General features: G+C 62.4%; 53 protein-coding genes, 2 tRNA genes and 2 pseudogenes (2 of these 57 cut by a window edge). 21 read left to right on the plus strand and 36 right to left on the minus strand.

The window, feature by feature from the left end:
- Positions 1-250, minus strand: the beginning of a protein-coding gene (locus AC1RGE_RS13560) for an LOG family protein (RefSeq protein ID WP_011059581.1). It extends 869 nt beyond the left edge of the window; the window shows 250 of its 1,119 coding nt (coding positions 1-250); its start codon is at positions 248-250; the stop codon falls past the left edge of the window.
- 442 nt (positions 251-692) lie between these two features.
- Between AC1RGE_RS13560 and AC1RGE_RS13565 the strand changes: the two genes are divergently transcribed.
- Positions 693-887 carry a hypothetical protein gene (locus tag AC1RGE_RS13565; protein ID WP_041116270.1) on the plus strand — a complete coding sequence of 65 codons (195 nt, stop codon included), beginning with the start codon at positions 693-695 and terminating at the stop codon, positions 885-887.
- Here the strand turns inward: AC1RGE_RS13565 and AC1RGE_RS13570 are convergent, their stop codons facing one another.
- The gene (locus AC1RGE_RS13570; protein WP_011059583.1) at positions 888-1,313 is read right to left on the minus strand and encodes a quorum-sensing-regulated virulence factor family protein; all 426 of its coding nucleotides are present in this window, start codon (positions 1,311-1,313) and stop codon (positions 888-890) included.
- Positions 1,314-1,504: 191 nt separating this feature from the next.
- On the opposite strand from AC1RGE_RS13570, the gene AC1RGE_RS13575 reads away from it, so the two are divergent.
- A complete protein-coding gene (locus AC1RGE_RS13575; protein WP_011059584.1) occupies positions 1,505-2,215 on the plus strand; it encodes a tRNA-uridine aminocarboxypropyltransferase in 711 nt (236 codons plus the stop codon).
- Here AC1RGE_RS13575 and AC1RGE_RS13580 read toward each other — a convergent pair.
- Positions 2,199-3,104 carry a DMT family transporter gene (locus AC1RGE_RS13580; RefSeq protein ID WP_401260761.1) on the minus strand — a complete coding sequence of 302 codons (906 nt, stop codon included), beginning with the start codon at positions 3,102-3,104 and terminating at the stop codon, positions 2,199-2,201. The genes AC1RGE_RS13575 and AC1RGE_RS13580 overlap by 17 nt on opposite strands.
- A gap of 238 nt (positions 3,105-3,342) precedes the next feature.
- Between AC1RGE_RS13580 and erdR the strand changes: the two genes are divergently transcribed.
- Entirely contained in the window at positions 3,343-3,993 is a 651-nt protein-coding gene (erdR, locus tag AC1RGE_RS13585) for a response regulator transcription factor ErdR (protein WP_011059586.1), read from the plus strand.
- 75 nt (positions 3,994-4,068) lie between these two features.
- A complete protein-coding gene (locus AC1RGE_RS13590; RefSeq protein ID WP_011059587.1) occupies positions 4,069-4,431 on the plus strand; it encodes a diacylglycerol kinase in 363 nt (120 codons plus the stop codon).
- 1 nt (position 4,432) lies between these two features.
- Here AC1RGE_RS13590 and AC1RGE_RS13595 read toward each other — a convergent pair whose 3' ends face one another.
- Complete coding sequence (locus AC1RGE_RS13595) at positions 4,433-5,359, minus strand: LysR family transcriptional regulator (RefSeq protein WP_011059588.1); 927 nt, start codon at positions 5,357-5,359, stop codon at positions 4,433-4,435.
- Positions 5,360-5,478: 119 nt separating this feature from the next.
- On the opposite strand from AC1RGE_RS13595, the gene fpr reads away from it, so the two are divergent.
- A complete protein-coding gene (gene fpr / locus AC1RGE_RS13600) occupies positions 5,479-6,258 on the plus strand; it encodes a ferredoxin-NADP reductase (protein WP_003198368.1) in 780 nt (259 codons plus the stop codon).
- Positions 6,259-6,380: 122 nt separating this feature from the next.
- Here fpr and tsaA read toward each other — a convergent pair whose 3' ends face one another.
- From tsaA to rimO, 6 genes are all read right to left on the minus strand, one after another.
- On the minus strand, positions 6,381-7,076 hold the full coding sequence (tsaA, locus tag AC1RGE_RS13605) for a tRNA (N6-threonylcarbamoyladenosine(37)-N6)-methyltransferase TrmO (protein ID WP_492584461.1): 696 nt from the start codon (positions 7,074-7,076) through the stop codon (positions 6,381-6,383).
- Between the two features lie 117 nt (positions 7,077-7,193).
- Positions 7,194-7,964 (minus strand): SDR family oxidoreductase, encoded by a 771-nt coding sequence (locus tag AC1RGE_RS13610; RefSeq protein WP_492584463.1) that lies wholly within the window; start codon positions 7,962-7,964, stop codon positions 7,194-7,196.
- A gap of 127 nt (positions 7,965-8,091) precedes the next feature.
- Positions 8,092-8,553 carry a YehS family protein gene (locus tag AC1RGE_RS13615; protein ID WP_011059591.1) on the minus strand — a complete coding sequence of 154 codons (462 nt, stop codon included), beginning with the start codon at positions 8,551-8,553 and terminating at the stop codon, positions 8,092-8,094.
- Positions 8,554-8,619: 66 nt separating this feature from the next.
- Positions 8,620-9,330 carry an rRNA pseudouridine synthase gene (locus AC1RGE_RS13620; protein WP_015634380.1) on the minus strand — a complete coding sequence of 237 codons (711 nt, stop codon included), beginning with the start codon at positions 9,328-9,330 and terminating at the stop codon, positions 8,620-8,622.
- Between the two features lie 82 nt (positions 9,331-9,412).
- A complete protein-coding gene (locus tag AC1RGE_RS13625) occupies positions 9,413-9,886 on the minus strand; it encodes a GNAT family N-acetyltransferase (RefSeq protein WP_015634381.1) in 474 nt (157 codons plus the stop codon).
- Positions 9,887-10,003: 117 nt separating this feature from the next.
- Complete coding sequence (gene rimO, locus AC1RGE_RS13630; protein ID WP_011059594.1) at positions 10,004-11,341, minus strand: 30S ribosomal protein S12 methylthiotransferase RimO; 1,338 nt, start codon at positions 11,339-11,341, stop codon at positions 10,004-10,006.
- 381 nt (positions 11,342-11,722) lie between these two features.
- Here rimO and AC1RGE_RS13635 point away from each other — a divergent pair, with 381 nt between their 5' ends.
- Positions 11,723-13,564 carry a potassium transporter Kup gene (locus AC1RGE_RS13635; RefSeq protein WP_370059471.1) on the plus strand — a complete coding sequence of 614 codons (1,842 nt, stop codon included), beginning with the start codon at positions 11,723-11,725 and terminating at the stop codon, positions 13,562-13,564.
- A 167-nt stretch (positions 13,565-13,731) separates the two neighbouring features.
- On the opposite strand, the pseudogene AC1RGE_RS13640 reads toward AC1RGE_RS13635, so the two are convergent.
- From AC1RGE_RS13640 to AC1RGE_RS13660, 5 genes and pseudogenes are all read right to left on the minus strand, one after another.
- Positions 13,732-13,887 (minus strand): annotated as a pseudogene (locus AC1RGE_RS13640) (DUF3077 domain-containing protein); the annotation flags it as partial.
- Between the two features lie 98 nt (positions 13,888-13,985).
- A complete protein-coding gene (locus AC1RGE_RS13645) occupies positions 13,986-15,284 on the minus strand; it encodes a virulence factor family protein (protein WP_492584465.1) in 1,299 nt (432 codons plus the stop codon).
- The gene (mprF, locus tag AC1RGE_RS13650) at positions 15,284-17,932 is read right to left on the minus strand and encodes a bifunctional lysylphosphatidylglycerol flippase/synthetase MprF (RefSeq protein WP_258611533.1); all 2,649 of its coding nucleotides are present in this window, start codon (positions 17,930-17,932) and stop codon (positions 15,284-15,286) included. The genes AC1RGE_RS13645 and mprF overlap by 1 nt, the downstream gene beginning before the upstream one ends.
- 277 nt (positions 17,933-18,209) lie before the next feature.
- Positions 18,210-18,286, minus strand: a tRNA-Met gene (locus tag AC1RGE_RS13655).
- A gap of 202 nt (positions 18,287-18,488) precedes the next feature.
- Positions 18,489-18,565 (minus strand) — tRNA-Met (locus AC1RGE_RS13660).
- Positions 18,566-18,860: 295 nt separating this feature from the next.
- On the opposite strand from AC1RGE_RS13660, the gene dinB reads away from it, so the two are divergent.
- A complete protein-coding gene (dinB, locus tag AC1RGE_RS13665) occupies positions 18,861-19,928 on the plus strand; it encodes a DNA polymerase IV (RefSeq protein ID WP_072443179.1) in 1,068 nt (355 codons plus the stop codon).
- Positions 19,929-19,992: 64 nt separating this feature from the next.
- Here dinB and AC1RGE_RS13670 read toward each other — a convergent pair whose 3' ends face one another.
- From AC1RGE_RS13670 to AC1RGE_RS13685, 4 genes are all read right to left on the minus strand, one after another.
- Complete coding sequence (locus tag AC1RGE_RS13670; RefSeq protein ID WP_011059599.1) at positions 19,993-20,946, minus strand: hypothetical protein; 954 nt, start codon at positions 20,944-20,946, stop codon at positions 19,993-19,995.
- A 17-nt stretch (positions 20,947-20,963) separates the two neighbouring features.
- Positions 20,964-22,679 (minus strand): proline--tRNA ligase, encoded by a 1,716-nt coding sequence (locus AC1RGE_RS13675; protein ID WP_492584467.1) that lies wholly within the window; start codon positions 22,677-22,679, stop codon positions 20,964-20,966.
- Between the two features lie 129 nt (positions 22,680-22,808).
- The gene (locus tag AC1RGE_RS13680; protein ID WP_011059601.1) at positions 22,809-24,374 is read right to left on the minus strand and encodes an AmpG family muropeptide MFS transporter; all 1,566 of its coding nucleotides are present in this window, start codon (positions 24,372-24,374) and stop codon (positions 22,809-22,811) included.
- Between the two features lie 42 nt (positions 24,375-24,416).
- Complete coding sequence (locus tag AC1RGE_RS13685; protein ID WP_011059602.1) at positions 24,417-24,770, minus strand: MGMT family protein; 354 nt, start codon at positions 24,768-24,770, stop codon at positions 24,417-24,419.
- Positions 24,771-24,931: 161 nt separating this feature from the next.
- Between AC1RGE_RS13685 and AC1RGE_RS13690 the strand changes: the two genes are divergently transcribed.
- On the plus strand, positions 24,932-25,939 hold the full coding sequence (locus tag AC1RGE_RS13690) for a DUF481 domain-containing protein (RefSeq protein WP_026020131.1): 1,008 nt from the start codon (positions 24,932-24,934) through the stop codon (positions 25,937-25,939).
- Positions 25,940-26,043: 104 nt separating this feature from the next.
- Here AC1RGE_RS13690 and AC1RGE_RS13695 read toward each other — a convergent pair whose 3' ends face one another.
- A complete protein-coding gene (locus AC1RGE_RS13695) occupies positions 26,044-26,253 on the minus strand; it encodes a cold-shock protein (RefSeq protein WP_002554837.1) in 210 nt (69 codons plus the stop codon).
- A 352-nt stretch (positions 26,254-26,605) separates the two neighbouring features.
- On the opposite strand from AC1RGE_RS13695, the gene dcd reads away from it, so the two are divergent.
- Positions 26,606-27,172 carry a dCTP deaminase gene (dcd, locus tag AC1RGE_RS13700; RefSeq protein WP_011059604.1) on the plus strand — a complete coding sequence of 189 codons (567 nt, stop codon included), beginning with the start codon at positions 26,606-26,608 and terminating at the stop codon, positions 27,170-27,172.
- Positions 27,173-27,278: 106 nt separating this feature from the next.
- Positions 27,279-27,491, plus strand: a complete 213-nt coding sequence (locus tag AC1RGE_RS13705) for a hypothetical protein (RefSeq protein ID WP_011059605.1) — start codon at positions 27,279-27,281, stop codon at positions 27,489-27,491.
- A gap of 52 nt (positions 27,492-27,543) precedes the next feature.
- Here the strand turns inward: AC1RGE_RS13705 and AC1RGE_RS13710 are convergent, their stop codons facing one another.
- From AC1RGE_RS13710 to AC1RGE_RS13740, 7 genes are all read right to left on the minus strand, one after another.
- Complete coding sequence (locus AC1RGE_RS13710) at positions 27,544-28,308, minus strand: ABC transporter ATP-binding protein (protein ID WP_015634391.1); 765 nt, start codon at positions 28,306-28,308, stop codon at positions 27,544-27,546.
- Positions 28,309-28,322: 14 nt separating this feature from the next.
- Positions 28,323-29,441 (minus strand): succinylglutamate desuccinylase/aspartoacylase family protein, encoded by a 1,119-nt coding sequence (locus AC1RGE_RS13715; protein ID WP_011059607.1) that lies wholly within the window; start codon positions 29,439-29,441, stop codon positions 28,323-28,325.
- 23 nt (positions 29,442-29,464) lie between these two features.
- Positions 29,465-30,175, minus strand: coding sequence for an ABC transporter permease (locus tag AC1RGE_RS13720; RefSeq protein WP_011059608.1), 711 nt, complete (start codon positions 30,173-30,175; stop codon positions 29,465-29,467).
- The gene (locus tag AC1RGE_RS13725; RefSeq protein WP_011059609.1) at positions 30,172-30,900 is read right to left on the minus strand and encodes an ABC transporter permease; all 729 of its coding nucleotides are present in this window, start codon (positions 30,898-30,900) and stop codon (positions 30,172-30,174) included. The genes AC1RGE_RS13720 and AC1RGE_RS13725 overlap by 4 nt, the downstream gene beginning before the upstream one ends.
- A 56-nt stretch (positions 30,901-30,956) precedes the next feature.
- Positions 30,957-31,739, minus strand: coding sequence for a transporter substrate-binding domain-containing protein (locus tag AC1RGE_RS13730; protein ID WP_011059610.1), 783 nt, complete (start codon positions 31,737-31,739; stop codon positions 30,957-30,959).
- 325 nt (positions 31,740-32,064) lie between these two features.
- Positions 32,065-34,494, minus strand: a complete 2,430-nt coding sequence (locus tag AC1RGE_RS13735; protein WP_492584469.1) for a penicillin acylase family protein — start codon at positions 34,492-34,494, stop codon at positions 32,065-32,067.
- A gap of 233 nt (positions 34,495-34,727) precedes the next feature.
- Positions 34,728-35,369 (minus strand): glutathione binding-like protein, encoded by a 642-nt coding sequence (locus tag AC1RGE_RS13740; RefSeq protein WP_011059612.1) that lies wholly within the window; start codon positions 35,367-35,369, stop codon positions 34,728-34,730.
- A 141-nt stretch (positions 35,370-35,510) separates the two neighbouring features.
- Between AC1RGE_RS13740 and AC1RGE_RS13745 the strand changes: the two are divergent.
- Positions 35,511-36,079, plus strand: a pseudogene (locus AC1RGE_RS13745) (cysteine hydrolase family protein).
- A 38-nt stretch (positions 36,080-36,117) separates the two neighbouring features.
- Here the strand turns inward: AC1RGE_RS13745 and AC1RGE_RS13750 are convergent.
- From AC1RGE_RS13750 to AC1RGE_RS13765, 4 genes are all read right to left on the minus strand, one after another.
- On the minus strand, positions 36,118-36,324 hold the full coding sequence (locus AC1RGE_RS13750; protein WP_016965285.1) for an SEC-C metal-binding domain-containing protein: 207 nt from the start codon (positions 36,322-36,324) through the stop codon (positions 36,118-36,120).
- Between the two features lie 6 nt (positions 36,325-36,330).
- Positions 36,331-36,816 carry an LEA/WHy family protein gene (locus AC1RGE_RS13755; protein ID WP_011059614.1) on the minus strand — a complete coding sequence of 162 codons (486 nt, stop codon included), beginning with the start codon at positions 36,814-36,816 and terminating at the stop codon, positions 36,331-36,333.
- A gap of 64 nt (positions 36,817-36,880) precedes the next feature.
- The gene (locus tag AC1RGE_RS13760) at positions 36,881-37,357 is read right to left on the minus strand and encodes a YchJ family protein (protein ID WP_011059615.1); all 477 of its coding nucleotides are present in this window, start codon (positions 37,355-37,357) and stop codon (positions 36,881-36,883) included.
- 4 nt (positions 37,358-37,361) lie between these two features.
- Positions 37,362-37,859: a DUF6231 family protein gene (locus tag AC1RGE_RS13765; RefSeq protein ID WP_492584471.1), complete on the minus strand. Its 498-nt coding sequence runs from the start codon at positions 37,857-37,859 to the stop codon at positions 37,362-37,364.
- A gap of 190 nt (positions 37,860-38,049) precedes the next feature.
- Here AC1RGE_RS13765 and AC1RGE_RS13770 point away from each other — a divergent pair, with 190 nt between their 5' ends.
- The 3 genes from AC1RGE_RS13770 (at position 38,050) to AC1RGE_RS13780 (ending at position 40,018) form a co-directional block, all read left to right on the plus strand.
- Positions 38,050-38,739, plus strand: coding sequence for a PA1041 family peptidoglycan-binding anchor lipoprotein (locus tag AC1RGE_RS13770; RefSeq protein WP_011059617.1), 690 nt, complete (start codon positions 38,050-38,052; stop codon positions 38,737-38,739).
- A gap of 249 nt (positions 38,740-38,988) precedes the next feature.
- Entirely contained in the window at positions 38,989-39,267 is a 279-nt protein-coding gene (locus AC1RGE_RS13775) for a DUF1145 domain-containing protein (protein WP_011059618.1), read from the plus strand.
- The gene (locus AC1RGE_RS13780) at positions 39,260-40,018 is read left to right on the plus strand and encodes a hypothetical protein (RefSeq protein ID WP_026020132.1); all 759 of its coding nucleotides are present in this window, start codon (positions 39,260-39,262) and stop codon (positions 40,016-40,018) included. Before AC1RGE_RS13775 ends, AC1RGE_RS13780 begins: the two co-directional genes overlap by 8 nt.
- Before the next feature lie 60 nt (positions 40,019-40,078).
- Here AC1RGE_RS13780 and AC1RGE_RS13785 read toward each other — a convergent pair whose 3' ends face one another.
- On the minus strand, positions 40,079-40,543 hold the full coding sequence (locus tag AC1RGE_RS13785; RefSeq protein ID WP_492584473.1) for a CopD family protein: 465 nt from the start codon (positions 40,541-40,543) through the stop codon (positions 40,079-40,081).
- A gap of 99 nt (positions 40,544-40,642) precedes the next feature.
- On the opposite strand from AC1RGE_RS13785, the gene dinG reads away from it, so the two are divergent.
- The 5 genes from dinG to pdxH all read left to right on the plus strand — a co-directional run bounded on the left by dinG (position 40,643) and on the right by pdxH (position 48,642).
- Positions 40,643-42,787 carry an ATP-dependent DNA helicase DinG gene (gene dinG, locus AC1RGE_RS13790; RefSeq protein ID WP_011059621.1) on the plus strand — a complete coding sequence of 715 codons (2,145 nt, stop codon included), beginning with the start codon at positions 40,643-40,645 and terminating at the stop codon, positions 42,785-42,787.
- A gap of 93 nt (positions 42,788-42,880) precedes the next feature.
- Positions 42,881-45,268, plus strand: coding sequence for a beta-galactosidase (locus AC1RGE_RS13795; RefSeq protein ID WP_492584475.1), 2,388 nt, complete (start codon positions 42,881-42,883; stop codon positions 45,266-45,268).
- Between the two features lie 160 nt (positions 45,269-45,428).
- Complete coding sequence (locus tag AC1RGE_RS13800; RefSeq protein WP_011059623.1) at positions 45,429-46,574, plus strand: EstA family serine hydrolase; 1,146 nt, start codon at positions 45,429-45,431, stop codon at positions 46,572-46,574.
- 140 nt (positions 46,575-46,714) lie between these two features.
- Positions 46,715-47,971, plus strand: a complete 1,257-nt coding sequence (locus AC1RGE_RS13805; RefSeq protein ID WP_011059624.1) for an OmpA family protein — start codon at positions 46,715-46,717, stop codon at positions 47,969-47,971.
- A gap of 23 nt (positions 47,972-47,994) precedes the next feature.
- A complete protein-coding gene (gene pdxH / locus AC1RGE_RS13810; RefSeq protein WP_011059625.1) occupies positions 47,995-48,642 on the plus strand; it encodes a pyridoxamine 5'-phosphate oxidase in 648 nt (215 codons plus the stop codon).
- A 12-nt stretch (positions 48,643-48,654) separates the two neighbouring features.
- On the opposite strand, the gene AC1RGE_RS13815 is transcribed toward pdxH, so the two are convergent.
- On the minus strand, positions 48,655-48,891 hold the full coding sequence (locus AC1RGE_RS13815; RefSeq protein WP_011059626.1) for a hypothetical protein: 237 nt from the start codon (positions 48,889-48,891) through the stop codon (positions 48,655-48,657).
- Between the two features lie 174 nt (positions 48,892-49,065).
- Between AC1RGE_RS13815 and AC1RGE_RS13820 the strand changes: the two genes are divergently transcribed.
- Positions 49,066-49,530 (plus strand): outer membrane lipoprotein, encoded by a 465-nt coding sequence (locus AC1RGE_RS13820; protein ID WP_011059627.1) that lies wholly within the window; start codon positions 49,066-49,068, stop codon positions 49,528-49,530.
- Between the two features lie 79 nt (positions 49,531-49,609).
- On the opposite strand, the gene nhaA is transcribed toward AC1RGE_RS13820, so the two are convergent.
- Positions 49,610-50,797: a Na+/H+ antiporter NhaA gene (nhaA, locus tag AC1RGE_RS13825; protein WP_011059628.1), complete on the minus strand. Its 1,188-nt coding sequence runs from the start codon at positions 50,795-50,797 to the stop codon at positions 49,610-49,612.
- Positions 50,798-51,118: 321 nt separating this feature from the next.
- Here nhaA and AC1RGE_RS13830 point away from each other — a divergent pair, with 321 nt between their 5' ends.
- Positions 51,119-52,213, plus strand: a complete 1,095-nt coding sequence (locus tag AC1RGE_RS13830) for a PLP-dependent cysteine synthase family protein (RefSeq protein WP_011059629.1) — start codon at positions 51,119-51,121, stop codon at positions 52,211-52,213.
- 132 nt (positions 52,214-52,345) lie between these two features.
- Here AC1RGE_RS13830 and AC1RGE_RS13835 read toward each other — a convergent pair whose 3' ends face one another.
- Together AC1RGE_RS13835 and AC1RGE_RS13840 are read right to left on the minus strand one after the other, a co-directional pair.
- Complete coding sequence (locus AC1RGE_RS13835; protein WP_492584477.1) at positions 52,346-53,959, minus strand: NAD(P)/FAD-dependent oxidoreductase; 1,614 nt, start codon at positions 53,957-53,959, stop codon at positions 52,346-52,348.
- A gap of 113 nt (positions 53,960-54,072) precedes the next feature.
- Positions 54,073-54,476, minus strand: partial view of a COG3650 family protein gene (locus AC1RGE_RS13840; RefSeq protein ID WP_041120567.1) — the 3' portion only. Its footprint extends 274 nt past the window's final position; the window shows 404 of its 678 coding nt (coding positions 275-678); the start codon falls outside the window, past its right edge; the stop codon is at positions 54,073-54,075.

Raw genomic sequence — 54,476 nt, forward strand, 5'->3', positions numbered from 1 at the left:
GGCCCTTGAACTGTTCCAGGACGCGGAAGGCGTGCTCCAGTTCGCGCAGGGCCTGCAGGGTTATCTTGGCATTCCAGCGATTGAGGTCATCCTCGGCCATGCGCAGGACGGTGAGCACCATGTCGCGGTAAAGAGGAAGATTCGGGCTGTTGGGGGCTATCTGGTTGAGTTGCGCTTCGACCTGGTTCGTCAGGTCGACACCGTTGCTCTGAAAATGACGACTTAACAGGTCATTCGATTGGTAAGGCATTCAGCTTCTCCTTCTGCACAGAACCTTGCGCACGATCGAGATATTCGAATGTGCCACGACACTGCCTGTGTCGCTGCCTGCTCGCCCAGCGAATGAGCGAATTTCCGGACCCGATCACAGCTGACAATCGCTGGGCAGTGTTGGGGTCATCCACAGAGGTTCTGCTTTCCTTTATTTGAGAACATTTGCACAGCAAGACGCACAAGGACAGCCTCCTCAACCGTCCGCAAGCCGTTTCGGACATGGCTTGATCATGTGCCCATAAAGTCTTGGCTGGCAACCGCTTGTTCGCGGTTTTCCCCAGGCTGGCACCGCTGGTCAGGAGGGGCGGCAAGGGATGACGGCTCTGATTTACTAAGGTGCAGCGTCTGGCGCAGGAGCAGGGGCCGGAGAGAAGCAAGCGGGTTCTGGGCCATGCAGGACCAGAGCAGGGAGGCAGGGGATGACCATTGTCACGCTGGAGATTGATCCGCAGTTGTATCAGCTGCTGCAAGCCGCTGCCGCTGACCATCAAATAAGCCTGGAGGAAGAGTGCCGGCGCCGATTGGCAGCACAGGAGCGGCCATCGCGATACCTACAAGCCCTGGTCGCCGAACTGCGCGCCGATGATCAGCAGCGGCGCGCCGCTCGTTCGTGATTACTTTTTCTTGGGCGTGCTTTGCGCCGGGCAATCCGACTCCTGAAAGCGCGCCGACGCCACCGGGCGATTGGTGCGGTTTTCAGTGAACTCGTAACGCATGATGGCGCCTTTGGCCATCAGCTTGCGGTAGTTGGGGTTGCGGCAGACGCTTGCCCCAAGTTGCAGGTAGACCGCCTTGGGATTGGCGCGCATCTGCTCGGCATGGCCAGACTGCACGCTGAGGTGGTTGATCAGTTCCTTGCCTTCAACGGTATAGCCCTGGTCGAGAATGTTCTCGTTGATTTCCCGAGGAGTGCCGACGTTGCTTTCCGCAGCGACCTTCTCCAGCATTTTGCCCAGTTCGAATTCTTGCAGGGACGCAGCTTGGGCACCCAGGGGCAGGGCCAGCAGAAGGGCGACGGTAGGAATGGTAAAGCGCAACATGAAACTCTCCTGGTGCAGTGACTGATGCTTCGACCAGCCACTCGACTGTGCGTTCAGTGGCGACGAATTATAGGGGGAGAGGCCGCAGGGCGGTACAGGTTTGAACAGATAGCTCTGATAAACTTGTCCGACTTTTTACCCTCTTGAGTGTTTGTCGTGTTGATTTCTGTTTCTTGCTGGCATGTCCTGCGATGAGTCATGCGGTTTCCCGTCTACGTGATCTGCGGATGGCGCGCGTGGCCAAGCCCTTTTTCGCACGCGGCTCACGGGCTGAACGCTGCCCCCGCTGCCGAGTGATTCCCAGCCATTGCCTGTGTGCCTGGCGACCGAAAGTCGTTGCCCGGTCAGCCATGTGCCTGGTGATGCACGACGTCGAACCGCTCAAGCCGAGCAATACCGGTTGGCTGATTGCCGATGTAATCGGCGACACAACGGCGTTCAGCTGGTCGCGTACTGAGGTCGACCCGCAACTGCTGGCGTTGCTGGCCGACCCGCAGTGGCAGCCCTATATCGTATTTCCGGGCGAGTTCGTCGCGCCCGAACGAGTGGTCAGCGAAGTCAGGCAGGAGGAGGGCAAGCGGCCGCTGTTCATTCTGCTGGACGCTACCTGGAGCGAGGCGCGCAAGATGTTCCGCAAGAGCCCTTACCTGGAGCACTTGCCGGTTCTCAGCCTGTCCCCGGAGAAGCTCTCGCGCTACAAGCTGCGTCGCTCCAAGCGTGATGATCACTTCTGTACCGCTGAAGTGGCGGCGTTATGCCTGGAACTGGCCGGCGATGAGCAGGTCAGCCAGGTACTGGATGCCTACCTCGATGTGTTCAGCACCCATTACCTGTCAGCGAAGTTCCAGAAGGCCATCGATCCGGATGACGATGTGCATGCCCGGCTCAAGCCCTTTGTGTAGTCGTGCTGGAATGAGGTTTTTGTGGCCATAGCTGGGCTACCAGCATGCCGCTGAGCATCAGCGCGCAGCCGAAGTAGCCGCGGGCCTGCAGCGACTCATCCAGCAACCAGGCCCCGGCAATGGCGGCAAATACCGCTTCCAGGGACAGAATGATTGCCGCGTGAGAGGCGATTGCGTCCTTTTGGGCAATCACCTGCAAGGTGTAGCCGATACCGACGGCCACCACCCCGCCATAGAGAATGGCCGGCCCGGCGCCGACAATCGCTTCCCAGCGAAGCGGTTCCAGGCACAACGCCAGGATCAGGCTGACCACCGCGCAGGTCGCAAATTGCAGGAACGCCAGGCGAATCGGGTCATGACGGCCGGCGAAAACCCCCACCAGAATCACGTGCCCACCCCAGACGAAGGCGCCAATCAACTGCAGCCAGTCTCCCGAGGCAACGTGGAAGCTTTCGCTGACGCTCAGCAGGAACATGCCCACCACCGCCAGCACGGCGCCGAGCCAGGTACCCAAACCAGTCTTGTGGCCAATCAGCAGCCCCAGAAGCGGCACTACAATGACATAGAGCCCGGTGATGAAACCTGCATTGGTGACGGTGGTGAACATCAGCCCCACCTGTTGCAGATTGATGCCCAGGGCCAGGGCCAGCCCCATGAGTACGCCGCCCAGTAGCAGCCCACGATTGAGCAAGGGTTCGGGCTGACGATCCGTGGGTGTTTTACGCAGCACCAGCGGCAAGAGGCAGAGTGAGCCCAGGGCGAAGCGCAGGCCGGAATAAAGGAAGGGGCCGATATGATTCATACCGGAAGTTTGTGCGACAAACGCCGAGCCCCAGATCACCGCGGTAATCAGCATCAGGACATCGGCACGCAAGGCTTGGCTGCGCATGATGGCTCTCTTATTAGTTAGCCAGCTAAGATGCCGCAAAGCTTCACGCTTGACCACCCTGGCTTGGCTGGGCATGCTTGGCGCCGATTAGGGCGCCGGCGCTGTTTGAACCACTGTTTTGCTCAGGCTTTTCGCGGCGTTCGTGCTCTTTGGGTGCGGTATTCTGGCGTGCCTCCGTGTTGCTTTGGTGAGGGCTGAATGCATCAGTCCTGCCATGAAAAACAGGATCATTTGAAAAATGGCCACATACGAAATCCTGATTGCCGATGATCACCCGCTTTTTCGCAGTGCACTGCATCAAGCTGTCACCTTGGGCCTGGGCCCCGATGTGCGTCTGGTGGAAGTGGCAAGCATTGCCGAACTGGAAGTGCGACTCACCGAAAAATCCGACTGGGATCTGGTCCTGCTGGACCTGAACATGCCCGGTGCCTACGGTTTTTCCGGTCTGGTGCTGTTGCGCGGGCAGTACCCGCAAATTCCGGTGGTGATGGTTTCGGCGCAGGAAGAAGCCTCCGTCATGGTGCGCTCCCGAGAGTTCGGCGCCAGCGGTTTCATTCCCAAGTCCAGTTCCCTGGAAGTCATCCAGCAGGCCGTGCGCAGTGTGCTCGACGGTGATGTCTGGTGGCCGCCCCAGGCGTTTGAAGAGGTCAGTGTCTCAGCCGAAGCCAAGGCCGCCAGCGAAGGCCTGGCTAGCCTGACGCCCCAGCAGTTCCGGGTTCTGACCATGGTCTGCGAAGGGTTGCTGAACAAGCAGATTGCCTACGAGCTGAGCGTATCGGAAGCCACGATCAAGGCCCACGTGACGGCGATCTTCCGCAAGCTCGGGGTGCGTACCCGGACCCAGGCAGCGTTGCTCTTGCAACAACTTGAGTCAATTTCCAGTCATTAACCGGCTGTTTGTTCACGCTTTTTTGACTTTGGTTGAACTAGCTTCCCCACTTCTTTTTCTTCAGTTGCCCAGCTTATGTCGCCTTTCAAAGGTCAAACCGGTCTTAAACGTATCCTTAACGCCGCCGGCTATTCGTTCGATGGCTTGCGCGCGGCGTTCACTGGCGAGGCGGCATTCCGTCAGTTGGTGCTGCTGAATGTGATCCTGATTCCCCTGAGCTTCCTGCTCAATGTCAGCCGGGTCGAGCGTGCGCTGTTGATCGCCGTGTGCCTGCTGGCGCTGATCGTCGAGCTGCTCAATTCGGCGGTGGAGGCGGCCATCGACCGTATCTCCCTGGATCGTCATCCCTTGTCGAAAAATGCCAAGGACATGGGCAGCGCGGCGCAGTTTGTCGCTCTGAGCATGATCACCATCGTCTGGGCAGTGATCCTGATCTGAATCAGGGAATGCTTGGCAGGACGATTTCGTCGCTGCGTTGCACCCCGGCGGTAAAGGCGCGACACAGTTCCAGGAATTCGCGCATGGCCGAGGTCTGGTACTTCTGCTTGTGCCAGATGAAGTAGAACTGCCGGGCCAGGTCCAGGCCCGGGGTTTCCACCGGCACCAGGCTGCCGCGGCGAAACGCATCACGCAGGGCCAGCCGGGAAATGCAGCCGATCCCCAAACCCGACTCCACCGCACGCTTGATGGCTTCGGTGTGCTCCAACTCCAGGCGGATGTTCAGTGCACTGCGGTGGTGACGCATGGCCTGGTCAAAGGTCAGGCGCGTCCCGGAACCCTGTTCGCGAAGGATCCAGGCTTCATGGGTCAGTTCTTCCATGGTGGCGTGGCCGCGCTTGGCCAGTGGATGCTGGGGCGCGCAGAACACCACCAGTTCATCTTCGACCCAGGTCTGGACTTCGATATCCGGATGGCTGCAGTCGCCCTCGATTAGACCCAGATCAATTTCGTAGTGGGCCACCTGTTGCACGATATGCGCAGTGTTCTGCACATGGAGCTTCACCTGGCTCTCCGGGTGCACCTGCATGAAACTGCCGATCAACAGGGTGGCCAGGTAGTTGCCGATGGTCAGGGTCGCACCCACCGAAAGCGAGCCGAACCCGGACTTGCCGTTGAGCAGGTCTTCGATCTCCTTGGCCTGGTCCAGCAGGGCCACTGCCTGTGGCAGCAGCTGTTTGCCCAGGGCATTGAGGCTCAGGCGCTTGCCCGCGCGATCGAACAGCTGGCAACTGGATTGGCGCTCGAGTTCGGTGATCGAGGTGCTGGCGGCCGATTGCGAGAGGGACAGCAGCCCCGCAGCACGAGAAACGCTCTCTTGCTGGGCGACGGCGACGAAGACTTGCAGTTGACGGAGAGTAAATCGCATATCGATATAACCGATAACCCTTATCTTAATAATCCAGTTAACAGATATTGTCGCCGCCATTAGAATGCTGTGCAATTGCGCTCATGGTCAGCGCAGGCAATTTCTAGGAGCCCCCGTACATGAGCAACATGAACCACGAGCGTGTCCTCAGTGTTCATCACTGGAATGACACTCTGTTCAGCTTCAAGTGCACCCGCGATCCGGGTCTGCGCTTCGAGAACGGTCAGTTCGTGATGATCGGCCTGCAACAGCCTAATGGCCGTCCGCTTATGCGTGCCTACTCCATTGCCAGCCCGAACTGGGAAGAGCATCTCGAATTCTTCAGCATCAAGGTTCCAGACGGTCCGTTGACTTCCCAGTTGCAGCATCTGAAGGAAGGCGACGAGATCATCATCAGCAAGAAGCCAACCGGTACCCTGGTACTGGATGACTTGAAGCCCGGCAAACACCTGTACCTGCTCAGCACCGGCACCGGCCTGGCGCCGTTCATGAGCGTGATCCAGGATCCGGAAACCTACGAGCGTTTCGAAAAAGTGATCCTGTGCCACGGCGTACGCTACGTCAACGAAGTCGCCTACCGCGAGTTCATCACCGAGCACCTGCCGCAGAACGAGTTCTTCGGCGAAGCCTTGCGTGAAAAGCTGATCTACTACCCCACCGTGACCCGCGAGCCGTTCGAGAACGAAGGCCGCCTGACCGACCTGATGCGCAGCGGCAAGCTGTTCCGCGACATCGGCCTGCCGCCGATCAACCCGCAGGACGACCGCGCCATGCTGTGCGGCAGCCCGAGCATGCTGGATGAAACCAGCGAAGTGCTCAACAGTTTCGGCCTGACCGTTTCGCCGCGCATGCGCGAGCCGGGTGACTACCTGATCGAGCGTGCATTCGTCGAAAAGTAGGAGCGAGCGTGCTCGCGAAGACCGTCCAGGCAGCGCATTGGTGCTGACTGGGCGGATTCTCCCGGACACAGAAAAGCCCGCGTTGCCTGGAAAGGCAGCGCGGGCTTTTTCGTTTCCAGGGTTCAGCCCGCCGGGAGCACTTCCAACACTCGGATCAGCCCTGGCTCGGGGTAATGCCAGCGCACATCCAAGTCCCAGAACTGGGCGCCGTACTCACGCTCGGTCGTGGGCACCTGGTAGGCCGGACGCGGATCCTGAGCCAGGCACTGCTCGATCAGCTCCACCAGGGGCTCCTGCAGACGCTGAGCGTGGATCTGAGCCTGTTGCAGGGCATTGTCCTGCCACTGCACCGGAATAATCTGTGGCGCGGCGCTGGCGATCTCATTGCTCGCGGTGGCAATGATGTCGGCGTAGGGCACGTAGGGCTTGATATCGAGGATCGGTGTACCGTCCAGCAGGTCGATGCCGGAGATCCACAGGCGGTTGGCCTCGACCTTGTCCAGCTTCACCACCGATTGGCCGATGCCATTGGGGCGGTGGGTCGCACGGGTGGCGAAGACCCCCATGGACTTGTTGCCCCCCAGGCGCGGCGGGCGCACCTTGAGTCGCGGCTTGTCTTCCAGGGCCTGGTGAAACAGGAACAGCAACCAGACATGGCTGACCTGCTCCAGCCCTTGCACCGCCTCGCCCTGATCGAAGGGGGCCACCAGCTCCAGCACCCCCCGCGCGGCCGGCGCCAGTTGCGGCTGGCGCGGGATGGCGAACTTCTCCTTGAAGCAGGAGCGCACGAAGCCGATGGGGGAAACGCTGTAGGTCATGTTCTGGGGTCGAGGCTGTAAGGGGAGGGCATGATAACCCGTTCGCTGGCAAGCCAGCTCCTACAACACTCGTGCCACCTGTAGGAGCCGGCTTGCCGGCGAATCGCACAACATCGATCAGAGACTGAAGCCGCCATCCAAAGGAATGATGTTGCCGGTCATGTAGGCCCCCGCAGTGCTTGCCAGGCTGATGGCCAGGGCGGCCATTTCCTCTTCCCGGCCCCAGCGTTTCATCGGGATCAGCGCCACGTCTTCGGCCAGGGCCTGTTCATCGTTACCGATGTGCTGGGTCATCTTGCTGGGAAAACGTCCCGGCGCGATGACATTGACGTTGATGTGCTGGCTCACCAGCTCCCGGGCGAGGATCCGCGACATCTGGTGCAGCGCCGCCTTGCTCGGGCCATAGGCGTAGGCCTGTTCGCCGAAGGAGCTGATTCCGGCCACCGAGCCGATATTGATGATGCGCGCCGGATGGGCCGCCGAGCCGGCACGGCGCAGCAGCGGCAGCAACTGCTGGATACAGCTGAACACCGAGGTCACGTTCAATTGCATGACCTTTTCCCAACCCTTGGCCGGGTAGCTTTCCAGTGGCGCGCCCCAGGTCGTGCCGGCGTTGTTCACCAGGATGTCCAGGGAGTCGAGTTGCTGGCCCAAAGTGGCGGCAAGCTGCTGCACGCCTTCCTCACTGGCCAGGTTGGCGGCCAGCCCCCGGCACTCTCCGAATGCGGCCAGTTCCTTGGCGACCTGCTGGCAGGCGTCGGGATCACGGGCGCAGATATACACCCGGGCGCCGGCTTCGACAAAGGCCTTGGCAATCATCTTGCCGATACCACGGGTGCCGCCGGTCACCAGGGCGGTGCGGCCTTGCAGGGAGAAATAGGGATGCATGGGAAGTCCTGAGCAGATAGGTGTGTGCCTACCCTAGTCTTCAGGCGCTTGCCGGGGAGCCACTATTGCCTGGGGCAATAGCGGCTCATCAGGGCCGCTGAGAATGTACTGCGGCCGCGCGAGGGGTTCAGCCGCGTACGCGCAGGGTCAGGCCCTTGAGAAAGTTGCGCAGCAGCTGATCGCCGCACGGGCGGTAGTTGGTGTGGCCGAACTTGCGGAACAGCGCGCTCAGCTCCGGCTTGGACACCGGGAAGTCGGCCGCCTTGAGCACGGCGTGCATGTCGTCTTCCTTGAGTTCGAAGGCCACTCGCAGCTTCTTCAGGATGATGTTGTTGGTGACCGGCAGTTCGATCGGCAGCGGGGGACGGCTTTCGTCCTTGCCGCGCTTGAAGATCACCAGGCCATCGAGGAAGTGCGCCATGACTTCGTCCGGGCAATGCACAAAACCTTCTTCCTCATCCTTCTTCAGGTAGCTGACGACATCGTCCAGGCTGACCTTGAAACCGGTGAGCTTGATGATCTCGACGACCTTCTTGTCGCTGATGTCGAGCATGTAGCGCACGCTGCGCAGTACATCGTTATGAATCATGGTTACAGTCCTGATCAATGCGCGTGGAGCGCCGCGCAAGGGCACGGCGTCTGAATGGGGGCGGCTTTAGAACTTCTCTTTGGCCGACAGGTAGCGCCACTGGCCCAGCGGCACCTTGCCGATGGACACGCCGCCGACTCGTATGCGGCGGATGGCGACGACCTTGAGGCCGACGGCCTGGCAAAACAGCGCAATCACGCCCGGCTGCGGGTTCTTCATGGCGAAGCGCAGGCGGTTCTCGTTCTGCCAGCTGGCTTTTACCGGTGGCAGCTCGCGGCCTTTGTAGGTCAGGCCGTGGTTCAGGCGGTTGAGCCCGTGGTCGATCATCTCGCCTTCGACCTCGACCACGTATTCCTGCTCGATCTTGGCCGCGTCGGCAGTCAGCTTGCGCAGCACTTTCCAGTCCTGAGTGAACACCAGCAAGCCGCTGGCGTTGGGCTGCAGGTCATCGCTGGCGGTCAGGCGCAGGAAATGCCCGCGCAATGGACGTTTGCCGTAGCGGTGTTCTTCGGACAGGCTGTCGGCGCCAATGGACTGCATGGCGCTGTCCAGGTCCTGGCCGGCAGGCACGTTGAGCAGGATGGTCACAGGCTCCGGCGCGGTGGCCTTGGCCTCGGGGTCCAGAGCGACGGTTTGCGCGCCGACCTTGAACTGCGGTTCGTCGATGACTTCGCCGTCTACGGTGACCCAGCCGCCCTCGATGAACAGCTCAGCCTCCCGGCGGGAGCAGCCGACCAGTTCGATGAGGCGTTTGGAGAGACGAATCGGGTCAGTCATGACAGGGGCCGTAACAAAAGAGGGCAGCTATTGTACCTGCCTGGCGCCGGTTAATCGCGGGTCCATTTGCCGGCTGTGGCTTTTAGCCGCGCCGGGCCTGCAGTTGTGCCTGTTTCAGGCGCATGTGCAGCAGCGGGTAGGGCTGGCCCATGCCGTCCTGCTCCGAGCGCCCGACCACTTCGAAGCCTTGCCTGAAGTAGAAGCCCAGGGCTTGGGGGTTCTGCTCGTTGACGTCCAACTGCTGGGCATTGAGGTGTTCCACCGCGTACTGCAGCAGCTGGCGGCCCAGGCCTCGGCCCCGGTGGGCCGGGTCGATGAAGAGCATTTCCACCTTGCCCGCCGCGACCCCGGCAAAGCCGGTGATGCGTTGGCGTGCATCGCGGGTGCAGATCAGCATCACCGCGTCCAGGTAGCGGGTCAGCACCAGTTTGCGCAGCAACTCTATATAGCTGTCCGGGAGAAAGTCGTGGGTGGCACGTACCGAGGCTTCCCAGACCTGGGTCAGTTCCGGGTAATCGCTGAGTTTGGGTGTATGCACGACCGAGTGTTGGCGCATGCCGCCTGCCCCTGAAGTGATAGGCCGCAGTGATTGCAGGCCTGGCAGAGCAAACGATAGACCGAAAAAAGCCCCGCATCTCGTGGCGAGAGCGGGGCTGGGCAGTTTTTTTACGCCTTACAGGGTTTCGGCCCAGAGGTCGTATTCGTCGGCGTCGGTCACCCGGCACCAGACCTTGTCGCCCGGCTTCAGGTCGCCCGCGCCGTCGATGAACACATTGCCGTCGATTTCCGGGGCATCGAAGAAGCAGCGGCCCACGGCGCCATTCTCGTCGACTTCATCGATCAGCACTTCGATTTCCTTGCCGATGCGCTGTTGCAGGCGTGCCGAGCTGATTTCCTGCTGGTGCGCCATGAAGCGCTCCCAACGGTCCTGCTTGACCTCGTCCGGGACCACTTCCAGGTCCAGGTCGTTGGCCGGAGCGCCTTCCACCGGCGAGTACTGGAAGCAGCCGACGCGGTCCAGTTGGGCTTCGGTCAGCCAGTTCAGCAGGTACTGGAAATCTTCTTCGGTTTCGCCCGGGAAGCCGACGATAAAGGTCGAACGGATGATCAGTTCAGGGCAGATCTCGCGCCAGTTCTTGATTCGCGCCAGGGTCTTGTCTTCGAAGGCCGGGCGCTTCATGGCCTTGAGCACTTTCGGGCTGGCGTGCTGGAACGGGATGTCCAGGTACGGCAGGATCTTGCCGGCGGCCATCAGCGGAATCAGCTCGTCCACGTGCGGGTAGGGGTAGACGTAGTGCAGGCGAACCCATACGCCCAGGGTGCTCAGGGCTTCGCAGAGCTCGGTCATGCGGGTCTTCACCGGCGCGCCGTTCCAGAAGCCGGTGCGGTACTTGACGTCGACGCCATAGGCGCTGGTGTCCTGGGAGATCACCAGCAGTTCCTTGACCCCGGACTTGACCAGGCGCTGCGCCTCGTCGAGCACATCGCCCACCGGGCGGCTGACCAGCTTGCCGCGCATCGACGGGATGATGCAGAAGCTGCAGCTGTGGTTGCAGCCTTCGGAAATCTTCAGGTAGGCGTAGTGCCGCGGGGTCAGCTTGATGCCTTGCGGCGGCACCAGGTCGATCAGCGGGTTGTGGTCCTGTTTCGGTGGCACCACTTCGTGCACGGCGTTGACCACCTGCTCGTACTGTTGCGGGCCGGTGACCGCCAGCACGCTAGGGTGCACGTCACGGATATTGCCTTCTTCCACGCCCATGCAGCCGGTGACGATGACCTTGCCGTTTTCCTTGATGGCTTCGCCGATCACTTCCAGGGATTCGGCCTTGGCCGAGTCGATGAAACCGCAGGTGTTGACCACCACGACGTCGGCGTCCTGGTAGGTGGAGACCACGTCATAGCCTTCCATGCGCAGTTGAGTGAGGATGCGCTCGGAGTCGACCAGAGCTTTTGGGCAACCCAGGGATACGAAGCCGACTTTCGGGTTGGCCGGCGCGGAGGGGGTGGACATGTCTAACCTCGGTATTGGGTGTCGAGCCACTTGGGGGGCAAGTGCGACGGTTGGGCGCTGGCTGCGCCTCTGATCAAAAAGTGCGCAATTCTAGCGATGGTCGAAGCGCTTGACCAGCTTTATGCGGGGGAAATACGACGAGCGCTGGGCTATGCTTCGTCCCGTTATGCCCGGTTGCTTTCATACGGTGTTAGTTGGTGCCTTAGTGGTAATAAGAATCTGCAAATTACATGGCAAACTGCGCAACTTAAGAGAATAGCGCTTGTATAACCTTGCGCTTTCTATATAAGAAGCCCCGGTCTTGAGTAGTAGGAGTCATTGATGGGTCAGGCAAGTAGTCAGGCGGCGAGTGGCGAGCACTCCGGGGGCAAGCCTCTGGGGATGCTGGTGGCGGCGGTCGGGGTGGTGTATGGCGATATCGGCACCAGTCCGCTCTACACCCTCAAGGAGGTGTTTGCCGGCCATTATGGAGTTCAGGTCAATCACGACGGGGTGTTTGGCATCCTGGCCCTGATTTTCTGGTCGTTGGTCTGGGTCGTCTCGATCAAGTACGTGCTGTTCGTCCTGCGGGCCGACAACCAGGGCGAGGGCGGCATCATGGCCCTGACCGCGCTGGCCAGGCGCGCTTCCGGTTCCTATCCGCGCTTGCGTTCGATGCTGGTGATTCTGGGCCTGATCGGGGCGGCGCTGTTCTATGGCGACAGCATGATCACCCCGGCGATTTCCGTGCTGTCGGCAGTAGAGGGCCTGGAGCTGGCATTCAGCGGCCTGGAACACTGGGTAGTGCCGATGGCGCTGGTGGTACTGGTGGCTTTGTTCCTGATCCAGAAACACGGCACTGATCGCATCGGTAAGCTGTTTGGCCCGGTGATGGTGGCCTGGTTCGTGGTTCTGGGCGGGCTGGGGGTCAATGGCATTCTCCAGCACCCCGAGGTGTTGCAGGCGTTGAACCCGATGTGGGGCGTGCGCTTCTTCATTGTCCATCCGGGCATGGGGGTCGCCATCCTCGGGGCGGTGGTTCTGGCATTGACCGGTGCCGAAGCCTTGTACGCCGACATGGGGCACTTCGGGCGCAAGCCCATTGCCCGGGCCTGGTTTGCCCTGGTGCTGCCGGCGCTGGTGCTGAACTACTTCGGCCAGGGCGCGCTGCTGCTGGAGAACCCTGAAGCCGCCCGCAACCCCTTCTACCTGCTGGCGCCAAGCTGGGCCCTGATTCCGCTGGTGGTGCTGGCCACCCTGGCCACGGTGATCGCGTCCCAGGCAGTGATTTCCGGCGCCTTCTCCCTGACTCGCCAAGCAATCCAGCTGGGTTACATCCCGCGGATGCACATTCAGCACACTTCCAGCGCCGAGCAGGGGCAGATCTACATCGGCGCGGTGAACTGGGCGCTGATGGTGGGTGTGATCCTGCTGGTGCTCGGTTTCGAGTCCTCCGGTGCCCTGGCTTCGGCCTACGGCGTGGCAGTGACCGGGACCATGCTGATCACCAGCATCCTGGTGTCGGCGGTGATCCTGCTGCTGTGGAAGTGGCCGCCGATGCTGGTGGTGCCGCTCCTGGTGGGCTTCCTCCTGGTGGACGGGCTGTTCTTCGCCGCCAACGTGCCGAAGATCGTCCAGGGCGGTGCCTTCCCGGTGCTGGCGGGGATCGTGCTGTTCATCCTCATGACCACCTGGAAGCGCGGCAAGGAATTGCTGGTGGACCGCCTGGACGAAGGTGGGCTGCCGCTGCCAATCTTTATCGGCAGCATCCGCGTACAGCCGCCGCATCGGGTGCAGGGCACTGCCGTGTTCCTCACCGCCCGTCCAGACGCCGTGCCCCACGCCTTGCTGCACAACCTGTTGCATAACCAGGTGCTGCACGAACAAGTGGTGCTGTTGACGGTGGTCTACGAGGACATTCCGCGAGTGCCTGCAAATCGGCGCTTCGAGGTGGACTCCTATGGTGAAGGTTTCTTCCGGGTGATCCTGCACTTCGGCTTCACTGACGAGCCGGATGTACCGGAAGCCCTGAAACTGTGCCACCTGGATGAACTGGACTTCAGCCCGATGCGCACCACCTACTTCCTCAGCCGCGAGACGGTGATCGCCTCCAAGCTGGTGGGCATGGCCCGCTGGCGCGAAGCGCTGTTCGCCTTCATGTTGAAGAACGCCAACGGCAACCTGCGCTTCTTCAAGCTGCCGGTGAACCGGGTGATCGAGCTGGGCACCCAGGTCGAGATGTAACCCCGAGCCAACAAAAGCCCCCGCTGCCGAAAGGCAACGGGGGCTTTTTCGTTTCACGGCCCTGTAGGAGCGAGCTTGCTCGCGATAACGGACCGGCCATCGACATCGATGCTAATGACAGGACGGTTTCTCCCGGAGCCCACCGGCCCCGAGATCGCCCTTGGTCGTTACGCGGCTAGCGCCTGCACCACATCGTCCACCACCGCCTTGCCCATGGCGGTCAGGTAGTACGCTGCCCAGGCGTTACGATCGCTGTCCTTGCTGTAGGCGGCGTCCTTGGCAAACGCCTTGGCCAGGGGCGGCAGGTCGGAGGCTTCCCACAAACCTAATCCGTCCCCAATCAGTGAGGGCATTTATACCGTCGATGTAAAAAAGCCCCCGCAACCTGAGGCTGCGGGGGCTTTGTCGGGCGAGGCTCGGCTCACTCTTGAGCGGTGGCCTGATCCTTGGCCTGGCGCTTCTCGATGGCATCCACCAGGCGCTTGGCCAGTGCCGGGTAGTTCTCATCGAAGTGATGGCCCCCTGGCAGCTTCATGGCTTCACCAACGGCGGTCTTGTCGGTGCAACCGCTTTCATCGACCTCTTCCACGCCGTAGATGCACACCACCTTGGCGGCCGGCAGCTTGGCCATTTCCGGGCCGGTAGCGGCTTCCTTGCCGGCGTTGCCCAGCCAGCCTTCGACTTCAATCTCGAAGCTGCCGGTGCGGGCGAAGGCCAGCAGGATAATGGCGTCGACACGCTGCTGCTCGGCTTCCGGCAGGCGGTTGTAGATGGCAGGCAGCACGTCGGCGCCGAAGGAGTAGCCGGTCAGCACGAAGCGCTTGGTGCCCCATTTCTGCCGGTAGTGCTGCATCAGCTCGGTGAGGTCGATGGCGCTCTGTTCCGGGGTCTTGTGCTGCCAGTAGTAGCGCAGGGTGTCGATGCCCACCACCGGGTAGCCGATCTTGGCCATTTCGCCGGCCACGTCGCGGTCCAGGTCGCGCCAGCCGCCGTCGCCGGAGAGGAACAGGGTCACGGTGTCCTTGGCCTGGCCGGCCGGAACTTCCACCACGGGGATGCTCAGGCCGCCGTTTTCCGAACCCACCAGCAGCTTGCGCAACTCGTTGTTCAGCACCTGGGGCAGGTGGATGTCGTAGTCGCTGATGCTGGTGGTGGCGTTGGGGGTATCACGCACGAAGCCGGCGCTTTCGTCATCCGGGTTGTCGTTCCAGGCCACCAGCCAATGGCCGTGGGCCAGGGTCTTGGGCAAGGGATCGGTGCAGCCGGGCGCCGGGTCGATGGTAAAGCCTACCGACACGGCCTGGGCCTTGTCGTCGTTCTGGCTGGCGATCCAGCGCCAGGCCAGGGCTGCGCCCGGGCCGATACCGCTGACCAGGGTGGCCGGGCCGGCGAGTTGCGGCAGGGCGCTTTGCAGGGCTTGTTCCTGCAGCTTGCAGTCGTCCTTGGGCAGGACCACCTGGACGATCTGTGCCGCGCCGCTGCGGCTCAGGGCCAGCAGTTGTTTGTCGGTCAGGGTCGAATCAGGCAGCACCGCCACCACCACCCGGGCCTTGGCCTTGGCGCCTGGGGTCACTCGGGTCAGGGTCGAGCCGTCGGCCTGGGCCAGTAGTTCTAGGGTCGGTTCAGGGGCGGGGCGGTTCCACCACCAGTAGCCACCACCCGCAAGCAAAGCCAGTACCACCAGTGTGGCCAGCAGATACCGCCAAGAGCGTTGAATCATCAGCGTTTCACCAATCCAGTCAGGCCGCCTGCGATCAGGGCGGCGGTGTCGGCCAGTGCCACCAGCGGGTCGAGCCCGGCCGGCACGGCCATGTAACGGGGTTCCCAGTCGGGCTGGAACTTGTCTTTGAAGCGGCGCAAGCCTTGGAAGTTATACAGTTGCTCGCCACGGCGGAAGACCATCGAGCCGAGGCGTTGGGTCAGCGGCGCGCCACGCCGGGGTTGCAGGCCGGACAGCGGCACCATGCCCAGGCTGAAGCGGGCGTATCCATGATTTTTATAATGCTGGATCAGGCCGACCATCATGAACTCCATGGTCAGCTTCGGCGCGTCCGGGTGCGCGCGCATCAAGTCGAGACTGGCCAGGTCATGGCTGTAGGTCTCGAGCAGGTTGGCGAAGGCCACCGGGCGTCCTTCAAAACGGATGATGGCGATGCGGAAGTGCTTGAGGTAGTCGTCGCTGAAGCGCCCCAGGGAGAAGCCTTTCTCGCGGACATTCTTGCCGGTCAGCCAGGCATCTGAGATCACTTTCAGCTCGTCCATCGGCGCTTGCCCCGGCTCGTGGATCTCCAGCGACAGGCCGTCGCGGGTGCCGCGGTTCCAGGTGTAGCGCAGGTCCTTCATCTCCTTGCCCTTGGCTTCCAGATCAAAGCGCTTGAGGTCGACCCGGGCTTCTTCGCCGAGCTTGATCGCGGTCAGGCCGATGTCCATGTAGTAGGGCAGGTTTTCCGCCCGTACCTGGTAGAACACCGGGCGCGCGTGGTGCACGTCGCACAGGTCGCGGAACTGCCAGATCATTTCCGCGCGTTGCTGGGTCGGGCCGATGGGGTCGTACAGCGCCACCAGGCTGCGGCCGCGGCGGGCGTACATGAGGAAGGCGTCGTCGTTGGGGTGGAACAGCAGCGCCTTGTCGCCGGTCAGGGCCAGTCCGCCATCGGGTTGGGACGAGGCCATGAGGATCTTCGCAGCTTTGTCCAGCTCCTCGCTGGTGGGCAGGTGGATGACTGGGCGTGCGGTACGCAGCAGCCAGGTCAGGGACACCACCAGCAACAGCACCGCAGCTCCCAACAGCGAGCGCAGGCCCCGGGGGGCGTCGGCGTCGAGGGTGAACTGCCACCACAGTTGGTGGCTGTAGGGCACGTCCTGATAGGCGAACAGCAGCAGCCAGATGGAGGCCCCGAGCACGCAGACGCTGGCCACCAGGTACAGCGGCGAGAAGGGCAGTTCGGTGAGGCGGCTGGGGCGATAGAACGAGCGCCGGAACACGGCCAGCAGGCTGGCGGTGAGGGTCATCAGGCAGGCTTCTTCCCAGTCAAAGCCTTTAAGCAGCGAGAGCAGGGCGCCCACCAGCAACAGAATGGTGGTGAGCATCCAGGCGGCGGACAGGCGCCGGCGCAGGCCTTGGGCCAGCAGCAGGCAGAGCACGCCGATCAGGCTGGCGCCGAAGTGCGAAGCGTCCACCAGACGGTGGGGAATCAGGAAGCCGATGTGCTGCAAGCGGGTATCGATTTCCGGGGTGGCGCCGGAGAACAGCAGCACCACGCCGGAGAGGAACACCAGCACCGCCAGGATTGGCGCCGCCAGGCCGGAAGCTACCCGCAGGGATTGCCGGGTCTGGAACAGGCGTTGGGCTTCGTTGATCAGCAGCAGGACGCAGGCCACCAGCATCGGCAGCACCACGTAGATCAGGCGATAAAGCAGCAATGCGGCCGCCAGGGGCGCGGCACCGAGCTTGTCGGCGAAGGCCGCCAGCAGGATGGCTTCGAACACCCCGACGCCGCCGGGCACATGGCTGAGCACACCTGCGGCCAGGGCCAGCAGGTACACCAGCAGGAAGGCGCCGAACGGCGGTGCCTCGGGCAGCAGCAGGTAGAGCACGGTGGCGGCTGCGGCGACGTCCAGGGCGGTGATGATCAGTTGCAGGAAGGTCAGGCGGCGTCCAGGCAGGCGCAGGGTGCGACGTCCGACCCGGACCAACAGGTTGTCGCGCAGGGGCTGTTCCGGCAGGCGTCGGCGATAGATACCGACCGCCAGTACCGCGCCCAGCAGAAGAATAGCCAGGGCAATGCCGGCCAGCAGGCTTTCAGGCAGGCGCAGGGCCGCCGAGGCTGCCGGCAAGTTGCTCAGGGTGGCCAGGGCCGCCAGCGGTGGCAAGGCACAACCCAGAGAGAGGCTGGCAAACAGGGTCATGTGCGCGACGTCGGAGGCCCCCAGCCCGTGACGTGCGTACAGGCGATAACGTACCGATCCACCGGACAGCAGCGACAGACCAATGGCGTTGCCAATGGCGAAAGCGGTGAAGCCGCCCAGGGCCAGGGTGCGGCCGGGCAGGTTGACCCCGGCGTAACGGCTGGCGGACCACTCGTACCCCAGCAGAATAATGAAGCCGACGATGGTCGCGCCCAGGGCGCCGAGCAGGGCCGGCTTGGGCACTTCGAGGATCGAGTCGTGCAGGGCGTAGAAATCCAGCTCGCTGAGCAGGTGACGGCAAGCGATCAGGGCAATGGCGAACAGCAGCAGGGTTATGGCCAGGCCCAGGGGTTGGCGGTACTTGCTCAACAGGTCCAGCCAGCGCAAGCGAGTGGCTGTCACAGGTTGAGTGGCGGTAGTGGTATCGCTGTCTTGTGAATCAGACGTGTTGGCGCGCATCAATCACCTCGTGGATTGTGCGCGACAGGATGGGGGTATCCAGCCAAGTTACCAATCCCTGTAGGAAAAATAGTTTCAAATATTAACGCGTCTCACCGTGGCCCGGCGACCCTGGGCAATGGCCACCGGGTGGTCGCTCGAGACAGAGCATAGCTCGCATCTTGAAGGGTCGAAGCATCGCTAACGGCTCGCAACACTTTGCCAGGTCATTGTTGCGAAAGGACTTTTTCAACAGATACAAAAAAGGCCACTCTTTCGAGCAGCCTTTTTTGATGTTTGGTTGCGGGAGCCGGATTTGAACCGACGACCTTCGGGTTATGAGCCCGACGAGCTACCAGACTGCTCCATCCCGCGTCTGTGTGGCGGCATTCTACAGGCGAACGACTGAGTGTCAACCGTTAATGGTCCAATAGGTCAAATAAACGTCGAATGGCCAGTTCTGTCTCTTAAGTCATCGACAGCTAAAGAGTTTTGCCTGTGCCATGTTTGAGAGGGAGTAGTACAAAACAGGCACGCACAAAAAAGGCCACTCTTTCGAGTAGCCTTTTTTGATGTTTGGTTGCGGGAGCCGGATTTGAACCGACGACCTTCGGGTTATGAGCCCGACGAGCTACCAGACTGCTCCATCCCGCGTCTGTGTGGCCGAATTCTACAGAGCTGGCAGATCCTGTCAATCATTAAATTTTGAAAATTGCTTCCGGTTCAATCGCTTAGCTTCCTTGAAGGGGCTTTTCGGAAGGCTCGGGCCTAGCTAGAACGGGGCTTGCAGCTCTATTGAAGGTGTTGTTGTCATTGAGCAAATAAATTCAGCCGGGCCTGATGAAGATCAGCGCGAAGATGCAAGGTACTGGTGCTATATACAGGTGTCGGTAGATACTTGCCTTCTGCTTTCATTGCGACCTGTGCCTTCCATGATCTCTGCCTTTATATGATGCAGCGCAAAATCATCCACATTGACTGCGATTGCTTCTACGCCGCCATCGAAATGCGCGATGCCCCGCACCTGGCCAGCAAGCCGCTGGCGGTGGGCGGGTCTGCGGATCGACGGGGGGTGATTGCTACTTGCAATTATGAGGCGCGGGCCTATGGGGTGCGCTCGGCCATGTCCTCCCGGCACGCCCTGACCCTGTGCCCGGACCTGGTGATCGTCAAGCCGCGTATGGAAGCCTATCGGGAAGCCTCCAAAGAGATCCATACGATCTTTCGCGACTACACCGAACTGATCGAGCCCTTGTCGCTGGACGAGGCCTACCTGGATGTTTCCGAAAGCCCGAGCTTTGCCGGCAGCGCCACGCGTATCGCCCAGGACATTCGCCGTCGGGTTTCCAATCAGTTGCACATCACCGTGTCGGCCGGGGTGGCGCCGAACAAATTCCTGGCGAAGATCGCCAGTGACTGGAAAAAGCCCAACGGTCTGTTTGTGATCACCCCTGACCAGGTGGAGGATTTCGTCTCCGAGCTGCCAGTGAGCAAGCTGCACGGCGTGGGCAAGGTTACGGCGGACAAGCTGGGGCGCCTGGGCATTGTCGACTGCCTGCAATTGCGGGACTGGAGCAAGCTGGCGCTGGCGCGCGAGTTCGGCAGTTTTGGCGAGCGCCTGTGGAGCCTGGCCCGGGGCATCGATGAGCGGCCAGTGCAGAACGATAGCCGGCGGCAGTCGATCAGCGTGGAGAATACCTACGACGTGGACCTGCCGGATCTGGACAGTTGCCTGCAGAAATTGCCGGAACTGATGGAGACCCTGGCGGGGCGCATGGCGCGCATCGACAGCAGCTACCGGCCGGGCAAGCCTTTCGTCAAAGTGAAGTTTCATGATTTTACCCAGACCACCCTGGAGCAGGCGGGGGCGGGGCGTGACCTGGAGAGTTATCGGCAATTGCTGACCCAGGCCTTCAAACGCGGCGGCAAGCCGGTGCGCCTGCTGGGAATTGGCGTGCGTTTGCAGGATATGCGCGGCGCTCATGAACAGCTGGAGCTGTTCCGAGGGGGGGTGTAGGGGCTGGCCGGTTGCGATCCATCCGAGGCATCGCTTTCGCCGGCAAGCCGGCTCCTACAGGGGGTCAGTTGCTGCCGGGGTCGGCCACCAGGCGGCCGGCATTCTTGGTCAGGGACTTGAGGAACTCGTTCTGCAGCTCCGGATCGTTGCGGGTCAGCTCGATCAGGCTTTGCTCCAGTTCGCTGGCTTCTTCCTCCAGGCCTAGCTCCGACAGGCGCTTGACCCGGTGCACCCACTGGCTCACCTCATCATCTTCCAGGTCGTCGTAGATCAGTGCATGGGCTTCCTGCAACTTGCTGCGCAGGCCGCTGCTGATGCTCAGGGAGGAGTCCGAATGCACTTCGTCCTGAGCGTCTTCGACACTGATCTGCAGCTTGCCGATGTGATTCAGGTCCTGCTCGGAAAACGGATTGTCCAGCAGGTTCAAGCGCAGCACGCCGTTGCGGTCGGTGCTCAGCTCGTAGGTCTGCTTGCCGGCCTTGACCTGCACCGGACGCTCGCTCCATGGCAGGCTCGAATACTCCAGGCGCTTGTCGCGCTGGACTTCATCGATGGCTGCCAGGTTCTGCTGGGCACGGCCATGGGACGGCATGTTCATGAACGGGTTGAGTCCGGACACGCCGTAGCTGATCCAGTCCTTGGTCACGCTGTCCGGCAGGTTGCCCAGGGCGAACACATTGACCACATTGGCCCCGACGCCCGCCACCAGTGCCACCGCGCCCAGCGGGATCTCGTAGATCTCGCGCCAGGGTTGGTAGGGCGTGTAGCGATCGTAGCGGCGGGTGACCTCGAACTCGGTGACTTCGAAGGTCTTCTGTTCGTGAATGCGCACTCGGCGTTGCGGCAGCTCAAGCACCTTAGGCTCACCGACATCGATCTGCAGGCTGTGATCGAGCAGTTTGCGCTCGACACGTTCCTCGTGTTCGCTGCGTTGCGACATCTGGTTGGCACAGCCGCTGACCAGCAGGGCGCCGCATAAAGCGGCGCCCCCGAGGCTTAAGGTGTTTCGCTTGAACATGACTTCTCTATCTGGTTTCAGCGACGGATACGGGCTTGAAGGAAGGACTGCACGTCGGCCACGGGCAGTGCTTGCGCCTCGGCTTCGGTACGGCTCTTGTATTCCAGGTTGCCTTCGGCGAGGCCGCGGTCGCTGACCACGATCCGGTGAGGAATGCCGATCAGCTCCATGTCCGCGAACTTGATGCCCGGGCTGGTCTTCTTGTCACGATCGTCCAGCAGCACTTCGAAGCCGGCAGCGGTGAGTTCCGCGTAGAGCTTGTCGGTGGCTTCGCGAACCTGCTCGGTTTCGTAGCGCAGTGGCACCAGGGCAATCTGGAACGGCGCCAGGGTGTCGCTCCAGATGATGCCGTTGGCATCGTTGTTCTGCTCGATGGCAGCAGCCACCACACGGGATACGCCAATGCCGTAGCAACCCATTTCCAGGGTCACCGGCTTGCCGTTTTCGCCCAGCACTTCGCACTTCATCGCCTTGCTGTACTTGTTGCCCAGCTGGAAGATGTGCCCGACTTCGATGCCGCGCTTGATTTCCAGGGTGCCCTGGCCGTCCGGGCTCGGGTCGCCGGCCACCACGTTACGCAGGTCGGCCACGGTCGGAACCGGAAGATCGCGTTCCCAGTTGACGCCGAAGTAGTGCTTGTCGTCGATGTTCGCACCGATACCGAAGTCGCTCATCAGCTCGACCGAGCGGTCGATGATGATCGGCAGCGGCAGGTTCAGCGGGCCGAGGGAACCGGCGCCGGCGCCAATGGCGTCACGCAGTTCGGCATCGGACGCCATGACCAGCGGGCTGCCAACGCCAGGCTGGTTGGCGGCCTTGATTTCGTTGAGTTCGTGGTCGCCACGGATGATCAGGGCAATCAGCTTGCCTGGCTCTTCGGCGTGGACGATCAGGGTCTTGATGGTCTTTTCAATCGGCAGATTGAATTTTTCCACCAGCGCGGCAATGGTCTTGGTGTCTGGCGTATCGACCAGGCGCAGTTCTTCGGCTGGCGCTGGGCGCGAGGTTTCGCGAGGCACGGCCTCGGCTTTCTCGATGTTCGCCGCGTAGTCGGAGCCGTTGCTGAAGACGATATCGTCTTCACCGGATTCGGCCAGCACGTGGAATTCGTGGGAGCCGGCGCCGCCGATGGAGCCGTTGTCCGCTTCAACCGGGCGGAACTTCAGGCCCAGGCGGGTGAAGACATTGCAATAAGCCTGGTGCATGCGGTCGTAGGTGACCTGCAAGGACGCCTGGTCGGCGTGGAAGGAGTAGGCGTCCTTCATGATGAACTCGCGGCCGCGCATCAGACCGAAGCGTGGGCGGATTTCATCGCGGAATTTGGTCTGGATCTGGTACAGGTTCAGCGGCAGCTGCTTGTAGCTGCTCAGCTCGTTGCGAGCCAGATCGGTGATCACTTCTTCGTGGGTCGGGCCGGCGCAGAAATCGCGACCGTGACGGTCTTTGAAGCGCAGCAGCTCCGGGCCGTATTCTTCCCAGCGACCGGATTCCTGCCACAGCTCAGCCGGCTGAGTGCTCGGCATCAACACTTCAAGCGCGCCCGCGGCGTTCATTTCTTCGCGAACGATGGCTTCAACCTTGCGCATCACCCGCAAGCCCATCGGCAGCCAGGTGTACAGGCCGGAAGCCAGTTTACGGATCATGCCGGCGCGCAGCATCAGCTGATGGCTGATCACGACCGCGTCGGAAGGCGTTTCTTTCTGTGTGGCGAGCAAATATTGACTGGTGCGCATGGTAGGCCGTTGTCGGTTGCTGAAGACTGGAAGTGACGGAGCATTGTACGGGCGAGTTCCGCTGGCGTACAGGATTGCGCTCGGAGGGGCCGGGGGCTACTGCGAAAAGTGCGCAACCCCCGGGATTTTCTAGGATTCTTCGCCGACTGCGGTGCTGTTGGCGGAGCTTTCGGGCTCGGGTTTCGGCCCGGCGCGGCGGCTCTCCTGGAACCAGTGAATGGCGATCAGGATCAGTGTCGGCACCCCGAGGATCGCGGTGATGAGAAAGAAGTCGTGATAGCCGAACTTTTCCACCATGACCCCGGAATAGCCGCCGATCAGGCGCGGCAGCAGCAGCATGATGGAACTGAGCAGGGCGTACTGGGTGGCGGAGAACTTGAGGTTGGTCAGGCTCGACAGGTAGGCGACGAAGGCTGAAGTGGCCATGCCTGAACTGAAGTTGTCCAGGGAAATGGTGACGATCAGCATCTTCAGGTTGGGGCCCATGTCGGCAAGCATGAGGAACAGCAGGTTGGTCCCGGCCGATGCAGCGCCGCCGATGAACAGGATCGGCAGGATGCCGAACCGCACGATCAGCAGGCCGCCCATGCCGGCGCCGAGCAGGGTCATGATCAGCCCGAAGATCTTGCTGACCCCGGCGATCTGGTCTTTGGTGAAACCCTGGTCGATGTAGAACACGTTGGCCATGACGCCCATGACCGTGTCCGACATGCGATAGGTGGCAATCAGCCCCAATAGCAGAAAGGCTTGCCAGCGATAGCGCAGGATGAAGTCGTTGACCGGCGTCAGCACCGGCGCCAGGCCCCGGCGGCCCATGGCCGAGAGGCACAGGGTGCTGAGGGTGATGTAGAGGATGGCCCGCAGGAAGGCGCGGTCTTCCAGCAGCAGGTCCAGCAGGCTGACGCCGTCGAAGATCACGCTGGCGAAGTCGGTGTTGTACAGCTGGGTAAAGGTGGCGGGGACGGAAACCAGTAGCACGATCAGCACGAATACCGAGATCAACTGGTGAGCGAAGCTGTAGCGCCCGGCGGACAGTTGGGTGCGCAGCGGCACCGCGGGTTCACGCATCAGCAAGGTGGTGATCAGGGCCGGGATCATCAGGACCCCGAACAGCACGTAGGTGCCGGTCCAGGCCGAGTGCTTGTAGCTGAAACCGGTGGAGCCGAAGCCTTCGGCGAAAAACAGTGCGCCGGCAGTGGCCAGCAGCACGGCAACCCGATAGCCGGACATGTAACTGGCGGCAAGGGCGGCCTGGCGGCTGTCGTCGGCGATTTCCAGGCGGTAGGCGTCGATGGCGATGTCCTGGGTGGCCGAGGCGAATGCCACGATCACCGCAATGGCAATCAGCCAGGAAAGGTGCTTTTGCGGGTCGCAGAAACCCATGCCGATCAGGCCGAGAATCACCAGGGTCTGCGCCAGCACCAGCCAGGAGCGACGTCGACCGAGCTTGCCCAGGAGGGGCAGGCGCCATTGGTCGAGCAAGGGCGACCATACCCACTTGAAGGCATAGGCCAGGCCGATCAGGCTGGCGTAACCGATGGTTTCACGGGCCACACCGGCCTCGCGCAACCACACCGAAAGAGTCGAGAACACCAGCATGTAAGGCATGCCGGCGGCGAAACCAAGCAGCAACAGCACGAGCGTCGAGGGGCTGGCATAGGCGGCAAGTGCGGCGCGCCAGGTTTTACGGGGCATGGGCTGAAGTCTGCCTCAGATTACGGAAACAAAGCGCGCACTCTAACCGCTGTGCTCCACCGGGCGCCAGCCATGGCGCTGAATATCCACGCGATTGTTCAGGATAGAGACACCTTCGCCACGCAGTCTGGCCCGCTGCTCGTCGCCCGAGGGACTGCCGGCCGGCAAGCTCAGGCGACCACCGGCGCCGAGCACTCGATGCCAGGGCAGGCTGGTGTCAGGGGGCAACTGGCTGAGGGTGCGCCCGACCCAGCGTGCCGCCCGCCCCAGGCCTGCCATCTCCGCCAGTTGGCCGTAGCTCACCACCCTGCCTTCGGGGACCTGGGCCAGGGTCAGGTACAGCGCCGTACGTCGGATCTGTGCAGGGCTTTGCGGCTCTTCGCTGTGTTCGGTCACATTCGCGGTTCCAGATAATAGAGGAGGGACGCTGGTCGGCTGTGGTGATCAAAGCCGGATGAGTATTGAACTCACTCTCAATACCCGGGTCAGTCCTGACTAAGGCTTGTTCAGCAGGAATAATGCCGTTTTTTTTCGCAAGATCGAGTCCTCTATTGCTTATGTTGCCTAGAACTTTGCTGTGTTTCGCGGTGCTCAGCGCCTCCATGCCTGTATTGGCCGATACCGTGTGGTTGAAGAACGGTGATCGCCTGAGTGGCAAGATCAAGGTGTTCGACGGCGGCAAGCTGTTGATCCAGACCGACTATGGCGGCGCCATCAATATTGACTGGAAGCAGGTCAAGACTCTGGAGAGCGACCAGGAGCTGCTGGTCAAGCAGGATGCCTACACCGGGGAGAAGGCCAAGTCGCTGCAGGCGGCGGACGAAGGCAAGGTGATCCTGGCCAACGGCGAGGCGCCCAAGACGGTGGAGCTGGCGAGCATCCAGCAGATCATGAAGCCCAAGCCGCTGGTGGAGGACATGGTCTGGAAAGGCAACGTCGATGTGGCCATGGACTACAAGCGCGCCGAAAAGAACACCGATGACTACGACATCGACTTCAAGACCTCGGCGCGTCACGGGGCCTGGCGCCACAATGCCCAGGGCGAATACAACCGTGAGTTCCAGGATCATGTGGTGACTACGGACAATTGGAGCGCCGAGTACGCTCTGGACCGTTTCATCACGGAAAAGTGGTTCTGGGAAGGGCGCCTGACCTACAAGCGGGACAAGGTCGAGGACCTGGCGCGGCAGCGGGTGGTGGGTACCGGCCCCGGCTACCAGTTCTGGGATGATGAGCTGGGTGCGTTCTCCCTGGGCTCGCTGCTCAACCGTACCGATTACGAGTACGCCGATGGCGGCAAGGACAACTTCTATTCCCTGGCGATGAAGTGGGACTACAACCGTTACCTGATCGGCAAGCGGGTGGAGTTCTTCACCAATGGCGAGGTGGGGCGGCCGCTTTCGGGGGTGGCCGACTATGCACTGGATGCCGAGATGGGGCTGCGCTACAAGGTCACCGACTGGGCTTCGTTGAACCTCAAGGCGGAAAAAGACCTGATCCGCGGTACCGAAGACAGCGATCTGGACAAGACCCGCTACACCGTGGGCTTTGGCGTGACCTGGTAACCCGGGACGCATGGGCGTCTTTTCAACGAGGGCGCCGACAAAAGTGACGGGCACAAAAAAGCCCCGCTGTTGAGGGCGGGGCTTTTTTACTGGATCAGTACAAGTTAGATAACTTGAACTTCTTCAGCTTGCATGCCTTTCTGACCGCGGGTAGCGATGAAAGAAACCTGTTGGCCTTCTTTCAGGCTTTTGAAGCCGTCGGATTGGATAGCTTTGAAGTGTACGAACAGGTCGTCACCGGATTGTGGAGTGATGAAGCCGAAGCCTTTTTCATCGTTGAACCACTTAACGGTACCGGTTTGGCGATTAGACATGGTGTATCTCCTTGGACAAAGTTAACTGCGACTCAGGAAAAGCCCTGGCCGAGACTGAGTGCAAAGAGCAGGAAAAATTCTTGGAGATGGTTGGATCGAAATTCAACATCGTGTAGAGATTCTCAGTGACACAAGCAGCACAGTGGCGCCACCTTAACCCTTTTTCCTGAACGTGCCAATGGTCAGTGCGAAGGTTTCTCGGTTTTCGTGACTGACGGCGGGGCGCTCGTCGCCCAGCCCTTGAAAATCGTGGCGTGAGGCGAGAAAAACGTCCCAGACTTTGAACCCGACCTCGCGCCCCGGTAAGATGCCAGACCGTTTTTTTTCACCTCGCTATTTCAGGACACCCGCCATGAGCATCAAATCGGACAAGTGGATTCGCCGCATGGCGCAAGAGCACGGCATGATCGAGCCCTTCGTAGAGCGCCAGATGCGTGGCGAAGGCCAGGATCGGCTGATCTCCTTCGGGGTGTCGAGCTACGGCTACGACGTGCGTTGCGCCGACGAATTCAAGGTGTTCACCAACATCAATTCGGCCACTGTCGATCCGAAGAACTTCGATGAAAAGAGCTTCGTCGACATCAAGAGCGACGTCTGCATCATTCCGCCGAACTCCTTTGCCCTGGCACGCACCGTCGAGTACTTCCGCATTCCGCGCAACGTGCTGACCATCTGCCTGGGCAAGAGCACCTATGCCCGTTGCGGCATCATCGTCAACGTGACCCCGCTGGAACCCGAGTGGGAAGGCCACGTGACCCTGGAATTCTCCAACACCACCACCTTGCCGGCGAAGATCTACGCCAACGAAGGCGTGGCGCAGATGCTGTTCCTGGAGTCGGACGAAGAGTGCGAAGTGTCCTACAAGGACCGTGGCGGCAAATACCAGGGCCAGCGCGGCGTGACCCTGCCACGCACCTGAGCTCGTCTGTCTGACGAATAGCGGGAATTCCTGAGCCGGCAGGCACTCTATTGAAGGTACTGCCGGTACGCGCAAGGCGTACCCGGCACAGCTCAGGAGTGCCCTCATGAAGATAGATCCGCGAATCAGTGCCACCTTGGCCAGGCTGGAACCCAATCAGGTTGGCGTACTGGCCTGGACCCTGCTGGCGCATCCTCCCGTCAGCATGGCCGGTGGCATTCCCGGCCAGCCGGATCCCGATTCCCCGCAACCCCTTGAACCCACCGAGCCGGGCGAACCGACTCTGCCCGACGAGCCGCCTCCCGCGCCTGTCGCCTGAAGCCCGTACCGCGCCCGCCCGGCCCAGAGCCTGAACGGGCGCGGTACCGCTGTTACTTCAGGTTGCCGCTGAGAAACTGCTGCAAGCGCTCGCTTTTCGGGTTGCCCAGCACGTCCTCCGGAGCACCCTCTTCTTCCACCAGGCCCTTGTGCAGGAACAGCACCTGGCTGGACACCTTGCGCGCAAAACTCATCTCGTGGGTGACCATGATCATGGTCCGGCCCTCTTCGGCCAGGCCTTGGATCACCTTGAGTACCTCGCCTACCAGCTCCGGGTCCAGGGCCGAGGTGGGTTCGTCGAACAGCATGACCTCCGGCTCCATGGCCAGGGCCCGGGCGATGGCCACCCGTTGCTGCTGGCCGCCGGATAGAAACGCCGGGTACTGGCTGGCCACCCGTGCCGGCAGGCCGACCTTGTCCAGGTAACGCCGGGCGCGTTCCTCGGCCTCCCTGGTGCTGACCCCCAGCACCCGGCGGGGGGCCATGGTGATGTTTTCGAGCACGGTCATGTGGCTCCACAGGTTGAAGTGCTGGAACACCATCGCCAGGCGGGTGCGAATCCGCTGCAGCTCGGCCGGGTCGGCCACGTGCATGCCGTGGCGGTCGCTGACCATGCGGATCTGCTGGCCATCCAGGCTCATGGCGCCGTCATCCGGGGTTTCGAGAAAGTTGATGCAGCGCAGGAAGGTGCTCTTGCCCGAGCCGCTGGCGCCGATCAGGCTGATCACGTCGCCGGTCCTGGCCTTGAGGGAAACACCTTTGAGCACTTCATTGTCGCCATAGCATTTATGCAGGCCTTCAACGGTCAATTTGTACATGGGGGCGTGCATCCTCAAGGCGAAAGTAGGTAACCGCTGCGATAGGCCTCGCGACCGGCGACATGGGCGATCACCATGCCTGCGGTGGCCATGCGTCGCAGCGAGCGGGCGTACATGAGCCCGGCGTTGTTGCAATGGATGGGGGTGACCCGGTCGTGGATCGGGTCGATGATTTCGGCCACCAGTTGCCCGGCCTCCAGGTATTCCCCCGGCAGGGCGTTGAACACCAGCAGCCCGCCTACCGGGGTCGCCACCGGTTCGACGCCGGCCAGGGGCGTGGCCGGGAAGGGCAGTTCGGGCAGTGGCGGCGCTTCACCGGCGATGGCCCCAAGCCGGGTCAGGTAGTCGATCAGGGCCTGGCAGTCGAGGCTGGCCAGGCCGTGGTTGACGTCGCCCTGGCCGCGCAGCTCGACGGTCACCGCAAAGCTGCCTGTCGGGATGGCGAAACGCTCGCCGAAGCGCTGTTGCAGTTGCCACCACAGCAGGCTGAAGCATTCGTCGAACGACCAGGCCGCGGAGTCGGTGGCCAGCAGGCAGGCTTCGGCGCCCAGGTAGCGAGCCAGCGGCTCCACCCGGGGCCAGGCTTCGGGGGTGGTGTAGAGATGCGCCACAGCCTCGAAGTCGCAATGCAGGTCCAGCACCATGTCGGCATCGCAGGCCAGCCGTTGCAGGGTCAACTGCAGGGACTGCAGTTGGGTTTGCGGCCGCTGGCGCGCCAGGGCATCGATCAGGTGACGGCGGATCAGTTCAAGGTTGTGTTCAGGGTCGGCATTGAGCAGCCCTTCGATGGCATCGCCGACTTGTTCGCCCAGGTCGGCGAAGCCGCGGTTGAAGTTCTGCCCGCTTTCCAGCTGGTAGCGGCCCAGGGGCACATCCATCAGCACCTGTTCCAGGCCCACCGGATTGGCCACCGGCACCAGGACGATTTCCTGGCGCAGGCGACCGGCGGCTTCCAGCTCGGCCAGGTGTTGCTTGAGGTGCCAGGCCACCAGCATGCCGGGCAACTCGTCGGCGTGCAGGGAGGACTGGATATAGACCTTGCCGGCGGCCTGGGGCGGGCCGAAGTGAAAGCTGTGGACCTGACGCGCGGTGCCCGGCAGCGGGGCGAGCAGGTCGTGGATCTCGTGGCGCATTGACGGTTTTCCTGCAGCAAGTCCTAGTGGGTCGGCCCGAGGAAAGCCAGCCAGCGGCGTTCGGCGAGGCGGAACAGGCCCACCAGGGCGAAGGTCACGCACAGGTAGATGATGGCGGCGATGCCGAACGACTGAAATGTCAGGAAGGTCGCCGAGTTGGCGTCGCGGGCGATTTTCAGAATGTCGGGAATGGTCGCGGTGAAGGCCACGGTGGTGGAGTGCAGCATCAGGATCACTTCGTTGCTGTAGTAGGGCAGCGAGCGGCGCAGGGCCGAGGGCATGATCACATAGGCGTACAGCTTCCAGCCGCTCAGGCCATAGGCCTTGGCCGCTTCGACTTCGCCGTGGGCCATGCTGCGGATCGCCCCGGCGAAGATCTCCGTGGTGTAGGCGCAGGTGTTCAGGGCGAAGGCAAGGATGGTGCAGTTCATTGCATCGCGAAAGAACGCATCCAGGACTGGCTGTGCGCGAATCGCGGCGATGCTGTAGATCCCGGTGTAGCAGATCAGCAACTGGATATAGAGCGGTGTGCCACGAAACAGGTAGGTGTAGAACTGCACCGGCCAGCGGATGTAGCGCTTGGGCGAGACCCGGGCGATGGACAGCGGGATCGACACCAAAAAGCCGATGCAGATCGAGGCACTGAGCAGCCACATGGTCATGGCCAGGCCGGTCACGTGGTAGCCATCGCTATAAAGGAAGGGACGCCAGTATTCCTGCAGGAGTTCGATCATCGCACGGCCTCCCGGGCGCCGGCGGCGTAGCGCCGTTCAAGCCTGCGCAGGACAAAGTTGGAGGCACTGGTGATCAACAGGTAGATCAGCGCCGCCAGAACCAGGAAGTAGAAGAGTTGGTAGGTGCTCTTGCCGGCGTCCTGGGCAGCCTTGACCAGGTCGGCCAGGCCAATGATCGACACCAGGGCCGTGGCCTTGAGCATCACCATCCAGTTGTTGCCGATGCCTGGCAGGGCAAAGCGCATCATTTGCGGAAAGACCACGAAGCGAAAGCGCTGGCCGCGTTTCAGGCCATAGGCGGTGGCCGCTTCCACCTGGCCCCGGGGCACGGCAAGGATCGCCCCGCGAAAGGTTTCGGTGAAGTAGGCGCCATAGATGAAACCCAGGGTGATCACCCCGGCGCTGAAGGGGTTGATCTCGATGTAGTCCCACTCCATGAAATCGGTAAAGGAGGTCAACCAGGTTTGCAGGCTGTAGAAAATCAGCAGCATCAGGACCAGGTCCGGCACGCCGCGGATCAGGGTGGTGTAGAGCTGGGCCGGAACCCGCAGCAGGGCAACGCTGGACAATTTGGCGCTGGCGCCGATCAGGCCCAGCAAAACGCTGACCAGCAGCGACAACACCGACAACTTGATGGTCATCCAGGTACCTTCCAGCAGCAGAGGGCCGAAACCCTTCAGGCTGAGCGCGGAAAGCCCCAGGTTTTTTAGAAGTTCTTCGAGCATCGATCTGTGACCCGTAGCGATAAAAAAGGCGCCCATCGAGGATGGGCGCCGACAGGTTATTTACCGCTGTAGAGGTTCAGGTCACCGAAGTGTTTTTTCTGGATGGTGGCGTAGGTGCCATCATCGTGTAACGCTTTGATACCTTTATCCAGAAGCGCTTTCAGTTCTTTGTTACCTTTCGAGATACCCACCGCGGTCTTGGCCGGCAGCAGCGGGTCGTCCACCGGCTTGCTGATCTCATAGTCAGCGCCTTGCGGTGACTTGAGGAAGCCCAGTTCGGCCTGCAGCATGTCCTGGATCGAGGCATCGAGGCGCCCGGAAGTCAGGTCGGCATAGACCTGGTCCTGGTTCTGATAGGCCTGGGTCTTGACCCCGGCCTTGTCCAGCACGGCCTTGGCGTAGGCTTCCTGAATGGTGCCCTGCTCGTAGCCGACGGTCTTGCCCTTGAGCGAGGCGGTGTCTTCGCTCAGGCCCGAGCCTTTCTTGAACACGAATGCGGTGGGGCCGGAAAACAGTTCGTTGGAGAAGTCGATGACTTTCTCGCGAGCCGGGGTGACGGTCATGGACGAGATCACACCGTCGAATTTATTGGCCTTGAGGCCTGGAATCATGCCGTCGAAGTCACTTTCGACCCACTTGCACTTGACCTTCAGCTCGGCACAGATGGCATTGCCCAGGTCGATGTCGAAACCCACCAGGCTGCCGTCGGCGGCCTTGGATTCGAAGGGGGCGTAGGAAGGGTCGACGCCGAAGCGCAGTTCCTTGTATTCCTTGGCCAGCGCGGAGCCGGCGGCCATGCAGAGAGCCAATGCAGAAAGGGTCAGCAATGCTTTTTTCATTATTCAATCCCTAAGAACCAATATGAGCGCTTGTGGCGCATGAGTACTGTTACTGGACCGCATAAGACTTAATGAAAGTAGCAATTTCCGAACCAGAGTCCCGAACAGGTGTTTTAAAAGCGCTGGAAAGCAGCGACACGAGGGAACCCGTGCGCCGAGATGGGGCGTGATTTTTGGCAGGCGCCAATAAGGTGCGAAGGGGTGGGCAATCTACGATGGGCGAACTGACAGGGCTGCCAGTGCCAAGCGCGGTTGAGGGCGCCGGTGAGCTGTTCGTTTTGGAGCAGGCCCGCTTGCACAGGACGTGCAAGCGGGTGGGGGAAGGTTACTTGCCTGGAACCAGGGTCAGGCGGGTCTTGCCGTAGCTGCGCTCGAAGTTCTGCGGTTGCATCGGCAGGCTCAGGTACTGGGCCTTGAGCCAGCCGTCGATGCCGTTGGCATAGTTGGGGCTCACCGGGTTGCCGGACTGGCCGCTGCTGTTGAGGCCCATCAAGGGTTCGCTGAGGCCGAAATCCACGATCAAGCGCAGGGGCGGTGTATCGGTGATGGCAAAATCCTGCCCCCAACGGTACGCGGCGCTGTTGATGGTGTTGTGGTCGCCCCCGGCCTGAAGCGGACCACGGATCTGCCGGCCATTGGCGTTGGTCCACTGGTAGCTGTGCAGCTTGCCCCATTGCCAGGCCTTGCGGTCGGCGCCCAGCAGTTGCTCGCCGGAGCTGATGGCGGCTGCCAGGCTGCGGGCGAGGATGGCTGGCTTGTCTTCCTTTTGCGCGGTGCGCGAATCGTCCCAGAACGGGCTGTCTTCCTGGCCCAGCAGGTGGTCGGCCTGGGCCGAGTAGGAAAGGTTGCCGTTGGCGACGAAGGCTTGCCAGGCGTCACTGGACTCGGGGCCGAGCTTGTCGAGGAAGATCTGCTTGGCGCTCTCCTGCAGGAACAATTCGTACAACGCCGCGTCGGCCGAGCCGGCGCTGACCTTGCCGTCGAACGCGAGCAAGCGGCTATAGGCTTCCCTGGCCTTGGCGCGTTCGGTATCGGGCAAGGCCTCGATGGCCTGCTTCAGCGGCTGGGCCATGCCCGGAGCTTCGAACATCTTTTTCAGTTTGGCGGCGAACAGGGTGCTTTGATCGTACTGCAGGGCGATCAGGCTGCGGTTGTCCTGCTTGCCGCTGGAGGCCAGACCGGCCATGCGCTCGGCCCGTTCCGGGGCGTGCCAGGAATTGGACAGCTGCATGCCGTAGCCCCGCGAGATCACTCGCTGGTTGGCGGTAGCGATCCAGCCCTGGGGCGGGTCCTGGTCGTAGGGGTGGAGCATCGGGTCGGCGTAGCCGTCCCAGTCGTAACGGCCATCCCAACCCGGTGAAGGCAGCAAGCCTTCGCCTTCGCGGCGGTTGGGGAAGCGCCCGGTGACTTGCCAGCCGATGTTGCTGGCGTCGGCAAACACCATGTTCAGGGCGATGGCGCGGATTTCCCGACTGGCATCCGAGGCCTTCTCGACGTTCTGCGCCCGGGACAGGTCGAAGAAGGCGTCCAGGGTCTTGTCGTCCTTGAGCTCCGGCGTCTGCAGGGCCAGGCCGAAACCGTTACCGAGCGCTGCCCCCAGCGCGCTGTTGAGCAGCGGGCCATGGCGGGTTTCGTACACGGCTTCGCGAATCGGCCGTTGGCCTTTGACGAAGTAGGTTTCGTTGCGCACGGTCACCGGCTGCCATTTGCCGTTGTTCTGGTAGTACAGGGCGTTGCCCTGGCGCTTGAGCTTTTCCAGGAACAGGTCCTGGTTGTCTCCCTCCACCGAGCTCATGCTCCAGGCTACCTTGCCGTTGAAGCCCTGGAGAATCGCCGGCAGGCCAGCGATGGAAGCGCCAGCGGCCTGGTATTTCGGCGCGCGGATCTGGGCGTAGTACCAGGCTTGCAGGTGGCTGTCGGCGGCCAGCAGGCTGCGGCCGGTGCGGCTGCGCTGTGGGGCGATGGCCAGGTTGCTGCCACCGCGGGTGCCCAGGCTGTTGAGCTGGGCCAGACGGTTGATGGCGCGGCTGACTTCGTTCAGGCCCGGCACAGTGAGATTCAGGCCCTTGAGCTTGTCCGCTTCGGCCAGGGGCAGGGGTTCATCGGGATAGCTCGGAGTCAGCCACGGTAGTTTGTCGCTGCCGACTTTCTGCGCCAGCACCAGGGCGTTGATCTCTTCTTGCAGGTTGGCGGACTGGCCGAAGTTCAGCAGGCAGAAGATCAGCGCCGAATCCTCGGCTTTCCAGTATTCGGGGGTGTAGCCCTGGGCTGCCAGGTCCGGCGGCAGCTTGTCGCGATAGCGGAACAGGTAGGCGTTGACGCCCCGGGCATAGACCTCGAAGAAGCGCTTGATCCGTGGCGACGAAGCCTTGTACAGCTCATCGGCGCTTTTCTTCAGGTTGATCGCGCGCATCAGGCGGTCCACTTCCAGTGCGTCGGCACCGGACATTTCGGCCAGGCGGCCTTGTGCCAGCAGGCGCAGGGTCACCATCTGGCCAATGCGGTCGCTGGCGTGCACATAGCCCAGGGTGAACAGGGCGTCATGGAAGCTGCTGCTTTCGATCAGCGGTACGCCGACCGCGTTGCGCCGCACGGAAACGTTCTGTGCCAGGCCCTTGAGCGGTTGCACGCCAGAGGTGGGGGGCAGGGTGTCTTGAGTATTCCAGGACTGGCAACCGGCCAGGCTCAGAGCACTGGCCACTGCCGCGGCAACGCCGAACCGGGGAAGAAAATGTGAGAAGGCTGGCGAGGCCATGGCAAAGCTCCTGCGGGGGGTAGCGTCGATAAAGGCGCTACGTTAGTGAGCAGGCGAGTGCCGCGCAAGCGGGGGCAGGAGGTATTTCTCGACGACGCTGCAAATAGCGATCGCCGGCGCGTCAGCGCCTGGCAAAACCCGTAGGAGCCGGCTTGCCGGCGAAGAGGCCTTCTGGCCTTGGCTGGCCCTTGCGGGCACCGTGACTGGCAAGCCAGCTCCTGCAGGCACAAGGTTCATGAGGCGGGATTGACCTGCTCTACCAGGGCATAGGCCCGCTCGGTAGCCGGTCGGGCCTGGATGCTGTTGAACCAGCGCTGCAGATTTGGGAAGTCCTCGAGTTTCTGGCTCTGCTTCTTATAGGAAGCGATCCAGGGATAGATCGCCATGTCGGCAATGCTGTAGTCGCTGCCGGCGACAAACTTGCGGTCCGCCAGGCGCCGATCGAGCACGCCGTACAGGCGCGCGGTTTCATCCACATAACGTTTGATGGCGTAGGGGATCTTTTCCGGGGCGAACTGGCTGAAGTGATGATTTTGCCCAGCCATCGGCCCCAGCCCGCCCATCTGCCAGAACAGCCATTGCAGGGCTTCCTGGCGCCCGCGCAGGTCCTGGGGCAGGAACTGGCCGGTCTTTTCCGCGAGGTACAACAGGATCGCCCCGGACTCGAACAGCGACAGTGGCTGGCCGCCATCGGCGGGTTGGTGGTCAACGATCGCCGGAATGCGGTTGTTGGGCGCGATCTTCAGGAATTCGGGCTTGAATTGCTCACCCAGGCCGATGTTCACCGGGTACAGGGTGTAGGGCAGGCCGGCTTCTTCCAGGAACAGGGAGATCTTGTGGCCGTTGGGGGTGGTCCAGTAATACAGGTCGATCATGGAACGCTCCAATTGGGATGTATCTGTGCTTAAGGACAGCAAACTCCGGCATTAGGTCGTCCTGTCTGCATTCGATGGCTTGCCTGAACAGCTAAGTGATGCTCAAGTGCGGCAAATTCAATGACCTCGACAGAGAAAAACATGCCCCTTCCGGCCAGCACCGCACTGATGCTCATCGACCAGCAGCAAGGCATCCTCCAGCCTCGGCTTGGCCCGCGCAACAACCCCGAGGCGCAGGTGCGGATGCTCGAACTGCTGGCCCACTGGCGCGCCCACGGCTGGCCGGTGATCCATGTGCAACACCTGTCGCGTTCGCCGGATTCGGTGTTCTGGCCCGGGCAGTCGGGGGGGAGTTTCAACCGTGCTTTGAGCCCCGGGACGGGGAATGGCGGGTTCAGAAGCAGGTGCCGGATGCGTTTTGCGCCAATTCGCTGGAAGCGGATTTGCGGCGCGAGGGGATTGCCGGGTTGGTGATTGTCGGTGTTGCCACCAACAACTCTGTGGAGTCGACGGCGCGTACGGCTGGCAACCTGGGCTTTGCCGTGTGGGTGGTGGCCGACGCCTGCTACACCTTCGACAAGCCCGACTTCAACGGTCGGGCCCGTAGTGCCGAGGAGGTGCATGCCATGTCGCTGGCCAATCTGGATGGCGAGTACGCCACCGTCCTGGACCTGTCGCAGTTGCTGGCCCAGGAGGCCGGGCGCAGCTGAAGGCGCAAGTGCTCAGGCAGGCCCCGCCCGCGCTCAGGTCAGGCGCCGTGGCACTTCTTGAATTTCTTGCTGCTGCCGCATGGGCAAGGGTCGTTGCGGCCAACGTCTTTCAGTGCGTTGCGTACCGGCTCCTGGTGGGCGTGGTTGCAGTGCGGGCCGTGAACATGGCCATGGTCGTGATCGTGATCGTGATGGTCATGATCGTGGTTGCAGTCAGGGCCATGGACATGAGGTTGCTGGGTCATTGCGGGTTACTCCGGGATAAAATCGCCGGGAATTATCACGCCATTGCGCTTCAGGTGCACGTCCTGGCCGATGAATAATCCGATTTCCAGTTCCCCTTCGAGGCGGTAGGGGATAGGTCGCTCGGGCTTGCGCAGCAATTTCACCACATCGCGGATCTGCGGCCACAGGTTGGTCCGCACCGGCACCTTGAAGAAGCGGCTGCTGTGGGGCGTGACGGTGAACCAGTGTTCGTGCTCGCCTTCGCTGAGCAGGAAGCGCTCCAGGTAGACCTTGTAGGTCAGGCGACGCACGGTCAGGTCGCTGTCGTTGGGGTTATCCACCCGCAGGTGCAGGGTGAAGCGTTGTTCCAGCAGGTTGGCCTTGACCACCTCGACCTTGACCAGATGCACCGTCGGGTCGACGGACTCATCGCTGAACCAGGAGGCACAACCCGTCAGGCTCAGCGCGCCGAGCAGGCACAAGGTTCGTAACGCACGCAGCTCACCGATCATTGCAAGACTCCCTCTGGATGCCGGTGCCCATCCTGGGCCCGGGTTGGTAGCGGCCGGTCGCGGCTCAGCGGCTGAAATAGCTGGCGCAGCACTTCTTGAACTTGTGCCCGCTGCCACAGGGGCAGGCGTCGTTGCGGCCGGATTTGAGGGGAACCGTGGGGTCGATGAAATACCAGCGTCCCTGGTTCTGCACGAAGGATGAGCGTTCGCGGTGGCTATGCTCGCCCTGGCTGTCGTGCCAGCGGGCAGTAAAGGTGACAAAGGCATGCTCGGGCTGGCCGCCGAAGACTTCCGAGCTTTCGACCTGCAACCCCAGCCAGGTGCTTTGGGCGCTCCAGTCGCTGATGGACTGGCGATCCAGGCCCGCCTGTTGCGCCGGCAGGGTGGTGGCCAGCAGGTAATCCACCTGCCCCAGCACATAGGCGCTGTAGCGCGAACGCATCAGGGCTTCCGCGCAGGGCGCCGGATGACCGGCATGGTAGTGGCCGCAGCAGGCATCCAGCAGGTTGCCGCTGCCGCAGGGACAAATCGAGGCACTCATTGTGTTACCACCAATACTTTCCAAAGTTTTCCGGGTTTGCCCAGAAGCGTGAATTGAGCCAATCGGGCACTTGCTTGTATTCAAGCAGATCGTAGGTGAACAGGGTCAGGACCTGTTCATCGCGCTGAAAGCGTTCGCTGGCCTGCAACGCCAGGGAATAGAAGTCGGTTTCCTGCCAGCCGCAGGCCTGCAGATCGGCCAGTACGGCGATCCGGCTGGCATTGAGGTTGCGGATGCCTCCCAGCAGGTTCAGGCCGTCGCGCTTGGGCAAGTGCTCCAGGCAATCCACGGCCAGGGCCAGGTCGAAGCGCCGCGCTGCCAGTTCCGCAGGCAGAGGGCCGGGTGCCGCCTGGGCCACTTGGGTCGTGGGGTGGGCCTCCTTGAAGGCAGCCAGGGCGGGGAAGTCGCTGGCACCGATCAGCAGCAGCTGTTGTGGTGCGTAGCGATCCAGCAAAGCCGCCAGGGCCTGCTGCGGGGTACGGTTGGAAATGCCGACGCTCATCTTAGCTCCTCGGTCAGAACGCTAAAGACTAGCGTGCCGGCATCTGCGGGCCTAGAGCGGTTCACCACTAAATCGGCGAACCTCCCGTGTTTACGGGGCGAAACCGGTGATAGCCAGGTGCTGGCGCAGATGAAATGCGCGGTCTTTACTCCGTGAATCGGCCTTGAGCCGATCCCTCAGGAGAAATCAGATGAGCATCATTCGGACGGCAGTACCTCTGGTTCTGTTAACCAGTGTGTTGACTGGTTGTGCAGGTTTGCAGAAAACCGACTGGCCGATCTGCGCCGCGGTAGGTGGCGTCACGGGCGCGGCGCTGGGCGCCACCGAAAGCTCCTCGTGGGCGGGCGGCGGCGCACTGGTGGTCGGTGGCCTGGCGGGTGCGTACTGCTGGGTAAAAGGTGATGGCGACGAGGACGGCGATGGCGTGCCGGACAGCCGCGACAAGTGCCCCCACACACCCAGAGGCGTCCAGGTCGATGCCAACGGCTGCCCACCGCCGCCACCGGTGGTAGAAGAGGTGGTAGTGGTCAAGGAAGAAACCATTGTCATTCGTGATGTGCACTTCCATTTCGACTCGGCCAAGCTGACCGATGCCGACAAAACCAAGCTCAACACCATCGTCACCCGACTGAAACAGGAGGCGTCGAGTGCCCAACTGCGAGTGACCGGCCATACCGACAGCGTCGGCAGCGATGCCTACAACCAGAAACTCTCGGACAAGCGTGCCCACTCGGTCGTGGAGTACCTGATCAGCAACGGCATTCCCCGCAGCAGTTTCGTCTCGGTAACCGGCGCCGGTGAAAGCAAGCCAGTGGCGGATAACAAGACCGCCGAAGGCCGGGCGATGAACCGTCGTACGGAAATCCAGATCAACCGCTGAAACCCCAGGGCCTGTGCGGCGACGAGCCGCACGTGGCCGCCTCTGCTCCTGTGCCAGGACCATGCTGATGGCGCAGGAGCCTTTGATCCCGGTGCCTTCTCGGCGATGGGCTCAGCCTGTCTGTAACGGGCGATCCTCGTCGATCCGGTGGCTAAACAGCCACTTCGTGAAGAATTTTCATTCCCCTCTGGCTTACCCCCGGGATAAGTCGTTACTGTGCGCGCAAAGAATAATTCACGAGGGGAGCGTATGAAGGTTTTATGGGGGCTGGGGAAGTTTCTGACCTTGGTTTTCTGGTTGGTGGTGCTGATCAACCTGGCCAGGCCGTTGATCAACCCGCTGCATCTTCTAGTGAATCTGGCGGGCAGCCTGTTGCTGCTGACCCATTTGCTGGAACTGCTGCTGTTCAACGGCAGCCTCAAGGATCGGCCACATCCCTGGCGTGACCGGCTGTACATCCTGCTGGTGGGGATCTTCCACCTGCAGACTCTTCCTGCTCCTGTCGTTGTCGAGGCCGACCATGCGTAAGCTCTGCCTGCTGGCTCTTTTCTGCAGCCCCCTGGCCATGGCCCAGGTGGTCAAGGTCGAAACCAACTCCCTGATGCGTCTGCCCAATACCGCTAGCACTCTGCAACTGGAGCGGCTGGAAGTGGCGGACTATGGCACCTTGCTGATCCCGGCCAATGTCACCGAACTCAAGGTGGACGAACTGCGGCTGGGGCATGAGGCGCGGATCGCCATCGTCCCTACCGAACAGAGCCTGCACTTGACTGTCCGCCGTGCGGAGCTGGAAGCGGGCAGCCAGATCACTTCCCGAGGCGCGCCGGGTACCTACCTGAAGGCCGCCAAGCCGGGGCGCAACCTGAACCTGCGCATCGAGTCGTTGCAGGCCGAGACGCTGTCCGTGGACGCCCGGGGTGGTGCCGGTGCGCCGGGTTATGTCGGTCTGGATGGCGCCAATGGCCAGGAACCGGGCTGCACCTGGGGCAGCGCGGGGCGTGGGGCTGACGGTGACAATGGCGGCGATGGCCGTCCTGGTGCGGCAGGCGCCCAGGTCCGGGTGGAACTGCCGCGGGACTTCCCCAGCGAGCAGATCAAGGTCTGGGTCGATGGTGGCGCAGGCGGGCTGGCCGGTGCCGGTGGCAAGCCGGGTGCGGGCGGCAAGTCCAAGGGGTGCCTGGTGTACCGCACCGACGGTGGCAAGAGCGGACGGCCCGGCGCCCAGGGGCAGCCAGGCCCGGCCGGCGAGCCTGGCGCGCTGACGGTGCAGCGCCTGTAAGCCGTAACGTTTGCGTTGAACCTTGCCCGGCCGCCCGCTTCTGTAGCGGGCGGCCTGTTTTTAGAAGGTCGGCCGGGCCGCCGCCAGGGCGACCAGCACCAGGCCGATGATCAGGTTGCTGCCCACCAGCCGGCGGATCTTGCCCAGCGCCGCGGTGCCAGCGGGCCAATCCTCGGCCGCTACTGCCTTGCGCAGCTCCGGCAACTGCAGGGACTGGATGCGGATGAACAGGGCGGTCATCACCAGGTACAGGCCCATCATGATCTGCACATACTTGGGCGCGGTTTCAAAGCCGCTGAAGCGCAAATGCAGCAGGCCGATACCGCTGATCGGCAACAGCACCACGGCGATCCACACCCAGACGAAAAAACGCGGAAACACTTGCGCCCACAACTTCAGCCGCGCCGGCCCCTCCAGGGCCACCATAGCCGCCGGGCGCAGGACCATCCAGGCGAAGAACATGCCGCCGACCCAGACCAGGGCGGCCAGGACATGCAGGGTGTAGGCAAGGGCGAAAGGGGTCATTCGGGTACTCCGTTCTGCGCGGGATGAATTAGCGGGGTATGATAGCGGCCGATTCGAACCACTGAAAATTTATCCAGCGTTTTGTGCGCCCGAAAAACCATGATCAGCAACGAACTCAAAACCACGATCCAGGGCGCCTACTCGCGTTTTCTCGAAGCCAAGAGCCTCAAGCCGCGTTACGGCCAGCGCCTGATGATCGCCGAAGTGGCCAAGGTCCTGGGTGATATCGACACCGACGACGAAGGCCGGCGCAGTGGCGACCCGGCGGTGGTCGCCGTGGAAGCCGGCACCGGTACCGGCAAGACCGTGGCCTACAGCCTGGCGGCAATTCCCACGGCCAAGGCCGCCGGCAAGCGCCTGGTGATCGCTACCGCCACCGTCGCCCTGCAGGAGCAGATCGTCTACAAGGACCTGCCCGACCTGATGCGCAACAGCGGGCTGAACTTCAGCTTCTCCCTGGCCAAGGGCCGCGGTCGCTACATGTGCCTGTCCAAGCTCGACATGCTGCTCCAGGAAGGCCACGCCCAGACCGCCACGGCCCAGCTGTTCGAGGAAGAAGGCTTCAAGATCGAAGTGGATGAAGCCAGCCAGAAGCTGTTCACCAGCATGATCGAAAAACTCGCCGGCAATAAATGGGACGGCGACCGCGACAGCTGGCCCACTGCCCTGGAAGACGCCGACTGGGCGCGCCTGACCACCGACCACAGCCAGTGCACCAACCGCCATTGCCCGAACTTCGGCCAGTGCGCCTTCTACAAGGCTCGTGAAGGCATGGGCAAGGTCGATGTGATTGTCACCAACCACGACATGGTCCTGGCCGACCTGGCACTGGGCGGCGGCGCCGTGCTGCCGGACCCGCGCGACACTCTCTATGTGTTCGACGAAGGTCACCACCTGCCGGACAAGGCCATTGGCCACTTCGCCCATTACACCCGCCTGCGCTCCACTGCCGACTGGCTGGAGCAGACCGCCAAGAACCTCACCAAGCTGCTGGCCCAGCACCCGTTGCCGGGTGATCTGGGGCGCCTGATCGAGCAGGTGCCGGAGCTGGCGCGGGAGATCAAGACCCAGCAGCAGTTCATGTTCACCGCCTGCGAGCAGATCGCCGATTTCCGCACTGGCGAAGACATGGAAGGCCGCGAGCGGCCACGCCACCGTTTTGTCGGCGGGCTGATCCCCGAGCATATGCGCGAGATGGGCCTTGAGTTGAAAAAGGGCTTTTCCCGTCTCACCGACCTGTTCACCCGCCTGACCGAGTTGCTCAAGGAAGGCATGGATGGCGAGGTCAACATCGGTATCGCCAGCAACCAGGCCGAAGAGTGGTACCCGCTGTTCGGCAGCCTGCTGGCCCGTGCCTCGGGCAACTGGGAACTGTGGACCGCGTTCACCGTCGAGGACCCGGAAGACAATCCGCCCATGGCCCGCTGGCTGACCCTGGCCGAAAGCGGCTCGCTGTTCGACATCGAGGTCAACGCCAGCCCGATCCTCGCTGCGGAAATGCTCCGACGCAATCTGTGGAACGTGGCCTACGGTGCCCTGGTGACGTCGGCGACCCTGACTGCCCTGGGCACTTTCGACCGTTTCCGCATGCGTGCCGGCCTGCCGAAAAAGGCCGTGACCGCCGTGGTGCCGAGCCCTTTCCACCATGCCGATGCCGGGGTGCTGCGGGTGCCCGACCTGCGGGCCGACCCGCGGGACGCGCCAGCGCATACCGCGGCGATCATTCGCGACCTGCCGGAACTGGTGGAGGGCTCGCGAGGCACCCTGGTGCTGTTCTCCTCGCGCAAGCAGATGCAGGACGTGTTCGACGGCCTGGACCGGGACTGGCGCAAGCAGGTGTTCATCCAGGGCAACCTGTCCAAGCAGGAAACCCTGAACAAGCACAAGGCGCGGGTCGACGGTGGCGATTCCAGCGTGCTGTTCGGCCTGGCGAGTTTCGCCGAAGGGGTGGACTTGCCCGGGGCCTACTGCGAACACGTGGTGATCGCCAAGATCCCGTTCTCGGTGCCGGATGACCCGGTGGAGGCGGCGCTGGCGGAGTGGATCGAAGCCCGTGGTGGCAACCCGTTCATGGAAATCTCGGTACCGGATGCATCCCTCAAGCTGGTCCAGGCCTGCGGTCGCCTGCTGCGCACCGAACAGGACCGCGGCACCATCACTCTGCTGGACCGCCGTCTGGTCACCCAGCGCTATGGCAAGGCTATCCTCAATGCCTTGCCGCCGTTTCGCCGAGAAATATCTTAAGCACGGCCCGCATATTTGCGTGCCGTGCTGTCTATTTCATGTCACCGCTTCAGCACCGGCCGTTCATCGGTCTTTAGGGAGAGCCAGGTTCATATGATTCGCCGTTCGTTGCCCGCTGTATTTGCCCTGTTGTTTGCCGCGCCCGTCTGGGCGGCCCCTGCCGGACAACAGACGCTGTTCAACTTTGTCCGACCTGCTGCTGTGGTGCAGGTGGCGACACAGGATGCCAGCCTGCCGCAATCCAACGCAGAGCAAACGGCCGAAGGCGAAGTGCTGCGGCGCATCATCTTCAACCCCACGAGCCGGCCGAGCCTGAGCCTGGCGCCCCAGAGCGGGGCCTGGGACTGGTCGCAGTCGGGAATGATGAGCCTGCGTATCCAGAGCGCGATGAACTGGGCCCTGACCCTCTACGTGACCATCCAGAGCAATGACGGCAAGACCCTGGTCAGCCGCGTCGACCTGCCGGCCGGCCCGGCGCAGACCCTGCTGGTGCCGCTGGTGGCCAGCAGTCCGCTGAGCCAGGGCATGAAGGCCGCGCCACCGATGCCGATGACCCTGGACGGCCAGCGCATCCTGCTGGCCAGCAGTGAAGGGCAACTGGACCGCAGCCAGGTGGTGTCGGTGACCTTGTCCATGGACAACCCCAAGGCGGCCCAGAGCATTCTGCTGGAGCGTTTCGGCGTGCAGGACGGCGAGGGGGTGATCAAGGCGGTCTACGGTTCCCTGGTGGATGCCTACGGTCAATCGACCCGGGCCCGCTGGCCGGAAAAGATCACCAGTGACGATCAGCTCAAGGCGGCCGACGCCAAGGAGCAACAACAGCTCCAGGGCTGGCTGGAGGAGCGCGAGAAGGCTTCGCTGGACAGCTACGGTGGCTGGAACAAGGGGCCGAGCTTCAAGGCCAGCGGTTTCTTTCGCACGGAAAAACGAGATGGCCGCTGGTTCCTCGTGACCCCGCTGGGGCATCCGTTCTACTCCCTGGGGGTCAATACAGTGGCGCCCGACAATAACCAGACCTATGTCGCGGGCCGGGAATGGATGTTCGGTGCCTTGCCCAAGGATGACGAACCCCTGGCAGCCTTTTACGGTGAAGGCGACAACCGTGGCGGCAACGGCGCCGACCAGGGCCGCGGCTATGGTTCAGGGCGCTGGTATGACTTCTATCAGGCCAACCTGCAACGGACCTACGGCAAGCCCTGCACCGCGGACAGTGCCACTGCGCAGCAGGCGCCGGCCGACACCTCGCCGCCGCCCCAGGCAACTCCTTGCGTGGCACCGGCCTTCGACCAGAAACGCTGGGTTGGCCACACCCTGGATCGCTTGCAGGCCTGGGGCTTCAATACCATCGGCAACTGGAGCGCTCCGGCCCTGGGGCTGGCCGACCGGGTGCCTTACACCTTGGCGCTGTCGATCGTGGGTGATTACGCCAGCATCAGTACCGGCAGTGACTGGTGGGGCGGCATGCCGGATCCTTTCGACCCGCGCTTTGCCATGGCCACCGAACGTGCCGTGGCCATTGCCGCCCGCGACCATCGGGACGACCCCTGGCTGATTGGCTACTTTGCCGACAACGAATTGGCCTGGGCTGGCCCCGGCGACGATGCCAAATCCCGCTATGCCCTGGCCTACGGCACCCTGCGCCTGACCACCGACGTACCGGCCAAGCGCGCGTTTCTCAAGCAACTGCGGGACAAGTACCGCAACCAGGCCGGGCTGTCGAAAGCCTGGGGCATCGACCTGCCGGCCTGGGAGTTGATGGAAGACCCGGGCTTCGTGCCGCCGTTGCCGAGCCCGGAGCACCCGGAGATCGAGGCCGACTTCAAGTATTTCCAGAAGGTCTTCGCCGATACCTACTTCAAGACCATCTCCGACTCGCTGAAATGGCACGCCCCCAACCACCTGCTGCTGGGCGGGCGTTTTGCCGTGAGCAACCCTGAGGCCGTGGCTTCCTGCGCCCAGTACTGCGATGTCTTGAGCTTCAACATGTACACCCTCAAGCCCCAGGACGGTCAGGACTTTGCCTACCTGCGCAGCCTCGACAAGCCGGTACTGGTAACCGAGTTCAACTTCGGTTCCCGGGATCGCGGTCCGTTCTGGGGCGGTGTGACCGAGCTGGCCCGGGAAGAGGACCGTGGCCCGGCCTATGCCAACTTCCTCAAGCAGGCGGTCAGCGAGCCGTCGATTGTCGGCGTGCACTGGTTCCAGTACCTGGACCAGCCGGTGACCGGGCGCCTGCTGGACGGTGAAAACGGCCATTTCGGCCTGGTGGGCATCACCGATGTGCCATTCCAGGGCTTTGTCGACAGCGTGCGCAAGAGCAACCTGCAAGCCATTGACCAGTTGGGCAAGGCTGCAGAGCAGGCTCGGGTCGAGGCGGAACAGGCCGTGGCTGGCGAGCATGGGGGCGATGGCGCTGACAAGAGCCACACCGGCAAGGGCCCGGGTGGGCACGCCGGTGGCCATTCCGGCAATGGTCATTGACCTTCACAAGGCCTGAGCGGCGTTCCAGGAAAAAACGGGCAGCCCTCTGAAACGAGGGTTTGCCGCTGATGACCGGCAGCTCGCCGGCTGTTCCCAAATGGCTTCGGGGCTGGAACAATGCGCGCCACGTTGTCGAGCATTGTTGCAGGGGGAGCCAGGGGTGCAGATTCAAGGTCATTACGAGCTTAAATTCGAAGCGGTACGCGAGGCGTTCGCCGCCCTGTTCGAGGACTCCCAGGAGCGCGGCGCGGCGCTGTGCATCCAGGTCGGCGGGGAAACCGTCATCGACCTGTGGGCCGGTACCGCAGACAAGGACGGCGCCGAGGCCTGGCACAGCGATACCATCGCCAACCTGTTCTCCTGCACCAAGACCTTTACTGCGGTCACCGCGCTGCAGTTGGTGGCCGAGGGCAAGCTCAAGCTGGATGCACCCGTGGCCGACTACTGGCCGGAATTCGCCGCGGCGGGCAAGGCAGCCATTACTTTGCGCCAGTTGCTCTGCCATCAGGCCGGCCTGCCGGCAGTGCGCGAGCTGTTGCCCGCGCAAGCCCTTTACGAATGGCAGACCATGGTCGATGCCCTGGCCGCCGAGCAGCCCTGGTGGACGCCCGGTGAGGGGCACGGCTACGCAGCCATCACCTATGGCTGGCTGGTGGGCGAGTTGATCCGGCGTGCCGATGGGCGCGGGCCGGGGGAGTCCATCGTGGCCCGGGTCGCCAGGCCTTTGGGGCTGGACTTCCATGTCGGCCTGGCCGATGAGGAGTTCTACCGCGTGGCGCATATCGCCCGTGGCAAGGGCAATATGGGCGATGCTGCGGCCCAGCGCCTGCTGCAAGTCACCATGCGCGAACCCGATGCGATGAGTACTCGGGCGTTTACCAATCCACCGTCTATCCTGACCAGCACCAATAAACCCGAGTGGCGGCGCATGCAGCAGCCGGCGGCCAACGGCCACGGCAATGCCCGCAGCCTCGCCGGGTTCTACAGCGGCCTGCTGGACGGCAGTTTGCTGGAAGCCGACATGCTCGAAGAGCTGACTCGGGAACACAGCCTGGGCATGGACAAGACGTTGCTGACCCAGACCCGCTTCGGCCTGGGTTGCATGCTCGACCAGCCCCAGGTAGCCAATGCCACCTTTGGCCTGGGCGCGCGGGCGTTCGGGCATCCGGGGGCAGGGGGCTCCATCGGTTTTGCTGACCCGGAGCATGATGTGGCGTTCGGTTTTGTGACAAATACCCTGGGGCCCTATGTGTTGATGGACCCTCGGGCACAGAAGCTGGTGCGGGTTTTGTCGGATTGTCTGTAAAAAGGTTGCTGTTAAGAACTTTTTTGCTTAAACATGCTTGGAAAGCTGCAGGATGGAACCCTGTGGCTTTTATAATTTCCAAGCGTCTGTTTGTAACGGTTGTTTAGACCGAATTTTTTATCTCATTTTGTGGATATCCCATGTCGTCGAACAAGTCTCTAGCCTTGGCCATCTGCCTGACCGTCACCGGTTGCGCGCAAACCCCACAAAATGAAGCGGATGGCGGCCACTGGTGGTCATTCGGCTCCGATAAGGCCAGCAGCAAGGAAACCCCAGCTGCGCCTGAAAAACCGGTTGCCACCACTGAAGCCGCACCTGCCGCTTCTGCAAGCAAGCCTGCGGTAGTGGCCAAGGCCGCTGCACCGGCCCCTGCTGCCAAGAACACAGCCGCCGGCAAGCACCCGGCCCCTGCCGCCAAGGCCGCTGCTGGCGCCAAGCCGGCGCCTGTCGCTGCTGCCGAGCCCGCTCCAGCTCCAGCTCCAGCGCCGGTCGTTGCCGCAGCCCCTGCCGCTCCTGCCGCCAAGGCCGAGAGCAGCAAGTGGTGGTGGCCGTTCTCCTCCAAGGATTCTTCCGACAAGCCAGTGGCCGAAGCGAAGAAGGCCGAGCCTGCCCCAGCGCCGGCAGTGACAGCGGCAGCCGACTCCGAAACCCACTGGTGGTGGCCGTTCCCCAAGAGCCAGCCCAAGCCTTTGAGCAAGGTCAATGTAGCGGACATCCCGATGCCCGACCCGAAAATCACCCAGGCCTGGCTGGACGACTACGAGCCACGCCTGCGCGAAGCGGTGAAGGACAGCAAGCTGCAGATCGAGCGTCGTGAAAACGTGCTGGTGGTCACTGCGCTGGTAGATGCCTCGTTCAACCCGGATCGTCCAGCCATGCTGCTGCCGGTCACCCTGGGTCCGTTCACCCGCGTCGCCAAGGCGGTGGAAGGTGATCCGAAGACTGCCGTACTGATTCTCGGTCATGCCGACGCCACCGGCCCGACCCTGGCCAACCAGAAGCTGAGCCGTGATCGTGCCCAGTCCGTAGCGGCAATCTTCAGCCTCAGCGGCCTGAAGCAGGACCGCCTGATGCTGCGTGGCATGGGTTCGGTGATGCCGCGTGCCGCCAACGACAGCCCCCAGGGTCGCTCGCTGAACCGTCGGGTGGAAATCATGCTGACCCAGCGCAGCACCATGCTGGGCCTGCTGAGCAAGTACAACCAGCCGACGCCTTCCGAGACTGAAATGGTTGCCGTACAGGATGCCGTGCCTCCAGTACCCGCGGCTTCCGCCAAGAAAGCGGCGCCTGCGAAGAAGGCTACCGTGGCCAAGAAGCCGGCAGCCAAGAAGGCTCCGGTGAAGAAGGCCGCCGCCTCTTCGAAGACCGCAACGGCTACCGCCCAGGCTAAAAACTGATTTTCAAGGATAAGGAAGCAGGCATGACTCAGTCCCTGGCTGATATGCGCCGCGACTACACTCGCGACGGCTTGTCCGAGGCACAGGCCCCGGCTGAACCTTTTGCGCTGTTCCACCAGTGGTTTGCCGATGCGGTGAAAACCGAGCAACCGCCGGTGGAAGCCAATGCCATGACCGTGGCGACCGTCGATACCGATGGTCGCCCTCACTGCCGCATCCTGTTGCTCAAGGGCCTGGATGAGCAGGGCTTCACCTTCTTCACCAACTACGAGAGCGCCAAGGGCCAGCAGCTGGCTGCACGGCCCTTCGCCGCCATGACGTTCTTCTGGCCGACCCTGGAGCGTCAGGTGCGGATTGAAGGGCGGGTGGTCAAGGTCACTCCACAGGAGTCCGATGCCTATTATCAGGTGCGTCCCCTGGGCAGCCGGCTGGGAGCCTGGGCTTCACCGCAGAGCCGGGTGATCGCCGATCGTGACGAACTGCAAGAGTTGCTCAAGGCCACTGAGGCTCGCTTCAGCGATAGCCAGCCCGATTGCCCGGAACACTGGGGTGGTTATCGCCTGCTGCCGGAGCGCATCGAGTTCTGGCAGGGGCGCCCCAGCCGACTGCATGACCGTTTGAACTATCGCCTGCAAGGCCAGGAGTGGGTCCGCGAACGTCTGGCTCCTTGATCGGATTGCAGGTCACTCGCCGGGGTAGCCGGCCGCAGCGGTTTCCAGCCATTGCGGCAGGTCCCGGCGTTTTACTTTCTGGCGCTGGGCCTCGGCCAGTTGCTCCAGCATGAATTGCTTCTTCTGGGCATCGGTTCCGGCCAGGGAGAGGGCCAGGTCCCGATCGGTCCAACGCTTGATGCGTACATACAGCCACCAGTGGAAATACAAGCCTGCAGCGGTGGTCGCGATGATGATGAAGTAGTCCATGGAAAATCCTTTGTTCGGTGGCGCTATGCAGTGAGCTGGAGCTACCGTAATGAGAAAGCCTGGCGTTTACGCAGCCTGTACTTTGGCTGAATGAAAGCAATTTTATCCGGGCGACGCCGTGACAGGCGTCAAGCTGCGGAGTCTAATGATTATCTGTCCTTTGGAGTTGATCCTATGCGTAAGTCTGTTTTGCTGGTTGCATCCTTCACCACGATGGCAATGTTGCTCGGTGGCTGTGCCTCCAACCTGACCGGTGACTCCTATTCCCGTGATGAAGCGCGTCGTGTGCAAACCGTGCGCATGGGCACCATCGAATCCCTGCGTCCGGTGAAAATCGAAGGCACCAAGACCCCGATCGGCGGCGCTGCAGGTGCTGTGATCGGCGGCGTTGGCGGCAGCGCCATCGGCGGCGGCCGTGGCAGCATCGTCACCGCAGTCATCGGTGCAGTAGCCGGCGGCCTGCTGGGCTCGGCCACTGAAGAAGGCCTGACCCGTACCCAGGGCGTTGAAATCACCGTGCGTGAAGACGACGGCAGCATGCGTGCCTATGTGCAGCAGGTTCAGGAAAACGAAGTGTTCCGCGTGGGCGACCGCGTGCGCATCATGACGGTCAACGGTACCAGCCGCGTTACCCGCTGACCCTCCCTGCTACAAAACAAAACCCCGGCCAGGCAACTGGTCGGGGTTTTGTGTTTTCAGCCTGGCCAAGCGCTGCGGATCAGGACGCCAGGGTGTTGTTTCTGCGGCTGGCAGCGGCGGTGACGGCGTAACCGATCAGGGCCGCAAACAGTGAACCGGTCAGGATGCCCATGCGGTCCATACCGGCGTATTCGCTGCTGCCGGGCTCGAAGGCCAGGGAGCCGACGAACAGGCTCATGGTGAAGCCGATACCACACAGAATTGCCACGCCGAGCACCTGGCCCCAGTTGGCCCCGGACGGCAAGGCAGCGATACCGGTTTTCACTGCCATCCAGGTCAGGCCGAAGACGCCGATGGTCTTGCCCAGCAGCAGGCCGACCGCGATCCCCATGGGAACATGGTGGGTGAAGCTCTCGAGGGTCACGCCGCTCAGCGACAGCCCGGCATTGGCGAAGGCGAACAGCGGCAGGATGCCGAACGATACCCAGGGATGCAGGGCGTGTTCCAGCGCCTTGAGCGGCGAGGGTTCGGCGTTGCGGGTGCGCAAGGGTATGCAGAAGGCCAGGGTCACGCCGGCCAGGGTCGCGTGGACCCCGCTCTTGAGCACGCAGACCCAGAGGATCAGGCCGATGATCATGTAGGGTCCGAGCTTGACCACGCCCATCCGGTTCATCGCTACCAGGGCGGCGATGCAGGCGCCAGCCAGCATCAGCGACAGGGTCGACAGCGTGCCGGAGTAGAAGATCGCGATGATCACGATCGCTCCCAGGTCATCGATGATCGCCAGGGTCATCAGGAACAGTTTCAGCGAGGTCGGCACCCGCTTGCCCAGCAAGGCCAGCACCCCGAGGGCGAAGGCGATGTCGGTGGCGGTGGGAATCGCCCAGCCATTGAGGGCGGGCGGGTTGTCACGGTTGAGGAACCAGTAGATCAGCGCCGGCACCAGCATGCCGCCGATGGCCGCTGCGCCGGGCAGGACGATCTGCGACGGCTTGGCCAACTGCCCCTCCAGCACTTCGCGCTTGACCTCCAGGCCTATCAGCAGGAAGAACAGTGCCATCAGGCCATCGTTGATCCACAGCAGCAGCGGCTTGGCGATCTTCAGGGCGCCAACCTGGGCCACCACCGGGGTTTCCAGCAGGCCGTTGTACAGCCAGGACAGGGGGGAGTTGTTGATAATCAGGGCCAGGATGGCAGCGGCGATCAATAACAGACCGCTGGCAGCTTCCATGGCAAAGAAACGAGTGAAAGTGCTACGCAGAGGCAAGGTCGCTCTCCATCTAAAAACTAAAAAGGTGGCACACCCTAACCCGTACAGTTAGTTGTTAAAACAAAAGTTATATTCTTTTTTGTTATATGCAGAAGGCAAGCGGGCTGCTGAAAAATCCCCCTTGCAGTTGTGTTTCAAATTGCTTCATAGCTGTACCTGTAAGGGGGGCAGGATATTTCCTAACATGTCCGTCCGCAGCGGCTGACGGGGCATTTTTTCCAGGAAAAGGCGCCTGCCCGTCGCGAGCCTGGATCACCTATGCTGGGTGCATTTCATCTTCTTGCGCCGGTACGGCGTGCGATCCAACGAGAATAGAGCATGAGCGACAATCGCCAGTGGGCCCGTGAGGCCATCCGTATCATCGAAGCCGACTTCCAGCGCAGCGCCGACACTCACCTGATCCCGCTGCCGTTACCGGGCCTGCCGGGCATCGAGCTGTATTTCAAGGATGAATCCAGCCATCCCACCGGCAGCCTCAAGCATCGCCTGGCCCGCTCGCTGTTCCTCTATGCCCTGTGCAATGGCTGGCTCAAGCCCGGCGCGCCGGTGATCGAGGCCTCCAGTGGCTCCACGGCGATCTCCGAAGCCTATTTCGCCCGGCTGCTGGGGCTGCCGTTCATTGCCGTGATGCCGGCGACCACTTCCCAGGAGAAAATTGCCCAGATCGCCTTCTATGGCGGCAAGAGCCACCTGGTGCAGGACCCGACGCAGATCTACGCCGAGTCCGAGCGCCTGGCCCGGGAGAGCGGCGGCCATTTCATGGACCAGTTCACCTATGCCGAGCGCGCCACCGACTGGCGGGCCAACAACAACATCGCCGAGTCGATATTCCAGCAGTTGCGTTTCGAGCGGTACCCGGAGCCCAGCTGGCTGATTTCCAGCCCGGGCACGGGTGGTACCACCGCGACCCTGGGGCGCTACGTGCGCTATCGCCAGCACTGCACTCGGGTGCTGTGTGCCGACGCCGAGCGCTCGGTGTTCTTCGACTATTACCAGAGTGGCGACGCCAGCCTGCGCCTGGACTGCGGTTCGCGGATCGAGGGCATCGGCCGGCCGCGGGTCGAGGCTTCGTTCCTGCCCAAGGTGATCGATGCCATGGTCAAGGTGCCGGATGCCCTGTCCCTGGCGGCCATGCATTATCTGGCCCAGCGCCTGGGTCGTCGGGTTGGCGGCTCCAGCGGCACCAACCTGATCGGTGCGCTGATGGCCGCGCAGCAGATGGTTGCGGCCGGCGAGTCGGGGTCGATCGTGGCGATTCTGTGTGATGGGGGCGAGCGCTATGCAACCACCTACTACGATGAGCAGTGGCTGGCAGAACAGGGTTATGAACTGACGGTGTTGATCGAGGCGGTAGCCGCCAGTGTCGAACGTGGTGAGGCGCTACCTGCCAGCGTATTGCGCGCCGGCATCTGAACTGGTCGTAGGCGCCGGCTTGCTGGCGAAGAGGCCCTTGAGCCTTGCGTTGTTCTGGACGACGCCTTCGCTGGCAAGCCAGCTCCTACGGTAGGCGGTAGGAGCCGGCTTGCCGGCGAAAGGGCCCGTCCCTCAGGCCTGGATGCCGAGAATGTCGCGGGCCACGGCTTCGGCAATGCGAATCCCGTCGACCCCGGCGGAGAGAATCCCACCGGCATAACCGGCACCTTCACCGGCCGGGTACAGCCCCTTCACATTCAAGCTCTGCATCGAGGCGTCGCGGGTAATGCGCAGCGGCGATGAGGTGCGGGTCTCGATACCGGTCAGCACCGCGTCATGCAGCGAATAGCCCTTGATCTGCCGTTCGAAGGCCGGCAGGGCTTCACGAATGGCCTCGATGGCAAAGTCCGGCAAGGCCAGGGCCAGGTCACCCAGGGTCACGCCGGGCTTGTAGGACGGCTCGACGCTGCCCAGGGCGGTGGTGGGCTTGCCGGCGATAAAGTCGCCCACCAGCTGCGCCGGGGCCTGGTAGTTACTGCCACCCAGGACAAAGGCGTGGGACTCCAGGCGCTCCTGCAACTCGATGCCTGCCAGCGGGCCGCCCGGGTAATCCACTTCCGGGGTGATGCCCACGACGATGCCGGAGTTGGCGTTGCGCTCGTTGCGCGAGTACTGGCTCATGCCATTGGTCACCACCCGGTTCGGCTCGGAGGTCGCCGCCACCACGGTACCGCCCGGGCACATGCAGAAGCTGTAGACCGAACGGCCGTTCTTGGCGTGGTGCACCAGCTTGTAGTCGGCGGCGCCGAGTTTCGGGTGGCCGGCGTACTTGCCCAGGCGCGCGCTGTCGATCAGCGATTGCGGGTGCTCGATACGAAAGCCCACCGAGAACGGCTTGGCTTCCATGTACACGCCGCGGCTATGGAGCATGCGGAAGGTGTCGCGGGCGCTGTGGCCCAGGGCCAGGATCACGTGCCGCGAATGCAGTTGTTCGCCGCTGGCCAGTTCCACACCTTGCAGTTGACCGTCTTCGATCAGCACGTCGGTAACCCGCTGCTCGAAGCGCACTTCACCGCCCAGGGCGATGATCTGCTGGCGCATGTTTTCCACCACGCCGGTGAGGCGGAAGGTGCCGATGTGCGGCTTGCTGACGTAGAGGATCTCGTCCGGCGCACCGGCCTTGACGAACTCGTGGAGCACCTTGCGGCCGTGGTGTTGCGGGTCCTTGATCTGGCTGTAGAGCTTGCCGTCGGAGAAGGTCCCGGCGCCGCCTTCGCCAAATTGCACGTTGGACTCGGGGTTGAGCACGCTCTTGCGCCACAGGCCCCAGGTGTCCTTAGTGCGCTGGCGCACTTCCTTGCCACGCTCGAGGACGATCGGCTTGAAGCCCATCTGCGCCAGCAAGAGGCCGGCGAAGATCCCGCAGGGGCCGAAGCCCACCACGATCGGTCGTTCGTTCAGGTCTGCCGGAGCCTGGCCCACCACCTTGTAGCTGACATCCGGCGCCGGGTTGACGTTACGGTCGTCGGCGAACTTGAGCAGCAGCGGCGCTTCGTCGCGCACGCTGAGGTCGATGGTGTAGATGAAGCACAGCTCGGAAGACTTCTTGCGCGCATCGTAGCTGCGCTTGAACAAGGTGAAATCGAGCAGCTCATCGCTGGCGATCCCCAGGCGCTGCACGATGGCGGCGCGCAGGTCTTCATCGGGATGGTCGATCGGCAACTTGAGTTCGGTGATTCGTAACATGACAGGATCCGGGGTAGGCGGTGCGCAACAGTGCGCCGGCTTGCTTTGCACAAACCGGCGATTATAAGCCGCAAACCACCTTGGCCGTGAGGCTAAAACCGCTGCTCGTCGAATCAGTCGTTGCGCGAGCCGCCGAAATAGCCGCAGCCGCGCTGCACCTGGCCGTCCACCCGCAGCTCTGCGCTCAGGTGCTGAACGCTGCCGGTGACGGGGTCGACGCAGCGTTGCGGGGCCACCCACAGCTCCACGCGCTGGTGATTGGCTTCACTGGTGAGGTTGAAACGGCCATCCCCCAGCTGTTCTTCCAGATAGGGCAGGGCCAGGGTCGGCTGGCCGGCGCGTTCGATCATCATGCCCTTGGCGCTGACATCGACGTTCCACGCCGGGTTCTTGCTACCGGCCCGCAGGATCAGGCGCTGGAAGTTCGGATCGCTGCACGCGCTGGCGGAGCGCTCAACGCGGTACAACTGGCGCAGGTCCAGCTGGCCGTCGCTGCTGGCACTGGCGGAGAACTTGC

Source organism: Pseudomonas sp. GW823-FHT02C05, assembly GCF_058797595.1.

What these genes read in the sequence shown, in the direction of transcription:
- AC1RGE_RS13575 (WP_011059584.1), top strand. Translation starts at nt 1,505, where the DNA reads ATGAGTCATGCGGTTTCCCGTCTACGTGATCTGCGGATGGCGCGCGTG.
- AC1RGE_RS13715 (WP_011059607.1), bottom strand. Translation starts at nt 29,441, where the DNA reads ATGCGCCACGAGATCCACGACCTGCTCGCCCCGCTGCCGGGCACCGCG.
- AC1RGE_RS13565 (WP_041116270.1), top strand. Translation starts at nt 693, where the DNA reads ATGACCATTGTCACGCTGGAGATTGATCCGCAGTTGTATCAGCTGCTG.
- tsaA (WP_492584461.1), bottom strand. Translation starts at nt 7,076, where the DNA reads ATGACCTACAGCGTTTCCCCCATCGGCTTCGTGCGCTCCTGCTTCAAG.
- AC1RGE_RS13780 (WP_026020132.1), top strand. Translation starts at nt 39,260, where the DNA reads ATGCGTAAGCTCTGCCTGCTGGCTCTTTTCTGCAGCCCCCTGGCCATG.
- AC1RGE_RS13755 (WP_011059614.1), bottom strand. Translation starts at nt 36,816, where the DNA reads ATGATCGGTGAGCTGCGTGCGTTACGAACCTTGTGCCTGCTCGGCGCG.
- AC1RGE_RS13615 (WP_011059591.1), bottom strand. Translation starts at nt 8,553, where the DNA reads ATGATTCATAACGATGTACTGCGCAGCGTGCGCTACATGCTCGACATC.
- dinB (WP_072443179.1), top strand. Translation starts at nt 18,861, where the DNA reads ATGATGCAGCGCAAAATCATCCACATTGACTGCGATTGCTTCTACGCC.
- AC1RGE_RS13680 (WP_011059601.1), bottom strand. Translation starts at nt 24,374, where the DNA reads ATGCCCCGTAAAACCTGGCGCGCCGCACTTGCCGCCTATGCCAGCCCC.
- AC1RGE_RS13720 (WP_011059608.1), bottom strand. Translation starts at nt 30,175, where the DNA reads ATGATCGAACTCCTGCAGGAATACTGGCGTCCCTTCCTTTATAGCGAT.
- mprF (WP_258611533.1), bottom strand. Translation starts at nt 17,932, where the DNA reads ATGCGCGCCAACACGTCTGATTCACAAGACAGCGATACCACTACCGCC.
- AC1RGE_RS13595 (WP_011059588.1), bottom strand. Translation starts at nt 5,359, where the DNA reads ATGCGATTTACTCTCCGTCAACTGCAAGTCTTCGTCGCCGTCGCCCAG.
- AC1RGE_RS13690 (WP_026020131.1), top strand. Translation starts at nt 24,932, where the DNA reads ATGTTGCCTAGAACTTTGCTGTGTTTCGCGGTGCTCAGCGCCTCCATG.
- AC1RGE_RS13820 (WP_011059627.1), top strand. Translation starts at nt 49,066, where the DNA reads ATGCGTAAGTCTGTTTTGCTGGTTGCATCCTTCACCACGATGGCAATG.
- AC1RGE_RS13785 (WP_492584473.1), bottom strand. Translation starts at nt 40,543, where the DNA reads ATGACCCCTTTCGCCCTTGCCTACACCCTGCATGTCCTGGCCGCCCTG.
- AC1RGE_RS13775 (WP_011059618.1), top strand. Translation starts at nt 38,989, where the DNA reads ATGAAGGTTTTATGGGGGCTGGGGAAGTTTCTGACCTTGGTTTTCTGG.
- AC1RGE_RS13610 (WP_492584463.1), bottom strand. Translation starts at nt 7,964, where the DNA reads ATGCATCCCTATTTCTCCCTGCAAGGCCGCACCGCCCTGGTGACCGGC.
- AC1RGE_RS13590 (WP_011059587.1), top strand. Translation starts at nt 4,069, where the DNA reads ATGTCGCCTTTCAAAGGTCAAACCGGTCTTAAACGTATCCTTAACGCC.
- AC1RGE_RS13570 (WP_011059583.1), bottom strand. Translation starts at nt 1,313, where the DNA reads ATGTTGCGCTTTACCATTCCTACCGTCGCCCTTCTGCTGGCCCTGCCC.
- AC1RGE_RS13760 (WP_011059615.1), bottom strand. Translation starts at nt 37,357, where the DNA reads ATGAGTGCCTCGATTTGTCCCTGCGGCAGCGGCAACCTGCTGGATGCC.
- dcd (WP_011059604.1), top strand. Translation starts at nt 26,606, where the DNA reads ATGAGCATCAAATCGGACAAGTGGATTCGCCGCATGGCGCAAGAGCAC.
- AC1RGE_RS13765 (WP_492584471.1), bottom strand. Translation starts at nt 37,859, where the DNA reads ATGAGCGTCGGCATTTCCAACCGTACCCCGCAGCAGGCCCTGGCGGCT.
- AC1RGE_RS13695 (WP_002554837.1), bottom strand. Translation starts at nt 26,253, where the DNA reads ATGTCTAATCGCCAAACCGGTACCGTTAAGTGGTTCAACGATGAAAAA.
- AC1RGE_RS13635 (WP_370059471.1), top strand. Translation starts at nt 11,723, where the DNA reads ATGCTGGTGGCGGCGGTCGGGGTGGTGTATGGCGATATCGGCACCAGT.
- AC1RGE_RS13645 (WP_492584465.1), bottom strand. Translation starts at nt 15,284, where the DNA reads ATGATTCAACGCTCTTGGCGGTATCTGCTGGCCACACTGGTGGTACTG.
- AC1RGE_RS13620 (WP_015634380.1), bottom strand. Translation starts at nt 9,330, where the DNA reads ATGACTGACCCGATTCGTCTCTCCAAACGCCTCATCGAACTGGTCGGC.
- AC1RGE_RS13580 (WP_401260761.1), bottom strand. Translation starts at nt 3,104, where the DNA reads ATGCGCAGCCAAGCCTTGCGTGCCGATGTCCTGATGCTGATTACCGCG.
- rimO (WP_011059594.1), bottom strand. Translation starts at nt 11,341, where the DNA reads ATGTCCACCCCCTCCGCGCCGGCCAACCCGAAAGTCGGCTTCGTATCC.
- AC1RGE_RS13675 (WP_492584467.1), bottom strand. Translation starts at nt 22,679, where the DNA reads ATGCGCACCAGTCAATATTTGCTCGCCACACAGAAAGAAACGCCTTCC.
- AC1RGE_RS13670 (WP_011059599.1), bottom strand. Translation starts at nt 20,946, where the DNA reads ATGTTCAAGCGAAACACCTTAAGCCTCGGGGGCGCCGCTTTATGCGGC.
- AC1RGE_RS13830 (WP_011059629.1), top strand. Translation starts at nt 51,119, where the DNA reads ATGAGCGACAATCGCCAGTGGGCCCGTGAGGCCATCCGTATCATCGAA.
- pdxH (WP_011059625.1), top strand. Translation starts at nt 47,995, where the DNA reads ATGACTCAGTCCCTGGCTGATATGCGCCGCGACTACACTCGCGACGGC.
- AC1RGE_RS13815 (WP_011059626.1), bottom strand. Translation starts at nt 48,891, where the DNA reads ATGGACTACTTCATCATCATCGCGACCACCGCTGCAGGCTTGTATTTC.
- AC1RGE_RS13705 (WP_011059605.1), top strand. Translation starts at nt 27,279, where the DNA reads ATGAAGATAGATCCGCGAATCAGTGCCACCTTGGCCAGGCTGGAACCC.
- dinG (WP_011059621.1), top strand. Translation starts at nt 40,643, where the DNA reads ATGATCAGCAACGAACTCAAAACCACGATCCAGGGCGCCTACTCGCGT.
- fpr (WP_003198368.1), top strand. Translation starts at nt 5,479, where the DNA reads ATGAGCAACATGAACCACGAGCGTGTCCTCAGTGTTCATCACTGGAAT.
- AC1RGE_RS13795 (WP_492584475.1), top strand. Translation starts at nt 42,881, where the DNA reads ATGATTCGCCGTTCGTTGCCCGCTGTATTTGCCCTGTTGTTTGCCGCG.
- AC1RGE_RS13710 (WP_015634391.1), bottom strand. Translation starts at nt 28,308, where the DNA reads ATGTACAAATTGACCGTTGAAGGCCTGCATAAATGCTATGGCGACAAT.
- AC1RGE_RS13740 (WP_011059612.1), bottom strand. Translation starts at nt 35,369, where the DNA reads ATGATCGACCTGTATTACTGGACCACCCCCAACGGCCACAAGATCTCC.
- AC1RGE_RS13750 (WP_016965285.1), bottom strand. Translation starts at nt 36,324, where the DNA reads ATGACCCAGCAACCTCATGTCCATGGCCCTGACTGCAACCACGATCAT.
- AC1RGE_RS13770 (WP_011059617.1), top strand. Translation starts at nt 38,050, where the DNA reads ATGAGCATCATTCGGACGGCAGTACCTCTGGTTCTGTTAACCAGTGTG.
- AC1RGE_RS13625 (WP_015634381.1), bottom strand. Translation starts at nt 9,886, where the DNA reads ATGCGCCAACACTCGGTCGTGCATACACCCAAACTCAGCGATTACCCG.
- AC1RGE_RS13730 (WP_011059610.1), bottom strand. Translation starts at nt 31,739, where the DNA reads ATGAAAAAAGCATTGCTGACCCTTTCTGCATTGGCTCTCTGCATGGCC.
- AC1RGE_RS13725 (WP_011059609.1), bottom strand. Translation starts at nt 30,900, where the DNA reads ATGCTCGAAGAACTTCTAAAAAACCTGGGGCTTTCCGCGCTCAGCCTG.
- AC1RGE_RS13805 (WP_011059624.1), top strand. Translation starts at nt 46,715, where the DNA reads ATGTCGTCGAACAAGTCTCTAGCCTTGGCCATCTGCCTGACCGTCACC.
- AC1RGE_RS13735 (WP_492584469.1), bottom strand. Translation starts at nt 34,494, where the DNA reads ATGGCCTCGCCAGCCTTCTCACATTTTCTTCCCCGGTTCGGCGTTGCC.
- AC1RGE_RS13835 (WP_492584477.1), bottom strand. Translation starts at nt 53,959, where the DNA reads ATGTTACGAATCACCGAACTCAAGTTGCCGATCGACCATCCCGATGAA.
- erdR (WP_011059586.1), top strand. Translation starts at nt 3,343, where the DNA reads ATGGCCACATACGAAATCCTGATTGCCGATGATCACCCGCTTTTTCGC.